Raw genomic sequence first — 55,981 nt, forward strand, 5'->3', positions numbered from 1 at the left:
GTCGGGCAGCACCACCGAGTTGTGGTACGCCCGCGGGTAGGCCATCGGATTGATCGTGCGCACCGAGACACCGGCGTTGAGGTCGATCACGTAGCTCTGGTTGCTGGTCCAGTCGGTCACGGCCATGTCGACGCCGCCGGCCTTTAGGATCTTGCCGGTGTCGTACATCACGGCGCTGCCGGTGATGGCGAAGGCATCGTCGCCGCGCGTGCCTGCAGGTTCGACCGACCCCTCGCCACGCGTGTCGAGCCAGTGCATCTGCCGGCCCGGTCCGGCATGGAAGACCTTGCCATTGCCGGCGGGATGCAGCCAGAAGTGGCTGTCGGACACCCAGTATTCCGCGCCGCCGGGCGAGAGCATGGAGGCGATCTTCAGGCCCGGCAGCTTGCGCCATCCTGTGGCGGCGTTCCAGACCTCGCCGTCCTTGCCGCCGACGTTGGCGAGGTCCCAGGAGCCGCCGATGGTCAGGACCGAGCCGTCCTGCAGCAGGGTGTTGGCGTTGTAGGCGCGGCGGATGTTGAGCTTGGCGCCGGTGGTCCAGGCGCCGGTGCCGGGGTTGTAGATGCTGGTGTTCGATTCACCGCTGCCGCCGGCGACCAGCAGGCTGCCGTCTGCCAGGGTGCTCGTGCCGGAGCAGAACATGTTGTGCCCGGTTTCGCTGACGAGCCGGTCGGTCGCGGTCATCGTGACCGGATCGAACAGGGTCGAGTAGGTGCGGTTGCTGTCGCTGGAGACGGTGAAGCGGCTTTCGCCGGCCCACAGCAATACCTTGCCATCGGGCAGGGTGGAGGCCGAGGCGGGCACCAGGGACAGGTCGGTGACGGCGGACCACCGGGCCTGCGCCGGCGCGGCGATCTTGCGTCGGAGTTCGCGCTGCTTCTCGAAGCTTGCGGCAAAACCCGCGGAAGCCGCCTGGCTGGAGATCCCGCCGGAGATCCCGCTGGAAACCCCGCCCCCTTGGCCCGACGAGCCTCCGCAGGAGCCCGTCAACAACACCGCGGCCATGCTGGCGCCCAAGCCTACCCATCGCAATTTCACGCTCGCTCCCTGTTGCAATTGTTGGCATCAACCCAGTGGACCTGCTCCAATCAAGGTCCGGCGCGTTGCCAGTTCCGGATCCTAGCGAATGGTTGTGCTGGCCACCAGCACGCCTGTGCAACTGTTGTGGTGCTCGCCCTTCGGCGTCGACACACGACGAAGTTGCAACGATCATCACGACTCTTCGCGCTCGGCGCGCGCGATTTTTCCCCTGATCGAACACAAGGACGTCAACTATGGATTTCGGAATTGCGGGCAAGACCGCCCTGGTGTGTGGTGCGAGCAAAGGCCTGGGCCTCGGATGCGCGGAAGCGCTGGTGCGCGAGGGCGTGAATGTGGTGATCGTGGCGCGCGGCGCCGACGTGTTGCAAGCGGCAGCGGCGCGTTTGGCGGCCCTTCGTCCCGATGGCGCCAACGGAGCCTCGCCCTTCGTCAAGCAGGTGGCCGCCGATATCACCACGGTCGAAGGGCGCGCAGCAGCTTTCGCGGCGCATGCCGACTACGACATCGTCGTCACCAATGCGGGCGGCCCGCCACCGGGTGACTTCCGCGACTGGGACCGCGATGCGTGGATCAAGGCCGTCGACGCGAACATGCTGACACCCATCGAACTGATCAAGGCCACGGTCGACGGCATGGCCGCGCGCGGCTACGGGCGCATCGTGAACATCACTTCCAGTTCGGTGAAGTCGCCGATCGACATCCTCGGCCTGTCGAACGGTGCGCGCAGCGGGCTCACCGGCTTCATTGCCGGTGTCGCGCGCACGTCCATCGCTGCCAAGGGCGTGACCATCAACAACCTGTTGCCGGGCGCCTTCGACACCGACCGACTCAAGGGCACGATGGAAGGCACTGCGAAGAAGACCGGCCAGGACATCGACGCCATTCGCGCCGCCCGCGCCAGGACCATTCCGGCGGGCCGTTTCGGTACCGCGGAGGAGTTTGGCGCAACGTGCGCTTTCCTGTGCAGCATGCAGGCCGGCTACATCACTGGGCAGAACGTGCTGACGGATGGCGGGGCGTATCCGGGAACCTATTGACCCATTCGCGAGGCGCGTTCGGCGCGCACACGCATCTGTTCTTGCGCGGGGCGTCCAAGCCTGCGCAGGCAACGACGGTGATCGGGCCGACTCAAGTGCTCCCGGGGGGGAGCCGCTGGCGGCTGGAGCGCCAGCGGCAGCCACTCGTCAAGGAGCGTACCCAGCGGCGCGCAAAGCCGGCCGGGGGTGCCCGAACGGGCTTCGGTATGCGTCCTGAGGGCGATGGCAATACTTCCGTGTGCCTATGCTCGATGCGCAGCCGTCGGCCCATGGCCTGCGCGCTGCATGCTCGACATGGCTTGCTCCCTCTCCCTCCGGGAAAAGTCGGGATGAGGGCACAGCTGAGTCAGCCCATGCCGCCAACACCCCGGCCCTCTCCCGGCGAGAGAGGGATGGCGCGCGCAGTCGGGGATCACTAGGGAAAGTCGCTAGTTCGAAAAGCACATAAGTATCGACGGATGCAAGTGGCGCATTACCGGGAGCAGTCGATCTTCGCCATCCTCGAGTGGACAGGATTTCTCTCGTCACACTCAAAATCAAGGAGGCATATGTACTACTCGAAACTGCTCGTGGGCCTGGCCGGCACCGCATTCGCCCTTTCCGCATCCGCCGCAACGGAACTGGTCATCGCGACCGTGAACAACGGCCACATGATCGAGATGCAGAAGCTCACGCCCTTCTTCGAAAAGGCCAACCCCGACATCAAGGTCAAGTGGGTCACGCTGGAAGAAGGCACGCTGCGCCAGCGCGTGACGACCGACATCGCCACCAAGGGCGGCCAGTTCGACGTCATGACCATCGGGCTGTACGAAGCACCGATCTGGTCGAAGAAGGGCTGGCTCAAGCCCATCGCCACCGACACGGCCTATGACGTGGATGACATCCTGCCTGCCATCCGCAATGGCCTCTCCTACGAGAACAAGCTCTATGCCGCGCCCTTCTACGGCGAGAGCTCGATGCTCATGTACCGCAAGGACCTGGCCGACAAGGCCGGCATCAAGATCCCCGACCAGCCGACCTGGACGCAGGTGAAGGAACTGGCCGCCAAGGTCCACGATCCCAAGGCCGGCGTGTACGGCATCTGCCTGCGCGGCAAGCCGGGCTGGGGCGACAACATGGGCCCGCTGAGCACGGTGGCCAACACCTTCGGCGGCCAGTGGTTCAACATGGAATGGAAGCCGCAGCTCGACACCAAGCCGTGGCATGACGCGATCACCTTCTACGTCGACCTGATGAAGGCCTACGGCCCGCCGGGTGCGTCGGCCAACAGCTTCAACGAGAACCTGGCGCTCTTCAACGAAGGCAAGTGCGGCGCCTGGGTGGATGCGACCATCGCCGCATCCTTCATCTCCGATCCCAAGCAGTCGAAGGTCGCCGACAAGGTCGCATTCGCACAGGCACCCATCGCCGTCACGCCCAAGGGCGCCAACTGGCTGTGGTCCTGGAACCTCGCCATTCCCGCCAGCTCGACCAAGGACGAGGCCGCACAGAAGTTCATCCGTTGGGCCACGTCCAAGGACTACATCAACCTCGTGGCCAAGCAGGCCGGCTGGGGCTCGGTGCCGACCGGCACGCGCAAGTCCACCTATGCGAATCCCGAGTTCCAGAAGGCGGCCAAGTTTGCCGAGGCCGAGAAGAAGGCCATCGACAGCGCGAACATCAACGACGCGACGCTGCCCAAATCGCCGTACATCGGCATCCAGTACGCGGCCATTCCGGAGTTCCAGGCCATCGGCACGGCGGTCGGCCAGCAGATGAGCGCGGCGCTGTCGGGCAAGGTCACGGTGGACCAGGCGCTGAAGACTTCGCAGACCATCGCGGAGCGCGAGATGAAGAAGGCCGGCTACTACAAGTAAGCAGCCCCGTCGTGCGAACGGTGAGCACCATGGGACAGTCCGCCCCGTCCAGGGAAGATCCGTTGTGCCGGAACTCGGAGCTGGGCTACAGCCCGGCCTCCGATCTCGACCGGCTGGTGCGCTGCGTCAGCCACGGCACACCGTCGCCGCTGATCCGGTGGCACTACCACGAGGACTACGAGATCCACCTGGTGGTCGCGACCAGCGGCAAGATGTTCGTGGGGGACTACATCGGGACTTTCGAACCCGGCAACCTCGTGATGACCGGGCCCCGGCTCCCGCACAACTGGATCTCGACCAATGCCCCGGCCGAAGGCGTTGCGCTGCGCGATCACTGCATCGTCTTCGACCGGGCGCCGATCGACCGTGCCGCGGAACGGATCTCCGAGCTGAAGGAGGCGTTTCCGCTGCTGGACCGCTCGGCGCGCGGTATCGAGTTCTTCGGCCTGTCGGAGATTGCGCTGGACTGCTTCACCCGCATCCAGTCGCGGCAGAACATGTCCAGGCTTTCGGCCTTCCTGGACTTCCTGGGCGTGCTCGCGGAGTGGAAGGACTACCGGCTCTTGTCCAACCCGTGGACGGCCGCGACCGAGGACGCCGATTCGATGGCGCAGATCGACGCGATCATGGGCTTCGTCAACGAGCACTATGCCGATGGCCTGTCGATGGAGCGCGTGGCCCGGAACTTCGACATGAGCAAGAGCCATTTCTCGCGCGTGTTCCACCGCCGCACCGGCAATACGTTCACCGATTTCCTGATCCGGCTGCGGATTTCAAGGGCATGCCAGTTGCTGCTGCAATCGCAGGCGCCGATCTCGACGATCTGCCATGACGTCGGTTTCAACAACGTGGCCAACTTCAATCGCCGCTTTCTCGATGTGAAGAGCATGACGCCTTCCGCGTTTCGCAGGAAGTTCGGCGGGGACCGCTGAAATGAAAGCCCACCCCCGAAGCGCCTGCGGCGCCACGAACGGCCGCCAGAGGCGGCTGCCCTTGCGGGCCGTCCAAGTCTGCGCGGGCAGACTTGGAGCCGCGGCCCTCAGCCCCTCAAGTTGGCGCACCCAACGGCCCGGCAAAGCCGGTTCCGTGGGTGCCCACGAACGGGCAACGCTGTGCTCGCCCCGGTTTCATGCGTCGCGGAAGACGCGCCAGCGTCATGGAAAACTGATATGAGGGCGCCGCGAGTCACGCAAGCCAAGCTCAGGACCATGCGAGGACGTGGTGGGCGCGTGTCCTGGTGGCGGCGATGAGCCGTGCGTTCGGCGCGTCGGTGCTTTCCACCCAGGCCCGCGCCTCTTCGGCGCTGCGGCCGAATTGCTGATGGCGCCGGACCAGGCGCTCTTCGCGCACGGCGTCGTCGATGTCGACGTACCAGGCCTCGTCAAGCAGCCGTCCTGCGCCGGCCCAGGGGCCGACGTCGTGCAGCAGGTAGTTGCCTTCGGTGATGACCAATTGCGTGGAAGGCAACACCGCGATGGCGCCGGCGATGGGCTCTTCGATCTCGCGGCGGAATTCGGGGGCGTAGACGATGTCGCCATCGGCGCGCTGTTCGCGCAACCGCTGCAGCAGCGCCACATAGCCGGCGCTGTCGAAGGTGTCGGGCGCGCCCTTGCGCGTGGCGCGGCCAAGGCGCTGGAGTTCGACGTTGGCGAGGTGGAAGCCGTCCATCGGCACGACCTGGGCGCGGTCCGCACCCACGGCTTCCAGCAGCGCAGCCGCCAGCGTGGACTTGCCGGCGCCGGGTGCGCCGATCAGCCCGAGCAGCTTGCGCTGTCCGCTGGTCAGCAGGGCATGCAGGCGCGCGAGCGCGTCCGCGGGAAGGGCGGGCAGTGGGGGCGTGTCGTTCATCGTTGCAGCGTACAGGCTGCGGCGCCGAAAGCTTCGCCGGGAACGCTGTCGTTCTTTGCTCTTCTTGCTCTTCCACGGGCGTGACCGGGCGTGCGACCCGGACTCCGGGCCCGCAGTTCGGGCTTTCCCGAGCCTTGTCTCGCTTGTGCGACATTGGTTTTCATTTCATGGCACGATCCATCCCCTTTTCACCCTGAACCGCTGCGAGGATTCACGTACATGCTGAGCAAAGCCGTTCGCATCGACCGCCATGGCGGCCCGGAAGAACTGAAGATCGTCGAGGTCGACGTGGGCGATCCGGGCCCGGGCGAGATCCGCATCCGTCACAAGGCGGTCGGCCTGAACTTCATCGACACCTACCAGCGCAGCGGGCTCTATCCGTTCCAGATGCCGCTGCAGCTGGGCATGGAGGCTGCCGGCGTGGTCGAGGCGGTGGGCGAGGGCGTCACGCACCTCCAGGCCGGGGACCGCGCGGCCTACGCAAGCCAGCCTCCGGGCGCGTACTGCGAGCTGCGCGTGATGCCGGCCAGGAGCGTCTGCAAGCTGCCCGACGGCATCTCCTTCGAGACCGGCGCGGCCATGATGTTGAAGGGCTTGACAGCGCAGTATCTCCTCAAGAAGACCTTGCCCGTGGAAGGCTTGCAGTCGGGCGACTTCATCGTGTTCCACGCGGCAGCCGGGGGCGTGGGGCTGATTGCCTGCCAGTGGGCCCGGGCGCTCGGCCTGAAGCTGATCGGCACTGCGGGCACCGACGCGAAGTGCCAGCTCGCGCTGGACCACGGCGCCGCCCACGCGATCAACTACAGCACCGGCGGCTTCGCCGCGAAAGTCCGGGAGATCACCGGCGGCAAGGGCGTGAAGGTGGTCTACGACTCGGTCGGCAAGGACACTTTCGACGGCTCGATCGACTGCCTGCGGCCGCTCGGCCTGCTCGCGGTGTTCGGCAATGGCTCGGGCCCGGTGCCGCCGGTCAGCCTGGGCACGCTGGCATCGAAGGGCTCGCTTTATGTGACCCGGCCGACGCTTTTCACCCACATCGCGACGCGCGAAGCCACCCAGGCGATGGCGGACGACCTGTTCTCGGTGGTCGAGAGCGGGGCGGTGAAGATCCCGGTCGACCAGCGTTATCCGTTGGTGGATGTGCAGCAGGCGCATCGCGACCTGGAAGCGCGCAAGACCACCGGCTGTACCGTGTTGACGCTCTGAGGGTTGCTGGTCTGTTCGTGGGCACCCGTGGAACCGGCTTTGCCGGGCCGTCGGGTGCGCCCCCTTGAGGCGGAGCGCCGAGGGGCGCATTCGGGGGTGGGGTTAGCTTGCAGGGAGTTCTCCTACTTTCGATCGTGCACGGGGACTGCGTATCCCCATGCCATCGAGTCATAGCCTCCCCCCAAAAGGAGACCCATGGCTGCAGTCAGAGTTTTCGTCGTCGAGGACAACCCGACGATTCTTCGCAATCTCGTCGATACCCTGCGCGAAGTCGCGCGGGTGGACCCGGTTGGCACGGCCGATTCCGAGGCGGAAGCCGTGCACTGGCTGTGCAGCCACGCGGACGAGTGGGACCTGGCCATCGTCGACCTGTTCTTGAAGCGAGGCAGCGGCCTGAGCGTCCTGGAGGCCTGCCGCGACCGCAATCCTTCCAGCAAGGTCGTCGTGCTGAGTAACCACGCCTCGACCGACATGCGCCGCAGGTGCATGCAACTCGGTGCGGATGCAGTGTTCGACAAGGCCAGTGAACTGGACGACCTGGTCGATTTCTGCCTGCGCCGCCGGGAAGCGACACACAGCATGTATTGATGCGGTGCATGAATATATCTATCAGATAAATCCATTTCACTTTTGAATGCCATGCGCGTCCAATAGCGCCCATGGCCCGTTCACGCTTTCTCCCCGACAACTTCACGCTCGCCTTGGTCACCACGGTGGTGTTGGCCAGCCTGGTGCCGGCCAGCGGCGGCCCGGGCCGTTTCTTCGAAGGCCTGACCACCTTCGCGATCGGCCTGCTGTTCTTCCTGCACGGCGCGAAGCTTTCGCGCGAGGCCATCGTGGCCGGCATCACGCACTGGCGGTTGCACTTGCTGGTGTTCGCCTGCACTTTCGCGCTGTTTCCGTTCCTGGGCTTTGCGTTGAAGCCGGTGCTCTCGCCACTGGTCACGGCGGAGATCTACACCGGCGTGCTGTTCCTTTGCGTGCTGCCGGCCACGGTGCAGTCGGCCATTGCCTTCACCTCGATGGCGCGGGGCAACATCCCGGCGGCTGTCTGCAGCGCCTCGGCCTCGACGCTCCTGGGCGTGTTCGTCACGCCGATCCTCGTTAACCTGCTGGTGGTCCCGCATGGCGGCGGAGGGGCCGGCAGCGCGCTCGACGCCATCGGCCGCATCCTGTTGCAACTGATGCTGCCGTTCGCGGTTGGCCACTTCGCTCGACCATGGATCGGTGGCTTTACCAAGAAGCACGCTCCCGTGCTCAAGTTCGTCGACCAGGGCTCGATCCTGCTGGTGGTCTACACCGCGTTCAGCGCGGCCGTGATCGAGGGCCTGTGGAAGCAGGTGCCCATCAGCGCGCTGCTGGGCCTGGTCGTGGTGTGCGTGGTGCTGCTGGCGCTGGCGCTCACCAGCACCACCTGGATTGCGCGCAAGCTCGGCTTCGACAAGGCCGACGAGATCACCATCGTCTTCTGCGGCTCCAAGAAGAGCCTGGCCAGCGGCATTCCCATGGCCAAGGTGCTGTTCGCATCCCATGCGGTCGGCGCCATCGTGCTGCCGCTGATGGTGTTCCACCAGATCCAGTTGATGGTGTGTGCGGTGCTGGCGCAGCGTTATGCGAAGCGCGTCGAGCCGGCGGCCGTTGCAACGGCACCGATCGTCAGTCCGGCGGAAGCGGCTGCCGAAGGCACGGCGGACTGAGCTTCACGCGACGGCGCGGAACGCGCTGTGCCAGTCACGGGTGGATGGGCAGGCGCCCGCGAAGGGCGAGCAAGATGAGGTCCGCTGGCAGGTGTACCGCGGGCCCTTCAGGACTGCTCGAGCTCCCCAAGCCGCGAGGTGCGCAGCCGGCTCGGCGACAGCGCCCCGACCAGGTCAAGAATCGGATACGCGATCGAGCAGATGTGCGAATTGATGCGCTTCAAGTCGCTGATCAAGTCGATGTGCAGCGAACTGGTCTCGATGCTCAGCGCCGTCTGCTCCGACAGCCGATCGAGGTGCGTCCCCGCATAGGCCCGCTCCAGGTCGCGGAAGCGCGCCTTCTCATGCAGCAGCCGCTGCGCATCGCGCACATTGCCGTTCAGGAACACGCTCATGCCCAGCCGCAGGTTGGCCACCAGCCGCTCGTGCAGCTCGACGATCTCGGCCATCCCGGCCTCCGAGAAATTGCGCTGCGGCTTGATCTTCTTGTCTTCGATGTCGATGATCACGCGCTCGATGATGTCGCCGATCTGCTCCATGTTGATGGTGAAGCTGATGATGTCGGTCCAGCGCCGGCTCTCGTCCTCGCCCAGCGCCTCGCGCGAGATCTTCGTCATGTAGTACTTGATCGACGAGTACAGCTCGTCCACCGTGTCGTCGAGCTTGCGCAGTTCCTGCGCCAGTTGCAGGTCGTTGTGCCTGATCACGTTGAGCATGCCGATCAGCATGGTCTCGACGATGTCGGCCTGGTGCAGCGCCTCGCGCGCGGCGTTCGAGATGGCGAGGCTCGGTGTCGACAGCGCGGAAGGGTCCAGGTGGTGCTGCCGCTGCCTGGCGACCGACTCCACCGGCACGGGCATCAGCCGCGTCACCCATGACGCGACCCGGTTCGTCAGGCCGATGAAGCCAAGGCTCACCACCACGTTGAAGGCCAGGTGATAGAGCACCACCAGGTGCGTCGCATCCGACACATAGGGGCTCAGGTGCCGCAGGTACAGCCCCACCAGCGGCGCCGCCACAGCCACGCCCAGCAGCTTGAACACCAGGTTGCCAACCGTCACGTGCCGCACCTGGACGCTGGACTTCGCCGTCGTCAACACCGCCAGGATGCCGCTGCCCAGGTTGGCGCCGAGCACCAGCCCCAGCGCCACGTCGAGCGGCACCAGGTTCGAGCTGGCCATGGCAGCGACCAGCAGCACCACGGCCAGGCTGGAATAGGCCACGACCGCGAACGCGGCGCCGATGGTGATCTCCAACAGCACATCGCTGTTGAGCGAGGCCAGCAGCGCGCGCACCGCCGGCGCGGAGAACAGCGGCCCCGTCGCCTGCACCACCAGTTGCAGCGCCAGCAGCATCAGGCCCAGTCCGATCAGCACGCGCCCGATGCGCCCCGCCGCGCTGGCCGAACGGGTGATGAACAGCACCACCCCTACGAAGATGAACAGCGGCGACAGCCACGACAGGTCGGTGGAGAACAGCACCGCCATCAGTGCGGTCCCGACATCGGCGCCACGCATCACGGCCAGCGCGGCCGGCAGGGTCACCAGCCCCTGCCCCACGAAGGACGATGTCATCAGCGAGGTGGCCGTGCTCGACTGCACCAGCGCCGTGACCGCGATGCCCGACAAGGCGGACGTGAAGCGGTTGCGCATGCTGCGTGCGAGGAACTTGCGCAAGTTGGCCCCGAACACCCGCAGCACGCCCGTGCGAACGAGATGGGTCCCCCAGACCAGCAGCGCAACCGCTGCCAACAAGTTCAACAAATGTTTCATGTGGCAGGGCCACTATAGGGCACGCTCGGCCCGCTCGTGCATTGCGGGGCTCGGAGGCGACGCAATGCCTTCAAGTGCTCCGGTGACTGCGCTTCGCCGCTGGTCGCGCCAGCGGGCGGGGTCACGTCCGCATGCCAGTCGCTGTCAAATCGATGTGGCATTGCCAACTCGACTTGGGCCTCGTGGGCGGGCTCGGACACGCCCAGCCTCGAGCTCTCTTGAATCGATGTGGTTTTGGCATCTCGACTCAATCCCCCGCGGGGGGGGGCGGGCTGGGCATGGCCCGGCCCTGGGGGCCCTTGCGTGGATGTACTTGCCGTCTCGACTCGATTTCCCCTTGGCTGCGGGCCGAGCCGCTCGGCCCAAGGGGCGTCAGCCTTTCCTGACCCGGCGCAACTCGTCCAGCACCAGGCAGACCGCCCCAATGGTGATCGCGCTGTCCGCCACGTTGAAAGCCGGGAAGTGCTTGCCGCCCAGGTGGAAGTCGAGGAAGTCGACCACGTAGCCGTGCATCATCCGGTCGATCACGTTGCCGATGGCGCCGCCCAGGATGCAGGCCATCGCGAAGGAGAACAGCTTCTGCCCGGCGTGCTTCTTCAGCATCCAGAAAATGAACACCGCCGCGGCCACGCCGATGCCGGTGAACAGCCAGCGCTGCCAGCCCGCCGCATCGGCCAGGAAGGAGAACGCCGCGCCGGTGTTGTGCGCCCGCACGATGTTGAAGAAGCTCGTGACCTCGGTGACGGGGCCGCCGTACTGGTAGTAGCCGAGGATCAGCGTCTTGGTGAACTGGTCGACGATCAGGATGATCGCCGCCAGTCCCAGCCACGGCCACACGCCGGCGCCGAACGCGGAGGAGGACGAAATCGAGCGCTTGCCGGCCATCAGGCAAAGCTCCGTGCTTCGCCGGCGCCATGCAGGTTGCTGGTGCAACGGCCGCAGATCGTCGGGTATGACGCATCGTGGCCGACGTCGACGCGGTAGTGCCAGCAGCGCTCGCACTTTGTGTCCGTGCTGACCTTGACCTGCGTCGACACGTCCGCGCCCTCCACCAGGCTGATCGCCGAGGTGATGAACACGAACTTCAGGTCCTCGCCCAGGCTGGAAAGCAGCGCATGGTCTTCCGGTCCCGCGGTGAGTTCGATGTTGGCTTGCAGGGACGAGCCGACCTTGCCTTCGGCGCGCACCGCCTCGATCTGCTTGTTGACGTCGTCGCGGATCTCGCGGATGCGGTTCCACTTGGCCAGCAGCGCTTCGTCGGGTGCGTCGAAGCGGCTGAACACCTGCGCGAAGATGGACTTCCCATCGCCCACCAGCGTCCACGCCTCTTCGGCCGTGAAGCTGAGGAACGGCGCCATCCAGCGCAGCATCGCCTGCGAAATGTGCCAGAGCGCGGTCTGCGCGCTTCGGCGCGCATGCGAGCCGGCGGCGGTCGTGTAGAGGCGGTCCTTCAGGATGTCGAGGTAGAAGGCGCCCAGGTCTTCCGAGCAGTAGACCTGCAGCTTGGCCACCACCGGATGGAACTCGTAGACCTTGTAGTGCGCCAGGATCTCGGCCTGGAACTGTGACGCGCGGCTCAATGCGTAGCGGTCGATCTCCAGCAACTGGTCCAGCGGCACCGCATCCTTCGTGACGTCGAAGTCGCTGGTGTTCGCGAGCAGGAAGCGCAGCGTGTTGCGGATGCGGCGATAGGCATCGACGACGCGCGCGAGGATCTTGTCGTCGCCCGCGATGTCGCCCGAATAGTCGCTCGCGGCCACCCACAGCCGGATGATCTCCGCGCCCAGCTTCTTGCTGACCTCCTGCGGGTCGATGCCGTTGCCAAGCGACTTGCTCATCTTGCGGCCTTGGCTGTCGACCGTGAAGCCGTGCGTCAGCAGGCCGCGGTAGGGCGCGCGGTCTTCCAGCGCACAGGCGATCAGCAGCGAGGAATGGAACCAGCCGCGATGCTGGTCATGGCCTTCGAGGTACAGGTCGGCCTCGGGGCCGGTGGCGTGGTGCACCGTCGGGTGCGTGCCGCGCAGCACGTGCCAGAAGGTCGAGCCCGAGTCGAACCACACCTCCAGGATGTCGGTGCTCTTGGTGTAGTGCGGCGCGTCCTCGGCGCCGAGGATCTCCTCGACGGTCACGCGACTCCAGGCCTCGATACCGCCTTCCTCGACGATGTCGGCGGCCTGGTCCAGGATCTCCATCGTGCGCGGATGCAGTTCGCCCGAATCCTTGTGCAGGAAGAAGGGGATCGGCACGCCCCAGCTGCGCTGGCGCGAGATGCACCAGTCGGGCCGGTTGGCGATCATGTCGTGCAGGCGCGCCTTGCCGTTTTCCGGGTAGAAGCTGGTCTGCTCGATGGCTTCCAGCGCGGTCTGGCGCAGGGTCCTCGGTGCCTTGTCCTTGGTGAACACGCCTTCGCCTTCGTCCATGCGCACGAACCACTGCGCGGCGGCGCGGTAGATCACCGGCGTCTTGTGGCGCCAGCAGTGCGGATAGCTGTGGGTGATGGCCTCGGTGCTCAGGAGGCGACCCGCGTCGCGCAGCGCCTGGATGATGACCGGCACGGCCTTCCAGATGTGCTGGCCGCCGAAGAGCGGGAAGTCCGGCGCATAGCTGCCGTTGCCCTGCACCGGGTTCAGGATGTCGTCATAGGCCACGCCGTGCGCGATGCAGGAGTTGAAGTCTTCCACGCCGTAGGCGGGCGAGGAGTGGACCAGGCCGGTGCCGTCGTCGGCGGTGGCGTAGTCGGCGAGGTAGACCGGCGACAAGCGCTTGTAGCCCGCGTCCACGTCGTAAAGCGGATGCTCGAACTCGAGCCCGCCCAGCTTCTCGCCCTTGGCCGTGGCGATGACTTCCCCGTCCAGCGCCCACCGGTTCATGCACATCTCGACCAGCGAGGCCGCCAGCACCAGCAGACCGCGCGGGGTATCGACAAGCGCGTACTCAAGCTCCGGGTTCAGGTTGATCGCCTGGTTGGCAGGGATCGTCCATGCGGTCGTGGTCCAGATGACTGCGAAGGCGTCCTTGGTCAGCGAAGGCAGGTCGAAAGCCGCGGCCAGCTTCCCCGGGTCATGCGCCTTGAAGGCCACGTCCACGGTCTGCGACTTCTTGTCCGCATATTCGATTTCGAACTCGGCCAGCGAGGAGCCGCAGTCGAAGCACCAGTACACCGGCTTCAGCCCGCGATACACGAAGCCCCGCTCGATCACACGCTTGAACGCACGCAGTTCGCCCGCCTCGTTGGCGAAGTCCATCGTCTTGTACGGATGGTCCCATTCGCCCAGCACGCCCAGACGCTTGAAGTCGACCATCTGCTGCGCGATCTGCTCGGTGGCAAAGGCGCGGCTCTTCGCCTGCATGTCGTCGCGGCTCAGGTTGCGGCCATGCTTCTTCTCGATGGCGTTCTCGATCGGCAGGCCGTGGCAGTCCCAGCCCGGCACGTACAGCGCGTCGAAGCCTTCGAGCTGCCGCTCCTTGGTGATCATGTCCTTCAGGATCTTGTTGACCGCGTGGCCCATGTGGATCTGGCCGTTGGCATAGGGCGGGCCGTCGTGCAGGATGAACTTGGGCGCGCCAACACGGGCGTCGCGCAGGCGGTGGTAGCGGCCTTCGTCTTCCCAGGCCTTGACCCAGCCCGGCTCGCGCTTGGGCAGGTCGCCGCGCATCGGGAAGGGCGTGTCGGGCAGGTTGAGGGTGGCGCGGTAATCGGTGGCGCCAGCGGATTTGGTGTCGGACATGGGGGTTCCAGAAATCTGCGCTGCATCCTGCAACGCTCGAACAATCGATGGGGCGTGAGGCGCGTCTGATCGAGGCGCGCGCCGCACGCGGCGGATCAGGCTCCGCTCTGAATTCGGTCGCGCGTGGTCTGGCGATGGGTGGAAGCGAAGAACGCACGCGCGTCGTCACCGTCCTTGGCGATGCCCGCTTTCAGGGCCTCGAGGCTGGTGTAGCGCAATTCGTCGTGCAGTTTGAGCAGCAGTTCCACGCGCACGATTTTACCGTAGGCCCCTTCGCCGGCCAGCTCCGCAGGCCATTCGAGGCAATGCGTCTCCAGCAGCACCCGGCCGGCATTGACGTCGTTGGCATCGAGCGAAGGCCGCACGCCGAGGTTGGCCACGCCCTGGATCGGCCGGTCGACGAGGCCATGCACCAGCACCGCGAAGATGCCGTTGGCGGCGGGCTTCCAGTGCTTGAAGCGCATGTTGAGCGTGGGGAAGCCGAGCGTGCGGCCCAGCTTGCGACCGTGCACCACATGGCCGCTGATGCTGTAGGGCCGGCCCAGCAGCGCCTGTGCGCGGGCCATGTCGCCCTTGCCCAGGGCCTCGCGCACGGCCGAGCTCGACACGCGCGTCTGGTGGACTTCGTAGCTCTGCATGCGCGCGACGTCGAAGCCGCGCGCATCGCCGGCCGCGTCGAGCATGGCGTAGTCGCCGGCACGCTTGGCGCCGAAGCGGAAGTCGTCGCCCACGAGCACATAGCGCGCGCCCAGGCCATGGACCAGCACCCGGTCGACGAATTCATCGGGCGTCTGGCCAGCCAGGCGGGCATCGAAGGGGAGAACGACCGTCTGGTCGACGCCGCAGGCGGCCAGCTCGGTCAGCTTGTCGCGCAAGGTGCCGACGCGGGCCGGCGCCAGTTCGGGCTTCTTCGTGAGGGCCGCGAAGTAGTCGCGCGGATGCGGCTCGAAGGTCAGCACGCAACTGGGCAGCTTGCGATGTCTCGCTTCCGTCGTCAGCAACGCCAGCATGGCCTGGTGGCCGCGGTGCACGCCGTCGAAATTGCCGATGGTGAGGGCGCATGCCGGCGCGATGCCGGGATGCCGGAACCCGCGGAAAACCTGCATGGTTGGTATCTTTTTGATAGCACGCTGCGCCCGCAGAATGGGCACACACGGGGCATATTGTCATAAAGCCGGTATATTGTGACGCAGTGCAACGCAAGCGGCGCATCGCGGCCCGTTCCTTGCACTGGTAGCCGGTCTCTCTCCGTGGTCCGTCTTTCTGGAGGCGTTGTGGTGAAGGTCTTGAAGCTGTCGGCCCAAGGGCTGCCCCAATCGTGGATTTCGCTCGAGCAGGCGGTGACGCACTACGCCGCCGACGAAGTGCGCTGGGAAGCCGGCGGCGAGATCGCGTTGTTCCGCGGCGGGCACAACGCCGTGACGGGCAAGCAGTCGCAGATCGTCATCAACAGCATCATCGGCACCAAGGGCGTGCCACGCATCAATCCCTTCAAGCAGCGCCCGGGTCTCACCAACAGCAAACTGTTCGCGCGCGACCGCAACATCTGCGCGTACTGCGGCGGCCACTTCCACGAGGACGACCTGACGCGCGAGCACATCATCCCGTTCGCGCAGAAGGGCGTCGACGTGTGGATGAACGTGGTCACGGCCTGCAAGCCCTGCAACCACCGCAAGAGCAGCCGCACGCCCGAGCAGGCCAACATGCCGTTGCTCTATGCGCCCTACGTGCCCAGCCTCTGGGAAGACTTCATCCTGCGCAACCGCCGCATCCTGGCGGACCAGATGGAGTTCCTGATGGCGCATCTGCCTCACAGCTCCCGCTTGCACGGGTAGTTCGCTCGCCAGGCTGGGCGCACTCGTGCGCCAATCCGACCGCGTTTCGGGGCCCACACAGGTTGCCGCGCAAGAACTGGTCTCAAGGTGCTTCTGACAAGCGTCAGTACGTCAACTCCAGCAGCGTCATGTGGCCTTGCACTGCGGGCCGCACCAGGCCTGTGATGCGCTCGCCGTTGAACTCGCCCGTGATCGCGCGCTGCGCGTCGCTGTCGAGCTTGATCTTCGAACTGGAGACGCCCGCGCCGCGGGGTGGCACGCCGGGTAGCGCGGTCTGTCCGTCGAAGCGCATGGTGTCGCGCTGTGCGTCGAAGTAGCCGCGCGGGCGGGTGAAGATGACGATGGCTTTTGCTTCGCGATCGGCGGGCAGGATGCGGTCGGGGCGCAGGTTGACGATGCTGCTGCTGCGTCGGAACGGACTGCGATGGATGTGCGTCGTGGCATAGCCGGGCGCGCTGATCTCGAATTCGTACGTCGTGCCTGGTTGTGCCGCGAACGGACCCCATCGGCCGTCCGTGCCGATGGTCTTGCGATAGGCCGCGTCACCCCTGCGCACGCCGGTGGCGGGGTCGGTGGCATACACCGCGAGTTGCGCGCCGTCCAGCGGGAGGTTGTTCGTGAACTGTCCGCTCGTGGGGTCGGTGCTCGAGAGGCCGAAGCCGGTCACCAGGCCGCCGAGCGTCATTGCGGATTCCGGCGCAATGTCGATGCGCTTCGGCGCCTCGCCGGTGAGGAACTGCCACGTCGCGGCAAAGGCGGCCGGCGAGAAGGATGTCTCGCGGTGGTCCACGCGCGGCAGCACCTGGTTGGTCGCGCCCTTCAACGCGGGACTGTCATAGGTCACGTGGGTCGGCTTGCCAGGCGCGCCGATCCAGGCGCCGTCCGGTTGCGCGAACTTGTCGTTGTTGTCGGAACGCAGCGTGAGCCATTTCACGCCCGGCGTGACCTCGTCCCCGTTCGCACCCTTGGGCGCATTCAGCTGCTGGATGAACGTGGACAGCGTCGAGAACTCGCTTTGCTCATTGAAGCCGGGGATCGCCCAGATCCCGTGCGCCGGATTGCCGCCCAGCACGACGTGACTTACCTTGGCCGCTCCGCCGCCGTTCTGCACATAGTTGCGGATCGTGTTGCCTCCACGCGAGTTGCCCACGAGGATGAGCTTGCTGGCGCCGGTCGCCCGCAATACGCGATCCACCTCGCCCTGCAGGAACGCCATCGATTCGGCCGTCGAGCTGCGGCCCGGCTGGGCGACGTTGTCGTTTTCGCGTGCCAGCGGCATGGGTTGGTCGAGCGCAATGAGACGCTCGCGCGGCCAACCGTTCGACTCGAAGCGCCAGATCGTCGTCTGCCAGAGCGCCGCCGAGTCGCCGTTGCCGTGCATGAAGACGATGGGTGGCCGGTCGGTGGACGAGGGCAGGGTGGCGCAGGCGGCAAGCAGGGACGTGGCCAGGCCGGTGGTGAGGACGTGACGGCGAGTGTGCATGGTGTTCCTTGAGCTAAATCAAGAACGCCCGTCAGCAACTTGCCAACGGGCGCGATTTATTTTGTCAACGGCGGCACCGGCTTGCCGGGACATTCGTGTTGCCCCGGACAGCGAGGGGAAAGCTTCACGCAGTGCCGCGACGCAGGGAGGCGAGCAACAGCCTCAGGCGAAGACGCCTGCTGTGTCGTTCATCCGTGCCGACACTTCGCCCAGGTGATGCATCGTGTCGCCGAACTGGATTTCCATCTGCGTGAGCTTGCGGAAGTAGTGGCTGCCGATGTATTCGTCCGTCACGCCGATGCCGCCGTGCAGTTGCACCGAATTCGCACCGACGAAGCGCATGGCCACGCCCAACTGGTACTTGGCGCGCGCCATCGCCTGGCGACGTTCGGCCGTGGGTGCGTTGAGCTTGAGGGTGGCGTAATAGCTCATCGAGCGCGCCAGCTCCAGCTGCATCTTCATGTCGGCGACGCGATGGCGCAGGGCCTGGAAGCTGCCGATCGTCACGCCGAACTGCTTGCGCTGGTTCAGGTATTCGACGGTGAGGTCCATGGTCTTGTCCAGCACGCCGACCGCTTCGGCGCAGGTCGCGGCGATGCCGACGTCCACCGCGTGTTCCAGGGCAGCGAGGCCGTCCTTGGTGATCAGCGTGGCGGCCGCCTTGTCGAACACGACTTCTGCGCCGCGGCTCCCGTCCTGCAGGCCGTAGCCGCGCGATTCCACACCGCTGGCCGAGCGTTCGACGAGGAAGAGGGCGATCTTGCCGTCGAGTTGGGCCGGCACGATGTACGCGTCGGCTTCATCGCCCACCGGCACCACGCTCTTCTCGCCCGTCACCGTGTAGCCGCTGCCGGCCGCGCTGGCCTGTGCTGCACACTGGTCCAGCTTGTAGCGTGCCTTGCGTTCCTGGTAGGCGAGCACCACGATGGCCTGGCCACCGGCAATGCGCGGCAGCCAGTTTTCCTTCAGCGCCTCGTCGGCATGTGCGGCCAGCACGGCGCCCGAGATCAGCGCCTGCGCCAGCGGCTCCAGCACGATGCCGCGACCCAGTTCCTCCATCACGACCATGCCTTCGACCGGACCCATGCCCATGCCGCCATCGTCTTCCGGGATGTACAAGCCGGCCAGGCCGAGACCGGCCAACTCGTCCCACGCGTCTCGCGAGAAGCCGCCGGCCGCTTCGGTCGCGCTGCGGCGCGTGAAGTCATAGCCCTTGTCGACCCACTTGCGAACGGCGTCGCGCAGTTGTTCCTGGTCGTCAGAAAAATTGAAATCCATTGTCTTGTTCTCCTCAGCCCAGGACGGTCTGCGCAACGATGTTGCGCTGCACTTCATTGCTGCCACCGTAGATGGTGGTCTTGCGCATGTTGAAGAAGGTCGATGCCAGCGGCGCCAGGTTCGGATGGCCGCCGGGGAAGTTGCCCTGCCAGCCCGCTTCCATGGCTTCGCGGATCAGCGGCAACGAATACGGGCCACCGGCCAGCATCATGAGTTCGCTGTAGCGCTGCTGGATCTCGCTGCCGCGGATCTTCAGCAGGCCGGCCACGTCGAGCGAGTTCTTGCCCGAGGTCGCGGCCGACAGCACGCGCAGCACCATCATCTCGAGCGCGACGATGTCGACCTCGAGCTTGGCGATCTCGTCGCGGAAGCGCTGCTCTTCCCACACGCCTTCCTGCTTCGCGATGCGCTTGAGGCGCTCCAATTCGCGCTTGGCGCGGTTCACGTCGGCGATGTTGGTGCGCTCGTGCGAGAGCAGGTGCTTGGCATAGGTCCAGCCCTTGTTCTCCTCGCCGATCAGGTTCTCGACCGGCACTTCGACGTTGTCGAAGAACACCTCGTTGACTTCATGACCGCCGTCGATCAGCTTGATCGGGCGCACGGTCACGCCGGGCGATTTCATGTCCAGCAGCAGGAAGCTGATGCCGGTCTGCGGCTTGCCTTCGTTGCTGGTGCGCACCAGGTTGAACATCCAGTCGCCATGCTGGCCGAGCGTGGTCCAGGTCTTCTGGCCGTTGACGATGTACTTGTCGCCCTTGCGCTCGGCCTTGGTCTTGACCGAGGCGAGGTCGGAGCCCGAGCCTGGCTCGCTGTAGCCCTGGCTCCACCAGACTTCACCGCTGGCGATGCCGGGCAGGAAGCGCTTCTGTTGCTCTTCGTTGCCAAAGGCCTGGATCACCGGCGCGACCATCACCGGGCCGAAGGGAATGATGCGGGGCGCCCCTGCAAGGGCGCACTCTTCCTCGAACAGATGGCGTTGCACCGCGGTCCAGCCGGGGCCGCCGAACTTGGCGGGCCAGCCGTAGCCGAGCCAGCCCTTCTTGCCAAGGATCTTGGCCCAGTCCTGCAGGTCGTCGCGCGTCAGTTCCAACGCGTTGTGAACCTTGTTGGCGGTCTCCTTGGGCAGGTTTTCCTTGACCCATGCGCGAATCTCTTCGCGGAACTTCTGTTCTTCGGGCGTGAAGCTCAAATCCATGCGTGCCTCGCTAATTGTCCGGTGCCGCCGAAGGGCGGCTGTCTCCGTGCCGGCCAGAGTTTTAGCACGAGCGTGCGAATGCGAGGTGTCCGCGCGGCGACAAGCAGCCGGAGATTGCGTAGGGCTTCGCTCGATGCCGTGCCGGGATAATCCGCGCCCAATGCAGAAGAACATCGTGATCCTGATTTCCGGCGGTGGCTCCAACATGGCGGCCATCGTGCGCGCGGCGGCCCAAGGTCGTTGGGCCGAGCGATTCGATGCACGCGTGGCCGCGGTGATCAGCAACAAACCGGAGGCCGGCGGGTTGCAGATTGCCAAGGACCTGGGGGTTGCCGCCGCATCGGTGGACCATCGCGCATTCGCGGCACGCGAGGATTTCGACGCCGAACTCTCGACGGAGATCGACAGGCACGCGCCCGCGCTGGTCGTGCTCGCCGGCTTCATGCGCATCCTCACGCCAGCCTTCGTCAACCACTACGCGGGCCGACTCATCAACATCCACCCGTCCTTGCTGCCCGCGTTTCCGGGGCTGCACACGCACCGGCGCGCCATCGAGGCCGGCTGCAAGGTGGCTGGCGTAACGGTCCACCAGGTGACGACCGAACTCGACCACGGGCCGATCCTCGCCCAGGCTGTGGTGCCTATCCTCCCGGACGACGATGCCGCCACGCTTGCCGCACGCGTACTGACCCAGGAACACCGCATCTACGCTCAGGCGATCGAGGGATGGCTGGCTGGCCACTAGGCTGACCAACGTCAAACGCTTTTGGGGCCGATGGCGGTAAGCGGAGGGCGTGCGACTCGGGACGCGTTCCATGAAAGCCAGTTTGCATTCGCCGTTTCGCCGGTTTTGCTGCCGGCTACCTTGCGTGCAATTTCATCGGATCCTGGTGAAGCGCGCCTGCATGACGCCGTCGATATCGATCGTCTCGGCGAACATTGCTGCCGGTCGCACCCAGAGGCCCTGGCTGCCGTAGAGGGCGCGGTACAGCGTCAGCGGCTCCAGCGTCTCGCTATGGCGAACGGTGCCAATGACCTCGTATTCGCCGCCTTTGTAGTGTCGGTAGCGGCCGGGTGGGGTTTCGATGAGTGGCGGCAGGTCGTTTTCTTGCATTGTTGAGTGAAGCCGGTTTGTGGAACAGGCGGAGTGCATACACTTTGTCTGGTTTGGCGAGCATGCCAGCGCCAAGCCGAGCGGGGCGACTGTTACCAATCTTCGGCATGGCGGCGGCATCAATGCGATCGTTTCGAAGGGATCGGGCGCCAGACTTTCGGACCGGCCGGGGCCCGCATTCCCTGGCATCGCCCTTTCGAGGCGAACGAGGCGCGATGGGACAATCGCCCCATGCACCCCAAAGCCCTGTTGGAGGCGACCGCCGATCTGGTCGGCCTCGTCCTGAAGTTCGACCACCCCGCTGACGCCGTCGTCTCGCGCTTCTTCCGAGAGCACCGCGAGTTCGGTCCGCGCGAGCGCGCCACGCTGGCCGAAACCGTCTACACCGTCCTGCGCAAGAAGAACCTGTTCGACCACCTCTCGCCCTCTGGCAGTGGTTCCAAGGAACGCCGCATGGCCATCCTGGGCTTCCACGGACCGCGCGATTTCCTGAAGAGCGCGCTGAACGACACCGAGAAGCGTTGGCTCGACAACTGCGACGCGGTCGACGAGGCGGACCTGCTCGAGCGACATCGCCATAACCTGCCCGAATGGCTCGTGAACCCACTGAAGGCCCAACTCGGCGACGGCTTCTGGCCGCTGGTGCAAAGCCTGCAGCAACCCGCGCCGCTGGACCTGCGCGTCAACATGCTCAACGACAAGCGTGCCGACGTGCAGAAGGAACTCAAGTTGGCGGGCATTCCCGCCAAGCCCACGCCTTTTTCCCCCTGGGGCCTGCGCATCGACGGCAAGCCGGCCATCAACAAGGTCGACGCCTTTGCCCGCGGCGCTGTGGAAGTTCAGGATGAAGGTTCCCAACTGCTCGCGCTGCTGCTGGATGCGCACCGCGGCGAAATGGTCGTGGACTTCTGCGCCGGTGCCGGCGGCAAGACACTGGCCATCGGCGCATCCATGCGCAACACCGGACGGCTCTACGCCTTTGACGTGTCGGCGCACCGGCTCGACGCGTTGAAGCCGCGCCTTGCGCGCAGCAAGCTGTCGAACGTCCATCCCGCCGCCATTGCCCACGAGCGCGACGACCGGATCAAACGCCTGGCCGGCAAGATTGACCGTGTTCTGGTTGACGCGCCGTGCTCGGGTCTCGGTACGTTGCGACGCAACCCTGATCTGAAATGGCGCCAATCGGCCAAGTCGGTGGCGGAGTTGACGGCCAAGCAGACCGCGATCCTGCAAAGCGCGGCGCGACTGCTCAAGCCGGGCGGCCGGCTGATCTATGCGACGTGCAGCGTTCTTCCGGAGGAAAACGAGGCCATCGCCGAAGCGTTTTCCGTGGTCAACCCGGACTACGTGGTGCAGGAGGCGGGTGAATTGCTGACCAGCCTCAAGGTGGAAAACGCGGCCAGCCTTTGTGCTGGCGGCGATTCCGGCCTGCGTTACTTGCGCCTCTGGCCGCATCTCCATGCCACGGATGGTTTCTTTGCGGCGGTGTGGGCTCGCAAGCAACTCGGTTAGGGACGCGACTCCAAAGACGCCGGAAACGTCCGACAGGGCAAGGATTTAGCCCCTTTTTTGGGCACAAACCCTTAAAATCGAAGGCTACAAGCAAGCTGCACCTTCGTGCGGCTACGGAGTAAAAAAATCAATGACGTTTCCTGACTCTGCCGTCCTGAGCGCGGCCATCGACTGGCTCGGATACGGATTGTGGGACCTCACATGGTGGCAAGTCGTGTTGTACACGCTCGCCACCACGCACATCACCATTGCCGCGGTCACCATCTTTCTGCACCGCACGCAAACCCATCGCGCCATGGATCTGGGTCCGATCCCGTCGCACTTCTTCCGCTTCTGGCTGTGGATTGGCACTGGCATGGTGACCAAGGAATGGGTCGCCATTCACCGCAAGCACCACGCGAAGTGCGAAACCGTGGACGATCCGCACAGTCCGCAAGTCAAGGGCATCGACGAAGTGTTCTGGCGCGGTGCCGAGCTGTATCGCGCGGAATCCAAGAACAAGGAAACCATCGACCGCTATGGTCATGGCACCCCGGACGACTGGATCGAACGCAACCTGTACAGCCGCTACAGCTGGCAAGGCGTCGGCCTGATGCTGGTGCTCAACCTGGCGCTCTTCGGCGCGCTCGGCATGGCAGTGTGGGCTGTCCAGATGCTCTGGATCCCGATCACGGCCGCCGGCATCATCAACGGTATTGGTCACTATTGGGGTTATCGCAACTTCGAGGCGCCCGACGCCAGCCGCAACATCTCGCCCTGGGGCCTGCTGATCGGCGGGGAAGAACTGCACAACAACCATCACACCTACCCGACCTCGGCCAAGTTCTCGGTCAAGAAGTACGAATTCGACATCGGCTGGGTCTACATCCAGATGATGCAGAAGATCGGCTGGGCCAAGGTCAAGAAGGTTCCGCCGAAGATGCTGATGGGCGACATCCAGCCCGTGGCCGACGAAAAGACGCTCGAAGCCGTCATCGCCAACCGTTATGAAGTCATGGCCGGCTACGCCAGCCAGATGCGCCGCACGGTCAACGAAGAGCTGGCCCAGCTCAAGGCCAAGGGTGCCGACCTGTCGGTGCTCAAGGCGGCCAACCGCTGGCTGCATCGCGACGACGACAAGGTGCCAGCGGAAGCCCGTCCCAATCTGGTTCAGGCCCGCGCCGCGTCGCCGGTGATCGACAAGATGGTCACGATGCGCGAAGAATTGCGCCAGCTCTGGCTCAACACCACGCAATCACGCGAGCAACTCGCGGCTGACCTGGCCGGTTGGTGCCGTCGCGCGGAAGCCAGCGGCATCGCGGCCCTGCGCGAGTTCTCGATCCGCCTGCGCGCTGCGCGTGGTTGATAAGTGCTGACGTCGCGCAAGCGCACCTGACAGCAAGCGGCATCGCCGCTGCCACCCAGCAAAAAGCCGGCCCAGCGCCGGCTTTTTGCTGCGCGTCTCATTCTTGGCCTCTCGGGCGTCGGGAGGCACCAGGCCCGGCGGCGCAGGTGCGCGCGACTCTTCGCCGAATTGTCAGAGGCGGCCCAATCGAGGTGTCCTTCTATCTTTCGACGCGGCGGCAAATCGCCCCGGGCAACAAAAAACCCGCTGGATCGCAGCGGGTTCTTCTTGGATCAACAGGCCGAATTACTTCAGCTTGATTTCCTTGTATTCGACGTGCTTGCGCGCCTTGGGGTCGAACTTCATGATCGACATCTTTTCAGGCATCGTCTTCTTGTTCTTGCTGGTCGTGTAGAAGTGGCCGGTACCCGCGGTGGATTCCAGCTTGATCTTTTCGCGTCCGCCTTTGCTCGTTGCCATGATTCAGCTCCTTAAGCTTGGCCGCGTGCGCGCAGGTCTGCGAGCACGGCGTCGATGCCGTTCTTGTCAATCAGGCGCAGGGCAGCGCTCGAAACACGCAGGCGAACCCAGCGGTTTTCCGTTTCGACCCAGAAACGACGGTATTGCAGGTTCGGCAGGAACCGGCGCTTGGTTTTGTTGTTGGCGTGGGAAACATTGTTCCCGACCATCGGGCCCTTGCCCGTTACGTCACATACGCGTGCCATGTGGACACTCTTTCATGAACAGCTGGCACCCAATGAGCCCGGTGAACCGTTGGACGGCAACAGGATCGCGCAACAGGGTATTGCGGGGTGTTTTGCAGCTTGACCTCGCCAGAAACGGGTGGCGGTAGCCCGGATCGCCAAACAGCACCAAAGCGCAGATTCAGCAAAGCCAAAGATTATAGCCTGAAACTCTTGGCCTGCCCGCCTGCCCTGCCCGCCTGCCCGCCTGCCCGCCTGCCCGCCTGCCCGCCTGCCCGCCCGCGCTCGCCGAGAGGCGGGAGCGCACCTTTCCCGCCGCCGGCTGCCCGCGTTCAAGGCATGCCCGAGAATCGGCTTTGCCGGGCCGCGGCAACACCCGCGGTCGGCGGCAAGAGCGACGCGAACTCAGCGGAGCCTGGGGGCGTTACTCTTGTTCAAGGAAGCGCTGCGCATCCAGCGCCGCCATGCAACCCGTGCCAGCACTCGTGATGGCTTGGCGGTAGATGTTGTCCTGCACGTCGCCCGCCGCAAACACCCCAGGCACGCTGGTCATCGTGGCGAAACCCTGCAGGCCTGAACGCGTCACGATATAGCCGCCCTTCATGTCGAGCTGGCCTTCGAAGATGTCGGTGTTCGGGTGATGGCCGATCGCGATGAAGCAGCCCTTGAGGTCGATGTCCTGCGTGTCGCCGGTCAGCGTGCTTTTCACGCGAATGCCGGTCACGCCCGACGCATCGCCCAGCACTTCGTCGAGCGTGTTGTGCACCTTGAGTTCGATCTTGCCCTCGGCAACCTTTTCGTTGAGCTTGTCGACCAGGATCGGTTCGGCCTTGAACTTGTCGCGGCGGTGCACCAGCGTGACCTTGCTGGCGATGTTGGAGAGGTAGAGCGCCTCTTCGACCGCGGTGTTGCCGCCGCCGACCACGCAGACTTCCTGCTCGCGATAGAAGAAGCCGTCGCAAGTCGCGCAGCCGGACACGCCCCGGCCCATGAACGCCTCTTCCGAAGGCAGTCCCAGGTACTTCGCGGAAGCACCTGTGGCGATGATGAGCGCGTCACAGGTGTAGGTGCCGCTGTCGCCGGTCAGGGTGAACGGGCGCTTGCTGAAGTCGACCTTGTTGATGTGGTCGAACACGACCTGCGTCTTGAAGCGCTCCGCATGTTCCAGGAAGCGCTGCATGAGTTCCGGACCTTGCACGCCGTGAACGTCGGCGGGCCAGTTATCGACCTCGGTGGTGGTCATGAGTTGTCCGCCTTGCGCGATGCCTGTGATCAGCATGGGCTGGAGGTTGGCGCGGGCCGCGTAGACGGCCGCTGTGTAGCCGGCAGGGCCGGAGCCAAGGATCAGGACCTTGGCATGTTGCGTCGATGACATGATGGAAGCCTATGATTTACACGGTCTTAGCGTGTACATTTTGGGGTGATAACAAAAGTACCACCGTTCGGTCCACCGGACGGACCGGTGTTTTCAATGCGCGCGATTGTATGAATCCATGGAATTGGGATGCGACGCGGGCCATACGGGGGTTAGTGAATGTCGATGCTTTCGAACCTGGAGTTGTTGAGGCGGGTGCCGCTCTTTGCTGCGCTGACGCCTACGCAATCGGCAAGCATTGCGGATGCGATCGTCAAGAAGCGCTTCAAGCGAGCCGAGGTGGTGGTCGAGCAGGGCAAGAAGTCCGATGCGCTCTACATCATCCTTACCGGCAGGGCGCGGGTCATGAGCACCGACAGCCGCGGCCGCGAAGTCATCCTGGCCACGCTGCATCCAGGCGACTATATCGGTGAAATGAGCCTGATCGACGACGAGCCCCATTCGGCGACCGTTCGCACCGAGGTGCAGACAGACGTGCTGACGCTGGGACGCGAGGCCTTCTCCCGCTGCTTGCCGGAGAACTCCTCGATGTCGTACAACATCATGCGTGGCCTGGTCGGACGGCTGCGCCATGCGGACCGCAAGATCGAGTCCCTGGCGCTGATGGACGTCTACGGTCGTGTCGCCCGATCGTTGCTGGAGTTCGCCGTCGACGACGGCGCTGGAAATCTGAAAGTGCGCGACAAGATTTCGCGCCAGGACCTGGCCAAGATGGTGGGTGCGTCGCGCGAGATGGTCAGCCGCGTCATGAAGGACTTGGAAGAGCGCGGCTTCGTGCAGACTCAGCCAGATGGTTCGATGATCGTCAAGGACCGTCTCTCTTCGCTCACCTGATGGTGTTGCGGGCGCCGGACTGACAACGCAGCTGCGCCGGTTTCCGTTATCGTCATGGGTTGCTGACCGCGCGCTGATGCGGCGCAGGCGCTCTCTACTGCATGACCTACTCGTTGAACACACTCCACTCTTCGTCGGCGGCCGACAACCAGCCGGTTCGCCTGCGCGCCATGCGCTTTGCGCACGAGATCAGCCTGATCGCCGGCTTTGCCGTGCTGCTGTTCTGGCTGCTCGCGATGTTCAGCTATACAGCGTCCGATGCGGCATGGTCGACATCGGGCACCGGAGGCGACATCAAGAACTGGGGCGGCCGTTTCGGCGCCTGGCTCGCCGACGGCAGCTATTTCCTCGCGGGCTTCACGATCTGGTGGTGCTTTGCCGCGGGGGTGCGCGTGTGGCTTTCGTCATTGGCCTCGTGGTTGCGCGGTGGAGAGGCAGGGGCGCCCGATGCACCGCGACCGGGGCGGTTCAATCGCAGCCGCATCGCTTTCTGGGTGGGCCTGGTGCTCCTGTTGGCGGCCAGCGCGGTGCTCGAATGGTCGCGTCTGTATTCGCAGGAATTCCGCTTGCCCGGTGGCCACGGTGGCGGCGTGCTGGGCACCGTGCTGGGGCCGTTCTTCGTCAAGTGGGTGGGGTTCACGGGTTCCGCGCTGATCGCGATCGCGGTGCTGGTGATCGGCACCGCGCTGGTGTTCCGTTTCTCGTGGAGCCAGTTGGCCGAGCGCATTGGCGCCAGGGTCTTTTCATTGTTCGAATGGCGACGTGAAAAGCGCGAGTTTGCCGAAGACATCGCGTTGGGCAAGAAGGCGGTGCGCGAGCGGCGCGAACTCACCTCCGATGAACGCGCGCTCCAACCCGAGGGCGTGGAAGCGCCGGACGAGGAGTTGCGGATCGAGCCGCGTCCGAAGCGTCGGGCCGCATCGCCGCCGGTGCATATCGAGCCGGCCGTGGCCGAGGTTCCCAAGAGCGATCGGGTTGCCAAGGAACGCCAGAAGCCCCTGTTCCGCGAACTGCCTGACAGCAAGCTGCCGCAGGTTGATCTGCTCGACGCAGCGCTGGTGCGCCAGGAGACCGTGTCGTCCGACACGCTCGAAATGACCTCGCGCATGATCGAGAAGAAGTTGAAGGACTTCGGCGTCGAGGTGCGGGTTGTGCTGGCGTCGCCGGGTCCGGTGATCACGCGCTACGAGATCGAGCCGGCCACCGGCGTCAAGGGTTCGCAGATCGTCGGGCTGGCGAAGGACCTGGCGCGCTCGCTGTCGCTGATCTCGATCCGCGTGGTCGAGACGATCCCGGGCAAGAACTACATGGCGCTGGAGCTGCCGAACGCCAAGCGCCAGTCGATCAAGCTCAGCGAGATCCTGGGCTCGCAGGTCTACAACGATGGCAAGTCCTTCCTGACCATGGGCCTGGGCAAGGACATCATCGGCAATCCGGTGGTGGCTGACCTGGCCAAGATGCCGCACGTGCTGGTGGCCGGCACGACCGGTTCGGGCAAGTCGGTGGGTATCAATGCGATGATCCTGAGCCTGCTCTACAAGGCCGAGGCGCGCGACGTGCGCTTGCTGATGATCGACCCGAAGATGCTGGAAATGTCGGTCTATGAAGGCATTCCGCACCTGCTGGCGCCGGTGGTGACCGACATGCGGCAGGCGGCGCACGGCCTGAACTGGTGCGTGGCCGAGATGGAGCGGCGCTACAAGCTCATGAGCAAGCTGGGCGTACGCAACCTGGCTGGCTACAACACCAAGATCGACGAGGCGAAGTCGCGCGAGGAGTTCGTCTACAACCCGTTCAGCCTGACGCCCGAATCGCCCGAGCCGTTGCAGCGCGAGCCGCACATCGTGGTGGTGATCGATGAACTGGCCGACCTGATGATGGTGGTCGGCAAGAAGATTGAAGAACTGATCGCGCGTCTTGCGCAGAAGGCGCGCGCGGCTGGTATCCACCTGATCCTGGCCACGCAACGACCCAGTGTCGACGTGATCACGGGCCTGATCAAGGCCAACATCCCGACCCGCATCGCGTTCCAGGTGTCGAGCAAGATCGACTCGCGCACCATCCTTGACCAGATGGGCGCGGAGGCTTTGCTGGGCATGGGTGACATGCTTTACATGCCGAGTGGTACGGGCTTGCCAATTCGCGTGCATGGTGCGTTCGTGAGCGACGAGGAAGTGCATCGCGTGGTGGCGTACCTGAAGTCGCAGGGCGAGCCGGATTACATCGATGGCGTGCTGGAAGGCGGAACCGTCGATGGCGAGGACGGTCTCATGGGCGAAGGTGGCGGCGATGCGGAGAAGGACCCGATGTACGACCAGGCGGTCGAGGTCGTGCTGAAGAACCGCAAGGCCAGCATTTCGCTGGTGCAGCGCCACCTGAAGATCGGCTACAACCGCGCGGCGCGGCTGGTCGAGGACATGGAAAAGGCAGGTCTTGTGAGCGCCATGAGCGGCGCCGGGCAGCGAGAGATCCTGGTGCCAGCGCGCGCCGAGTGATCGCCGAGTGAGCGAACAGGAAAGTTGAATGAAGAAACAGTTGGCAGTGGCGTTGGGTTGGATGTTGGCGGTGAGCGCCGCATGGGCTGGCGGCATGGAAAGCCTGGAAGCGTTCGTGAAGGGCGTGAAGTCCGGTCGTGCAGAGTTCACGCAGACGGTGACTTCGCCGTCCAAGGACGGCGCGCCGCCGCGCAGCAAGACTTCCACCGGCACCTTCGAATTCCAGCGTCCTGGGAAATTCAGGTTCGATTACCAGAAGCCCTTTGCGCAATTGATCGTCGCGGACGGCAAGACGCTGTGGCTTTACGATGCCGACCTGAACCAGGTGACTCAGCGGGCGCAGGCGCAGGCGCTCGGGTCGACGCCGGCGGCGGTGATTGCCTCGGCGCCGGATCTGCGCGCGTTGCAGGCCGACTTCGCGCTCGAAGGCGCGCCGGCGCACGACGGTCTCGAATGGGTCAAGGCCACGCCGAAGAACAAGGACGGCCAACTGCAGAGCGTGCTGGTTGGTTTCGAAGGACAAAGCCTCTCTGCGCTGGAGATCCTCGACAGCTTCGGCCAGCGCTCGGTGCTGAAATTCAGCAAGGTCGAAATCAATCCTGCATTGGGCGCCGACACGTTCAGCTTCAAGGTGCCGAAGGGCGCGGACGTGCTCAAGCAGTAGGCCGTTCGATCGGCCTCAATCGCCTTCCTTGCGTTCCACCTTGTCGAAATAGCGCTCGCGTACGTAGCGCGAGATGAAGGTGCTGAGGCCGCGGCCTCTTCGCGCCAGCATCTGCATCTGTTCCACCGTGGCGCGACCGGTGCTTGCATCGGTGTAGATGTAGACATCGCCATCGGTGAAGCGGACTGCAATCGCACCCGGCGCACATTCGTACGCGAGGACGCCGGATGTTCCGTCGAGGTTCTTGTAGCGCGGCATCGCAAAATGATCCCATGGCCGTCAATTCCAGAGCCGCCGCTGCGGCATCCCATCAACCCCTTGCTGAACGCCTGCGTCCGAAGACACTGGGCGATGTGATCGGGCAGCAGCATCTGCTCGGTCCGGGCATGTCGCTGCGTATTGCCTTCGAATCCGGGCAGCCGCATTCCTGCATCCTGTGGGGACCACCCGGGACCGGCAAGACGACGATCGCGCGGCTCATGGCCGATGCCTTCGATGCGCAGTTCCTGAGCATCAGCGCGGTGCTTGGCGGTGTGAAGGACATTCGCGAAGCCGTGGAGCGCGCCGTCGCTGCGCGCGATGGTCTGGAGCAGCAACGCACCATCGTGTTCGTCGACGAAGTGCATCGCTTCAACAAGAGCCAGCAGGATGCCTTCCTGCCGCATGTGGAGTCGGGGCTGTTCACCTTCATCGGCGCGACGACGGAGAACCCTTCCTTCGAGGTCAACTCAGCGTTGCTGTCGCGTGCGGCTGTCTACGTGTTGCAGCCGCTCAACGAAGACGACCTGAAGCAGATCATCGCGCGGGCGCAGCAGATCAACGCCGTGCCGGGCATCGACGATGCGGCGATCGATCGTTTGGTCGCCTATGCAGATGGCGATGCGCGGCGCCTGCTCAACACGCTCGAGACGCTGGCCGTCGCGGCAGTCGCCGAGAAGCTCACGCAGATCAGCGACGAGTGGCTGTTGCGCGTGCTCGGCGAGCGCATGCGCCGCTATGACAAGGGCGGCGAGCAGTTCTACGACACCATCAGCGCGCTGCACAAGTCGGTGCGCGGCAGCGATCCGGACGCCGCGTTGTACTGGTTCGTACGCATGCTCGATGGCGGGGCCGATCCGCGCTACATGGCCCGCCGGCTCGTTCGCATGGCGAGCGAAGACATCGGGCTGGCCGATCCGCGTGCGCTGCGGTTGGCGTTGGATGCGGCCGAGGTCTACGAGCGGCTCGGGACCCCGGAAGGCGAACTTGCATTGGCCGAATGTGTCATCTATCTCGCCATGGCGCCCAAGTCGAACGCGGTCTACAAGGCCTACAACGCGGTGCGCGCGTTGATCAAGCAGGACACCACGCGGCCTGTGCCGATGCATCTGCGCAATGCGCCGACGAAGCTCATGAAGCAACTCGACTATGGCAAGGGCTATCGCTATGCGCATGACGAGGAGGGCGGCTTCGCGGCCGGCGAGCGCTACCTGCCCGATGGCCTGCAAGGCCAGCGCTTCTACGAACCCGTGGAGCGCGGCCTGGAGATTCGCATCGGCGAGAAGCTGCGTGAATTGCGTCGACTCAACGACGGCGAGGTTGACTGAACTTCTTTCAGTCTTCGAAGGCCGCACTCGCAAGTCTAAAAATCTAATCCCTACCGCAGTGCAAGGTCATCCCCGGGTAAGCGCGCACCGATTCGGGGAATGAGCGTGACTAAAATCCCGCCCACTCCGTCGCCGACTCATTAGGCTGGCTGACTTTTTGCTAGTCGTGCATGGCGCCTGATCGGCGCAAATGCAAAACGAGCGGCGCTGAACAACTGGCGCTTCAAATAAGGGATCTTTATGGAAATATTGCTGCAGCAGATCATCAACGGTCTGGTTCTCGGCAGCATGTACGCCTTGATAGCCCTGGGCTACACCATGGTGTACGGCATCATCAACCTCATCAATTTCGCCCACGGCGAAGTGCTCATGGTGGGGGCATTGACGAGTTGGACGATCATCGGATTGATCAGGGACGCTTCGCCGGGGATGCCGGGATGGCTGGTCCTGTTGATCGCGCTGATCATTGCCTGCGTGGTTGCGGCCACGCTGAACTTCGTGATCGAGAAGGTTGCCTACCGGCCGCTGCGCAACAGCCCCAAGCTGGCGCCTTTGATCACGGCCATCGGCATGTCGATCCTGCTGCAGACGATCGCGATGATCATCTGGCGGCCGACCAACAAGGCCTATCCGACCTTGTTGCCAAGCGATCCGATCATCGTTGGCGGCGCGTCGATCTCGCCCACGCAGATCATGATCCTGGTGTTGACGGCGATCTCGCTGGCGGTGCTGACCTGGCTGGTGAACTACACCAAGCTGGGCCGCGCGATGCGTGCCACGGCGGAGAACCCGCGGGTGGCATCGCTGATGGGCATCCGGCCCGACATGGTGATCTCGGCGACCTTCATCATCGGCGCCGTGCTGGCCGCGATTGCCGGCGTGATGTACGCGTCGAACTACGGCATCGCGCAACATGCAATGGGCTTCGGTCCCGGCCTCAAGGCCTTCACGGCCGCTGTGTTTGGCGGCATCGGCAACCTGGCCGGCGCGGTGGTGGGTGGCATCCTGCTGGGCCTCATCGAAGCGATCGGCGCCGGTTATCTCGGCACCGTCACCGGCGGTGTGCTGGGCAGCCAGCACAGCGACATCTTCGCTTTCGTCATCCTGATCCTGACGCTTACCGTGCGGCCTGCAGGCCTCTTGGGCGAGCGTGTGGCGGACCGCGCATAAGGAGCCGCCACCATGAAAAACAAGAACTTGATCTGGTTCCTGGTCGCCGGGCTCGGCTTGCTTGTGCTGCCGCTGCTGTTGCAGACGCAGGGCAATGCCTGGGTGCGCATCGTCGACATCGCGTTGCTGTACGTGCTGCTGGCGCTGGGCCTCAACATCGTGGTGGGCTACGCCGGCCTGCTCGACCTGGGGTACGTGGCTTTCTTTGCCATCGGCGCCTACATGTACGCGCTGCTGGCCTCGCCACATTTGACCGACACCTTCCCGGCCATCAAGGCCATGTTTCCTGGCGGGTTGCATGTGTCCTTGTTTGCCGTGATACCGGCAGCGCTGGTCCTGGCCGCGTTGTTCGGGGTGTTGCTCGGTGCGCCGACGCTGCGGCTGCGCGGCGACTACCTGGCCATCGTGACGCTCGGCTTCGGTGAAATCATCCGTGTGTTCCTGAACACGCTGGACCACCCGGTCAACGTGACGAACGGCCCCAAGGGCCTGGACGCGATCGATCCGGTGAGCATCCTGGGATTCAGCTTCGGCAAGCCGCACAAGCTGTTCGACGGCTTCACGATCTCGTCGGTGTCGCTGTACTACTACCTGTTCCTGATCCTGGTGATCTTCACGGTGATCATTTCGCACCGACTGCAACTGTCGCGTGTGGGCCGTGCCTGGATGGCGATCCGCGAGGACGAGATCGCTGCCAAGGCGATGGGCATCAACACCCGCAACATGAAGCTGCTGGCCTTCGGCATGGGCGCGAGCTTTGGCGGTGTGTCGGGCGCGATGTTCGCGTCGTTCCAGAACTTCGTCTCGCCGGAATCCTTCAGCCTGATGGAGTCGGTGATGATCGTCGCGATGGTCGTGCTCGGTGGCATCGGTCACTTGCCGGGCGTGATCCTGGGCGCGGTGCTGCTGTCGGCCTTGCCGGAAGTGCTGCGCTACGTGGCCGGCCCGCTGCAGGAAATGACTGGCGGCCGGCTCGACTCGTCGATCCTGCGCCAGTTGTTCATTGCGCTGGCGATGATCGTGATCATGCTGGTCCGTCCGCGCGGCCTGTGGCCTTCGCCGGAGCACGGCAAGGTGCGCAAGAACGGCAATGGCGGCGGTGGAGCGGGCGGGCCTCCGGCTCACCATCACGCCGGCGTGATCCTGGACACACCTGCCGACGAAGTGCCGGGCGAGCCCGGCCGTCCGATGTCGATCAACCCCTGAGCGGCACGAGAACAAACATATGACAGACACCATCCTCGATGTCCGTGGCATCTCCAAGCGCTTCGGCGGCCTGCAGGCGCTGTCGGACGTCGGCATCACCATCAAGCGCGGCCAGGTCTACGGCCTGATCGGTCCGAATGGCGCGGGCAAGACGACCTTCTTCAACGTCATCACTGGGCTGTACACGCCCGACAGCGGTACCTTCGAACTGGCTGGCAAGCCCTACCGGCCGACGGCGGTGCATGAGGTCGCCAAGGCCGGCATCGCGCGTACCTTCCAAAATATCCGTCTCTTCCAGGACATGACTGCGCTGGAGAACGTCATGGTGGGGCGCCACATCCGCACGCATTCGGGCGTGGTCGGCGCGATCCTGCGCACCGGCGCGTTCAAGGCCGAGGAGGACGCGATCAAGAAGCGCTCGCAAGAGTTGCTCGACTACGTGGGCGTGGGCAAGTACGCCGATTTCAAGGCGCGCACGCTGAGCTACGGCGACCAGCGTCGACTGGAGATTGCGCGCGCGCTGGCCACCGACCCGCAACTCATCGCGCTGGACGAGCCGGCCGCGGGCATGAACCAGACCGAGAAGCTGCAACTGCGCGAGCTGATCAGCCGCATCCGTGCCGACAACCGCACCGTGCTGATCATCGAGCACGATGTGAAGCTGGTGATGGGTCTGTGCGACCGCCTCACGGTGCTCGACTACGGCAAGCAGATCGCCGAAGGCGTCCCCGCCGACGTGCAGAAGAATGAAAAGGTGATCGAGGCTTACCTCGGCACCGGAGGGCATTGAGATGACGACCGCAGAAATGACAGCGCAAACGACCACACCCGCGCGCACCTCCGGCAAGGTATTGCTGCAGGTCAAGGGTCTTAAGGTGGCCTACGGCGGGATCCAGGCCGTGAAGGGCGTGGATTTCGAAGTGCGCGAAGGCGAACTGGTCTCCTTGATCGGTTCCAACGGCGCCGGCAAGACAACCACCATGAAGGCCGTTACCGGCACGCAGCCGGCGGTGGCCGGCGAGATCGAATTCCTCGGCCATAGCATCAAAGGCCGTGGCGCCTGGGACCTGGTGAAAGAAGGCCTGGTGATGGTGCCGGAAGGCCGTGGCGTGTTCACGCGCATGACGATCACCGAGAACCTGCAGATCGGCGCCTACCTGCGCAACGACAAGGCGGGCATCGCCGAGGACATGGAGAAGGTGTTCGCGACCTTCCCGCGCCTGCGCGAGCGCAAGGACCAGCTGTCGGGCACCATGTCCGGCGGCGAGCAGCAGATGCTGGCCATGGGCCGCGCGCTGATGGCGAGACCCAAGGTGCTGCTGCTGGACGAGCCCACGATGGGCCTGTCGCCAATCATGTGCGACAAGATCTTCGAGGTGGTGCAGACGGTGGCGGCGCAGGGCGTGACCATCATGCTGGTGGAGCAGAACGCCAACCGCGCCTTGCAACTGGCGGACTGGGGCTATGTGATGGAGTCGGGCGTGATCTCGATGAACGGGAATGCACGGGTCATGCTGACCGATCCGAAGGTGCGCGCGGCGTACCTCGGGGAATAAGCAGGCCTCGCGAGTCGCTGCGCGCTTCTCGCGCGACTCCCGCTCCCTTGACCAGGGGTGGCTCCAGAGGCCGGGCAATCCCGATTGCGCAGGGCCGCACGAACCAAGTCCGGCAAGTTCCGTTGCGACAAAGCTGAGGCGAATCGCTTGCAGCCTGTCGCGACTCCCTGTTCAAGCCATGCTCAGTCCACCTGGGCGCCGGTGGCTTTCACGACCTTCTCGTACTTGGCGAGTTCACTCTTCATGAACTGGCCGAACTGCTCGGGCGTGGTCGGCACCGGTTCCGCCAGGAGGTTGGCGAAGCGGGTCTTGGTCTCGGGCGCGTTCAGTGCCGCCACAAAGGCCTGGTTCAGCTTCATGACCACGTCGCGCGGCGTGCCTGCGGGTGCGACCAGGCCCCACCATGTGTCGATCGAGAAGCCCTTGAGCGTGTCCGCCACGGGCGGTACGTCAGGCAGGGCGGCGTTGCGCTGCAGGGTGGTGACGGCAATCGCCTTCAGCTTGCCGGAGCGGATGTTCGGTGCGGCGGTCGCGAGGTTGTCGAAGTTGAAATCGACTTGGCCAGACAGCAGCGCGAGCTGCGCCGGATTGCCGCCGTTGTACGGGATGTGCAGCGCGAAGATGCCGGCGTCCTTCTTGAACATCTCGCCCGCCAGGTGCCCGGCGCTGCCGTTGCCGCCGCTGCCGTAGTTGAGCTTGCCTGGGTTCTTCCTCGCGTAGGCGATCAGTTCGGGCAGGTTGTGGATGTTGAGGCGCTCGGCCGTTTGAGCGTTCATCACCAGCACATTGGGCACGCGGACCATCTGTGTGATGGGCGCGAAGTCGGTCGCCGCATTGAACGGCATCTTCTTGTAGAGCCAGGGATTGACCGCATTCGTGGCGGTGGCCGCGATGCCGATGGTGAGCCCGTCCGGCGCCGCCTTGGCGATCATGTCCGCGCCGATGTTGCCGCCGGCGCCCGGCTTGTTGTCGATGATCACCGTGCCCAGCGAATCGTGCACCCGCTCCGCCAGCGCGCGCGCCGTGACGTCGATCGGTCCACCCGCGGCGTAAGGAACGATCAGCCGAATCGGCTTCTGCTGCGCCATGGCGTGGCCCCCGCCAAGCAAAGCGAGGGCGGCAAGTGTCGTAAGAAGGAACTGTCTGGTTTTCATGAGCGGCGGGAGAAGTGGTGGAGAAACCGTAGCGAGCGGCCCGAGGTCGCGTCGAGGACCGCAGCCGTACGCCCGTACGGCGAGGACCGCAGGCGCGAGATCGGGTCGCGCAGTAGGTTTATCCGCCACTTCTAGGGGAGGGCCTTGTCGGCTTCGGTGGTAAAGGCGTCGGCGAAGAATTCTTCCTCGGGCAGGCCAGCCTCGGCCACATAGTCTTGCTTCGCCGAATCGACCACGATGGGCGCGCCGCAGGCGTAGACCTGATGACCCGAGAGGTCCTTGAAATCTTCCAGCACCGCCCGATGAACGAACCCGGTACGCCCCGTCCAGTTGTCTTCCGGCACCGCGTTCGACACAACGGGTACGTAGCGCAGGTTCGGCAACTCGGCCAAGTGGTCGAGCACCCAATCGTCCATGTAGAGGTCTTCAGGGCGGCGGCCGCCCCAGTAGAGCGTGGCAGGGCGGTCGATGGCCTTGAACTTCATGTGCTCGAGCAGCGCCTTGATCGGCGCGAAGCCGGTGCCGGAGGCCAGAAGAATGATGGGCTTGGCGGAATCCTCGCGTAGAAAGAAGCTGCCGTAGGGGCCCTCGATGCGCAGGATTTCCTTCTCCTTCATCGCTCCGAAGACGTGGTCGGTGAACTTGCCGCCCGGCAGGTGCCGGATGTGCAGTTCAAGGCCGGTGCCGGGCTCGCTCAGGGTGTGCGGCGCATTGGCCATCGAGTAGCTGCGGCGCGCGCCATCGCGCAGGATGAATTCGACGTATTGCCCCGCATGGAACTGCAGCGGCTCGCCGGCCGGCAACTGCAGTCGCAGCAGCACCACGTCGTGCGACTTCTTCTGCAAGGCCAGCACGCGTGCGGGCATCTTGCGAATCGGATGCGCGCCGGCCTCGGTGACCTGACGCGATTCGAGCACCACGTCGGTCTTGGCGTGGGCGCGGCAGGTCAGGATGTAGCCCTTGAGCTCTTCCTCGGCGCTCAGGGCCTTGCTCTGGTGCGAGTCGAGGGTGACTTCGCCCGAGAGCTTCTTGCACTTGCAGGAGCCGCAGGCGCCGTCCTTGCAGCCGTAGGGCAGGCCGACGCCCAGGCGGATGGCGGCCGACAGGATGGTTTCGTCGCTGTGCGCCGTGAAGTGGCGCCCGCTGGGCTCGACGGTGATGTGGAAGCCCGTCTCGTGCGGGGCGGCGCTCGTCATTGGGTATTCTCGGAATCGCGAAAAGGAATCGGATTTTGCCCTCAAACCAGAACCCCCTCGGTGCGCTGCCGGCGCGATTCCGCCGCGAGCGTGTATTGATCGTCGGTTGCGGCGATGTCGGCTTGCGCGCGGCGCGGGCATTGCGAGGGCGGGTGCAGCTGATTGCGCTGACGTCTTCGCCGGACAAGTTGCAGCGATTGCGCGAGGCCGGCGTGACGCCGATCTCGGGAAACCTCGATGCGGCGGACACGCTGCGGCGCCTGGCCGGCATCGCCACGCGCGTCCTGCACCTCGCGCCGCCCGTGCGCGAAAGCGCCCCATGGTGGCGCGACGCGCGCACCACCGCGCTCGTGCGTGCGCTGGCGGCGCGTTCGTTGCCTGCGGCGCTGGTCTATGGTTCGACCAGCGGCGTGTATGGCGACTGCGGCGGCGAACGGGTGACCGAGGCGCGTGCGGTGCGGCCCAATACCCCGCGTGCGCACCGTCGTGTCGATGCCGAAAAGGCCGTGCGCTGGTTCGGCCGCCTGGGTCCGGCCGTGCGCGTGGTGCGAATCCCGGGCATCTACGCGCCGGATCGCGAGGGCGGCACGCCGCGGGAACGACTCAGGAAAGGCACGCCGGTGCTGCGGCGCGAGGACGATGTGTTCACCAACCACATTCACGCCGATGACCTCGCGCGGGCCTGCGTGGCGGCGCTCTGGCGGGGCAGTACGCAGCGCGTGTTCCATGTGAGCGACGACAGCGACATGCGGATGGGCGACTACTTCGACCTGGCGGCGGACCTCTACGGCATGGCACGGCCGCCCCGCATTTCGCGCGACGACGCGGCGCAACAGTTGCCTGCGCAGTTGCTGAGTTTCATGGGCGAATCACGCCGGCTGGACAACACGCGCATGAAGCGTGAACTGCGCGTGCGGCTGCGCTACCCGACGGTGGACAGCGGCCTGCGAAGCGGGGAAGCATCTGGATGAGTCGTCAGCTTCGCCTGCGTCAAGAGCGCGAAGCTTGAACGAAAGTGCGCTATCGCCGCCCAGCTGTGTGGGAGGCAGGATCCTGGCCAGCGCGCAGCGGCCGGTAGAAGGCGCGGATCTCTGCTGCAAGCGCCTCTGGCTGTTCCATCGCCGCAAAATGCCCGCCCTTGGCCATGACGCTCCATCGGCGAATGTCCGTGAACGTCTGCTCGGCGAGCCTGCGCGGCGGGTGCAGGATTTCAGCCGGGAACTCGCAGTAGCCCATGGGCACGTCGACCGTCTGGCCCAAGGGGATGGGCCAACCGCCATGGACGCGGGCGTAGTAGGGCCAGAACGACGAGCCGATCGCGCCGGTGAACCAGTACAAGCTCACATCGGCGAGGATCTCGTCCTTCGTGAAGACCGACTCGACATCGCCGTCACAGTCGGACCAGGCGCGAAATTTCTCGGCAATCCAGGCGGCAAGGCCGGTCGGCGAATCATTCAGCGCATAGGCGAGCGTTTGCGGCCGCGTGCCCTGCTGCAGGCTGTAGCCGGTTTCCTCGGCAAGCCAGTGCTTCAGTTCGGCAAGGTACTGGCGTTCGGCCGGGCTTGGATCCGCATTCGGCGCAAGGTCGCGCCGGACGGGCAGCAGGTTCAGGTGCACCCCAATGGCCTTGTCCGGGTGCGCCAGTCCGATCCGCGAGGAAATGAAAGCGCCCCAGTCGCCACCCTGGGTGGCGAAACGCGGATAGCCGAGCACATCGCTCATCAACTGTGCGAACACGTCCGCGATCTGCTCGACGGAAAAACGCGGTTGGTTGGCAGCGAAGGAGAGGCCATATCCAGGCAGGCTCGGGGCCACCACGGTGAAGGCGTCGGCTGGATCGCCACCGAAGCGTTCGGGATCGGTGAGCATCGGGATCAGGTCGAGGAATTCGAACACCGAGCCCGGCCAGCCGTGCGACAGCAACAGCGGAAGCGGTGCGTCGCCTTGGCCCGCGACGTGAAGGTAGTGCAGGTCGATGCCGGCGATCGGCACCTTGTACTGGTCGAAGGCATTGAGCCGTGCCTCCTGGGCGCGCCAGTCGAAGCGGTTCTGCCAATGGTCGACGAGTCCGCGCATCCAATCCAGATCGGCACCTGTTTCCCACGGGGCGCCAGGCATGGCGTCCGGAAAGCGGGTTCGCGCAAGCCGTTCGCGCAGATCGTCGAGGGCCTTCTCTTCGACATGAAGCCTGAAAGGTCGAGGTGTCATGGATGGTCGCAATGCGTCGGGCGCTCACCGTACAACAGTTGGCGTGCCGATGCCAGTGCGCCCGATGCCGCCGCATGCGGGCACGCGCCAGCGAACGTGCCCGAGACGCCGGACCTGGTTGACGGCCGCCGGGCGGGGCAGGGTAAGGTGGGTCGGGCAAGATCGCCCGGTGCCTATGCCAAGCCGCTCCATCCCATTGCCCGTGTCGCTGCAGGTTGCCTTGCCCCTGGTCATCCTCGCGTTCGGCCACACGCTCTCCAACCTCATTCGCACCTTGCCGGCCATCGCCACCGATGTCATGTCGGCCGACATCGGAACGACGACGGGCTACCTCGGGGTGCTCACCGGCGCCTACCACCTCTTCTTTGCGCTGGGGCAGATTCCGGCCGGCGTGATGCTGGACAGGCTGGGCGTCAGGACGGTGTCCCTGTCGTTGTTCGCGATCACGGCGATCGGCGCGATGGCCGGTGCGTTCGCGCACAGCGCCTTCGGTTTTTTCGCGGCACAGGCGCTGCTCGGCATCGGCTGCTGCGGCATGCTGCTGTGCCCATTTACCCTGGCCGCCAAGACCTTGCCGCCGGCGCGCTTCGCCTTGTGGTCGGGCCTGATCCTGAGCATCGGCAACTGCGGCATGTTGTTGTCCGCGACGCCGATGGCATGGCTCATCGAGCACCATGGCTGGCGTGCCAGCTTCTGGTTTGCGGCTGCCCTGGCGGTCGGCATCGGCGCACTGGTGGCGCTGGTCGTGCCGAGCATGCAACGGACGGCGGCAGCGCCTGCACTCGAACTGAAGGCGGAGTTTCGCGAGGTGCTCCAGATTGCCGCGTCGATCCGCATGCGCGGGCCGGTGCTGCTGGCTTTCACATCGCTCGCCGCGGCGCTGGCGGTGCGCGGCGTATGGGGCGGGCCGTGGTTCATGGAAATCAAGGGACTGTCGCGGATCGAGGCGGGCAACGCGCTCCTTCCCCTGACCGTGGCGTTGGCAGTGGGCCCGCTGGTCGCGGGCGCCATCGACAGGTTGACCCATGCCCGGCGCGCCCTCCTTGCAAGCAGTCACCTCGTGGCGGGATTGCTGTTGCTCGTCGTGGTCGCTGCAGTGCCGGGTGGCTGGCTGCATGGCGGCTTCGTGGGCTCGGCGTCGTTCGATGCGTGGATCTTCTTTGCCTTCGGCTGCTGCATCTCGACGCAGCCACTGCTGTTTGCGATGGGGCAGTCATCGACCCCGAAGGAGAAGTCCGGCAAGGCACTCGCCGCATTGAACCTGATGTTCTTCTGCGGCACGGCCTTTCATCAACTGGCGAGCGGATGGATCGCGTCGACCTTCGGCCTGGTCACGGTGTTCTTCTACTTCGCCATGGCGCTGGCGGGTTCGACACTGCTCTTTTTCTACTACACCCGGCGTCGAGGCAGCGACGCTCACGTTCCGGGGTAGACCCGTTGCCCCGGATCAGACAAGCGCCAAGGGACGGTTTCGATAGGCGAAGCATTGAGGGGAAGCGCTGGTGTTCCCCAGGGCGTGCTCGCTTCAGCGCGCGCCCGCCGCCAACTGAACCGCGAGCCGGTTGTGCCGCTCCACCAGCGGCCCCAGGTCCACCGTCGCCAGCTGCCCTTCACGCACGACAACGCGGCCATTCACGATGGTCCATGCACTGTTAGGGCTGGCGCACAGCAGCAGGCTCGCCACCGGGTCATGCACGGCGCCGCCGGCAAAGCCCAGCGTGCGCAAGTCGAACAGCGCGAGGTCGGCGCACATGCCGGGCGCGAGGTGGCCGATGTCCTGGCGGCCCAGCACTTCGGCGCCGCCGCGCGTGGCGACTTCGAGCGCGTTGCGCGCCGTCATTTCCGAAGGGCCGTGGTCGCAGCCGAAGGGCTCCAGCGCGCGGCCGACGCGGGCCAGCAGCAAGGCCTGGCGCGCCTCGTTGACCATGTGCGCGCCGTCGTTGCTGGCGCTGCCGTCCACGCCCAGGCCGACTGGCACGCCCGCGTCGATCATCTTGCGGATGGGAGCGATGCCGGAGGCGAGGCGCATGTTGCTGCAAGGGCAATGGGCGACGCCGGTTTTCGTCTTCGAGAACAGCGCAATGCCTTCCGCGTCCAGCTTCACGCAGTGCGCATGCCACACGTCGTGGCCGAGCCAGCCGAGGTCCTGCGCATATTCGGTGGGCGTGCAGTTGAACTTCTCGCGGCTGTAGGCGATGTCGTGGTCGTTCTCGGCCAGGTGGGTGTGCAGGCGCACGCCGTACTGGCGCGCGAGCACGGCCGATTCGCGCATCAAATCGCGGCTCACGCTGAAGGGCGAGCAGGGCGCGACGGCCACGTTGACCATCGCCCCATGCGCCTTGTCGTGGAAGGTCTCGATGAGGCGCTGCGTGTCCTTGAGGATCGCATCTTCCTTTTCGACCACGCTGTCGGGCGGCAAGCCCCCCTGCGACTTGCCGACGCTCATGCTGCCGCGCGTGGCGACGAAGCGCATGCCGATCTCGCGCGCGGCTTCGATGCTGTCGTCCAGGCGCACGCCGTTGGGGTAGATGTAGAGGTGGTCGCTGCTGGTGGTGCAGCCCGAGAGCAGCAACTCGGCCATGGCCAGTTGCGTCGACACATGCACCATCTCCGGCGTGAGGCCGGCCCAGATCGGGTACAGGCCGCGCAGCCAGGAGAACAGCTCGGCATCCTGCACGCCAGGGATGGCGCGCGTGAGCGACTGGTACATGTGGTGGTGCGTGTTGACCAGACCCGGCACCACGAGGTGGCCGCGCGCATCGATGACTTCGTCAGCGGCCTGGGGCAGATCGGCATCGGCGCCGATCGCCTCGATGCGGTGATCCCGGATATAAATCGACGCATGCCGCAACTCGGTGCGTTGGTGGTCGAAGGTGGCTATGCACTCTGCATTTCGAATCAATAGCGTGCTCATGGCGCGGTGAATCCCTGATTGAACAAGGCACAAATGATCGCATCAAACACCGGCTTGCCGAGGGCGCCGGACCCGCGCGCGCAGCCGCGCGAATTCCTGGAGCACCTGTACCGCATGGCGGTGGACCGTGCGCTGCCCTTGTCGACGATGGGTGCGCATCTGCCGGCGCCGCCGAAGGGCCGCACGCTGGTGCTGGGCGCGGGCAAGGCGGGCGGTTCGATGGCGCAGGCGCTGGAGGCGTTGTGGCCCGCGGATGCGCCGCTGTCGGGCCTGGTGGTCACGCGCTACGACCACATCCCGCCGCGGCCCGAAGGCTTGCCGCAACGCATCGAGATCGTCGAGGCCGCGCACCCGGTGCCGGATGCCGCCGGCGAGCAGGCGGCGCAGCGCATCTTGGCGCTGGCCCAGGGGCTCACGGCGGACGACCTGGTGCTCTGCCTGATTTCGGGAGGTGGCTCGTCGCTGCTGGTGCTCCCGGCCGAAGGACTCACGCTCGCCGACAAGCAGCGCATCAACAAGCAACTGCTCGACAGCGGCGCGGTCATCGGCGAGATGAACTGCGTGCGCAAGCACCTTTCGCGCATCAAGGGCGGCCGGTTGGCCGCGGCGTGTGCGCCGGCCAAGGTGGTGACGCTGACGATCAGCGACGTGCCGGGCGATGACCCGGCGATCATCGCGAGCGGCCCGACCGTGCCGGATGAAAGCACCTGCGCCGATGCGCTGGCCATCCTCGACCGCTACCGCATCGAGATCCCGGAACCGGTGCGGGCCAGCCTTGAAAGCGGCGCGCTGGAGACGCCGGACCCGCGCGATGCGATCTTCGCGACGAACGAGGTGCATCTCTTCGCCACACCGCAGCAGTCGCTGGAAGCCGCCGCGGCGGCGGCGCGGGCAGCAGGCATCGAAGCGCACATCCTCAGCGACGAAATCGAGGGCGAATCGCGCGAGGTGGGCAAGGTGCATGCCGCGCTGGCGCGCGCCGTGGCGCATCGCGGTGCGCCGTTCGCGCGGCCGTGCGTGATTCTTTCCGGCGGTGAGACGACGGTGACGATCCGGCCGCGGCAGCCGGGCCAAGCCAAGGGGCGCGGCGGCCGCGCGGGCGAGTTCTGCATGGGACTGGCGGGTGCGCTGATGGGGCAGGCCTCGGTCTGGGCGCTGGCCGCCGACACCGATGGCATCGACGGCGTGGAAGACAACGCAGGCGCCTTCGTCACGCCCGACACGCTGGCCCGCGCGGAGGCGGCCGGCAGGAAGCTGAGCGATCACCTGGATCGCAATGACGCGTACGGCTACTTCGATGCGATCGGCGATCTGCTGGTGACGGGGCCGACCCACACCAACGTCAACGATTTCCGGGCCCTGCTGGTCTTGTAGCTGTCGCGGAGGCTCTGGCCGACCGCTTCGCGCGCCGGGCCGGATCGGTCTTGCCGCGTGGCTTCGTTGACGTCGCAACGCCGTCGGTGGGCAGCCGGCCCATGATCAATTCGGCCATCGGCGAGGGCGTGCGGCCGCGCAACATGACGACGCCCATGATTGCGGAAGCCGACGCAAGCCCGTCGACGTCGAGCTGCTGCAGGCTGCCGGCCTCGACCTCCTGCGCGACGGCGACAAGGGGCAGCAGCACGGCCGAATCGCATTCGGACACCAGGCGCTTCAGCAGGGCGGGGTCGTCGCATTCGAGCGCCAATGCCAGATCGTCGGGCGAGCCCAATCCGAGCTTGCGCGCCAGCACGCTGCGCTTGGCGGTGGGCAGCCGCACCGAGAGCACGCCGTATTCCCACACCTGGTTCAGTGTGACGCTGGAGTGCGCGGTGAGTGGATGGCCGGCGCGCACGTAGAAGCCGCCGGCCTCCTTGCGCAGGGGGCGGATCTGGAGGCCGGGGTCGGCGGGCAGGTCGGTGATGTCGGCGACGACAAATTCGATGTCTTCCTCGAGCAGCCGCTTGAGCAACAGTTGCCAATTGCTGATCTCCACCCGCAGGTTGATGGCGGGAAACTCGCGCCGCAAGGACGCCAGCAGCGGTGCCGCGAAACTGGCCGCTGCGAACGGCCCCAGGCCGAAGGCCGTATCGCCGAGGCCATGGCTGCGGTAGAGGTGGATGTCGCGCTCCAGGCAGCGGCTGTTGAACACCAATTGGCGCGCGCGCTCGACGACGAATTCGCCGGCCGGCGTCGGCACGATGTCATGCCCGCGGCGGTCGAACAGCAGCAACCCCAACTCCGACTCGGCAGCCTGGATGCTGCGCGTCAGGGCGGGCTGGCTGAGGTGCACCTGCTCGGCCGCGCGCACGAAGCTGCGCCGGTCGGCAACGGCGACGATGTGCGCCCAGCGCCGGAGGTCCATGGCGGGTTCCTTGCTCGCCAGTTGCGGCGAATGCATGGATCGTAGTCCGCCGATGCAAGGCAGGGCAACGCAGGTCCGGTCGGGGGCAGCCGCCACCCCTGGCGGTCCTCCCGCAGAGCCTGCTTCAGAAAGCCGGCGTGATGGGCTGGTTGGCTTGCTGGATCCTGGCCAACGCTTCCTCGGCGTCGGAAAGACTGACGTGGAAGTGCGTGGAGAAGGCATCGTGCGAATGCTGGATCGCCAGGTACGCGGGGCTCCCTTCCACGGGCGGCGGCTCGATGAGGCCGGCTGGACCTGGCAACGCCGCGCAGAGAAAGGGCAGCGATACCGCGGCAAGCAGGGGTGTGCGAAAGAAGGAAATGGCGGCGTGTTCCATGTCGACTCCTGGGCATGCGAGCGTTGGTGCGATGGCCCATCGTCGCTGCGGCGCGGCAGGAACGCAAAGGTGCAGACGGCGTATACGCCGATTGCCCTAATCCATCGAGGGGAGGCGCATCGTCATCGACACGGGGCGCGAGGCCGGCCGGAGGCTGACGACCCGCGTTCCCCGCCTTGCGGCGCGCAGGCTTCGCGCGGACACTTTGCGAGTCCTTTCCATGACGAGGGAACCATGCTGACACTCATCGAGAACGCGCTGGTCTGGGATGCGGAACATGCCGGGCGGCGTGCGGCGGATGTGCTGGTCGACGAAGGGCGGATCGCAAGGATCAGCGAGCAGCGCGGCGCCTTGCGCGCGCAGACCGGCGATGTCGGCCGCCATGTGGACGGCAGCGGCTGCACCCTGATGCCGGGCCTGGTCGAGGGCCACTGCCACCTGTCGTTCACGGCCCTCACTTCCAATGCCGACGTCGGCAACATCCCGCCGGAGGACCATGTGCTGGCCTCCGCGGCCAACGCGACGCTGTTGCTGCGGCATGGCTTTACCAGCGCCTTCTCGGCCGCATCGGCGCGCATGCGCATCGACGTGGCGCTGCGCAATGCGATCAACGCGGGGCAACTCGCCGGTCCGCGTCTGCGCGCCGCAGGTCCGGAGCTGACGGTGACCGGCGGCCTTGGCGACGAAGGCCAGATGCACCAGCAGCGCATCGGCTTCGGGCTGGTGGCCGACGGCCCGCAGGCGATGCGGCTGGCGGCGCGCACCTGCGTGCGCGAGGGCGTGGACAACCTCAAGATCAACATCTCGGGCGACCAGTTCGTGCCGCATGCGTTGGGCGAGCAGACGCCGCTGTGCGTCGACGAACTCGACGCCTTCATGGAGATCGCGCGCAAGTACGGCAAGACGACGGTGGCGCATGCGCGCTCCAGCGAGAGCGTGAAGATGGCGGTGCGCGCCGGCATCGATTGCATCTACCACTGCGACTACGCCGACAGCGAGGCGCTGGACATGCTCGAGGCGAACAAGGACAAGCTGTTCGTCGGCCCGGCCTTCGGACTGCTGCACAACACGGTGAAGGAGCACGAGCTCTTCGGCATGCCGCGCGAGGTGGTCGAGCAGATGAAGATGGAGCACAAGTTCAAAAGCTGCATCGCCACCTACAAGGAACTGCACAAGCGCGGCGTGCGCATCGTGGTGGGTGGGGACTATGGCTTCAGCCTCACGCCGATGGGCACCAATGCGCGGGACATCTCGCACTTCGTGGAGTTCTTCGGCTTCAGCACGGCGGATGCGTTGCGCTGCGCCACCGCGGTCGGCGCCGACCTGATGGGGCTGCGCCATGAACTGGGGCTGGTGCGGGAAGGCTTTCTCGCGGACCTGCTGCTGGTGGAAGGCGATCCGACCGAGGATGTCGGGCTGTTGCAGAAGCAGTCGAACCTGCGCATGGTGATGAAGGAAGGCATCATCTGCTTTTGAGACGCCGACATGCCATCGATCCCGAGCCCGCCTTCCTTCCCCCGCCGACCCCGTGTGTACCTTGCCGGACCCGATGTCTTCTTTCGCGACTGCGCGTCGATCTTCCGTGCGCTGAAGGCGGAGTGTGAGCGCCTTGGCATGGTCGGACTGGCGCCGTCGGATGCCGGTATCGACGAGGGTTTCGATGGCACCGACGACTCGCGTGCGCAGCGCATCTATGAGGGCAACATCCGGCTCATCCGCGAGGCGGACGGGGTCGTGGCCAACCTCGTGCCGTTTCGGGGGCACGAGCCGGATTCGGGCACGGTGTTCGAGGTGGGCTTTGCCGTGGCGCTGGGCAAGCCGGTGGTGGGCTATGGCGTGGCGGAAGGCAGCTATGCGCAACGCGTGTGCGCCACCGTGGCCTGTGTCAGCGATGGCGAAGGCGTGCTGCGCGAGGCCGACAGCGGCGTGATGGTCGAGGGGCTCGGGCAGCGGCTGAACCTGATGCTGACGCGATCGACCGTGCTGGTGCCGTCGGCGCGTGATGCGCTTGCGCGGCTGGCGGAGATGCTGGGGCAGCGAGCTTCGATGCGTGGCACCACCGGCGTGTGGCCCGGCGACGCGATCGCCGGCAACGTCTAGCGCGGGTGGCCCCTCGATGCACGCCAAGGTCGTCCGCTATTTCGTCGAGGTGGTGCGCGCGGGTTCGATCCGCAAGGCGGCCGAGCAACTGCATGTGGTGCCGACGGCGGTCAACCGGCAGATCCTGAATCTCGAAGCGGAGCTGGGTGCACCGCTGTTCGAGCGCATCCACAACAAGCTCAAGCTCACGCCGGTCGGCGAGATCGTGCTGGCGCATGCGCGCAGCACCTTGCGCGAGTTCGACGGGGTGCGGCAGCAGATCGATGCGGTGCGCGGGCTGCGGCAGGGCGAGGCTTCATTGGCGACCACGGCGGGGCTGGCCAGCGCTTTCCTGCCGACGGTGGCGCAGCGTTGTCGCGCGGGCTACCCCGGCATCTACCTCAAGCTCATCGACATGCAGATCACCGCGCTGCTGCGCGCCGCGACCGAAGGCGACGTGGACGTGGCGCTGGCCTACGACGTGCCGGACAACGCCGGCCTGCGCACGCTGTTCACCAGCGAATGGCCGATCGGCGCGGTGGTGCCGCCGGGCCATGCGCTGAGCGCGCGTGCGTCCACCACGCTGGCCGATTGCGTCGGCTTTCCGCTGATCCTGCCGACCGCCTCGCTGACCTTGCGTCCGATCCTCGACGGTGCGCTGGGACGCTCGGCCATCAGCGTGGCGCCGGTCATCGAGACCACCTCGACCGCGCTCATGCGCCAGCTCACGCGGCAGGGCGCGGGAGTCAGCCTGCTCAACCGGCTCGATGTCAGCGATGACGTGCGCGCCGGCGCGCTGGTTTTCGTGCCGTTGCGCGACAGCGGGCTGAGCCCGCAAAGCCTGGCGCTGGTGACGCGGGCGGGTGCCACGCTCAGTGCCGCGGCGGAGGTGCTGGTGCAGCAGGTGATCGTCTGCATCGAGGAAGCGATGGTGGCGAGTTAAGGACTCATCGGGAAGCGGGCTCGAGCAGCAGGAACTGCATCGCGCTGCGCCACCAGGCGTCGTCCACCGACCGGGGCCAGTCGTTGTGGTCCGCGCGCCGCACCACCTCCAGGCGCTTGGGGCTCGGCAGCCCTTCGTACAGGGCCGTGCCGAAGCGGGCCGGCACCACACTGTCTCGCTCGGCGACGACCACCATCACAGGGCGGCTGATGGCCGCGAGATTTGCTGCGCTGTCATAGCGATCGCGCAGCAGCCAACCCACAGGCAGCCACGGATAGTGGTGGCTCGCGACGTTTTCCAGCTTGTCCCATGGCGTGATCAGCATCAGGGCCGCGACGCTCTCGCGTTGCTTCGCACTTGCCGCGGCCGCCACGCCGGCCCCCAGTGATTCGCCGACCACCAGCAAGGGCGCGCCGTACAGGTTGTGGGCCTGCGCGATGCTCTGCGCCGCATCGTCGACCAGGCTGCGCTCGCCGACCGCGCCTTCACGCGGACCGTAGGCCGGGTACTCGGCCAGGATCACGCGCAGGCCGAGTCGGGTCAGCGTCGCGGCGTAGTAGCTGCGATGCCCCGCATGGCCGGCATTGCCGTGAAACACGAGGGCCGTGCCCCGCGCAGCAGCGCCCGACGGTTGCGCGACCAGTCCGCGGAAGTCGCCATCCGACGGCCAGGCGGCGAGCCCGGGGGACACCATCTCGGCGATGGGCGCCTTGTCGGGGTAGTAGAGCAGGCGGTCCTGGAACATGGCGGGTGCGGCCAGCGCGATCGCGCAGCTGGCGAGGAGCAGCAGCATGACCGAGGCGGGTTTCATCATCAAGGGCTTGGCAAGGATCAAGGGTTGCAGATCATCGCTTGCATCCCCAGCGTCCCGCCAGGGCCTCGACCCTTGTGCGGAAAGGGGTCCGTGCCGCGCTGAAGACGCAACCCGGGTCTTCCCGGACGTGCACTTTTAGTGGACGCGCCGCGCGATTTATTGACTTTGCGCGAGACCCGGGTGCGCTTCCATACTCCGGTCCCGCCGACAGATGCGCCATTCGAGCGCCCCACTCAGAAAGGTCCAGAGACATGCGTTCCCACACGAACACGACCGCCGCCGGAGACGACGCCACGCGCGACGCGGTCGACCAGAAAGTCCCCCTTCCACGCTGCGCGGCCCTGGGCCTGCAGCACGTCCTCGTGATGTACGCGGGCACCGTCGCGGTGCCGCTCATCGTCGGTGGCGCCCTGGGGCTCTCGAAGGCCGACATCGCCTTCCTCATCAACGCCGACCTGCTGGCCGCCGGCATCGCCACGCTGATCCAGGCGCTGGGCATCTGGGGCTTCGGCATCCGCATGCCGGTGATGATGGGCGTGACCTTCGCGGCCGTCGGCCCGATGATCGCGATCGGCCTCGATCCTTCGCTCGACATCCGCGCCATCTACGGCGCCACCATCGCGGCCGGCTTCTTCGGCATGCTCGTCGCGCCGATGATGGGGCGCATGCTCGGCGTGTTCCCGCCGCTGGTCACGGGCACCGTGATCACGCTGATCGGCGTCTCGCTGATGGGCGTGGCGATCAACTGGGCCGCGGGCGGACAACCGAGCTCGACCCGCATGATCGACGGTGTCGCACATGCCGTCGCCAACCCGAGCTACGGCGATCCGGCCAAGCTCGCGATTGCGACGCTGGTGCTGTGCGTGGTGCTGGCCATCACGCGCTTCGGTCGTGGCCTCTGGGCCAACATCGCGATCCTGCTCGGCATCATCGCGGGCGTCGTGATTTCGCTGTCGCTGGGCCTCATGAGCTTCGACGGCATCGAGGAAGCCAGTTGGGTCGCGTTGACCACGCCCTTCCACTTCGGCATGCCGAGCTTCAGCGTGCCAGCCATCGTCTCGATGTGCATCGTCATGCTGATCACCCTGGTGGAATCGACCGGCATGTTCCTCGCGCTCGGCGAGATCACCGGCCGCCGCATGACGCCGCAGATGCTGACCCGCGGCCTGCGTGCCGACGGCCTCGGCACCGTGATCGGCGGCGTCTTCAACACCTTCCCGTACACCTCGTTCTCGCAGAACGTCGGCCTGGTCACGGTGACGGGCGTTCGCTCGCGCTACGTGGCGGCCATGGGCGGCGTGTTCCTGATCCTGCTGGCGCTGTTCCCGAAGGTGGCGCACATCGTGGCCTCGGTGCCGACTTTCGTGCTGGGTGGTGCGGGCATCGTGATGTTCGGCATGGTCGCGGCGACGGGTGTGCGCATCCTGGGCTCGATCGACTATGCGGCGAACAAGCATGCGCTGTATGTGATCGCGATCTCGATCGGCCTCGGCCTGATCCCGACGCTGTCGCCGACCTTCTTCCAGCACCTGCCGGCCTGGACGCATCCGATCACGCACAGCGGCATCGTGCTGGGCACGATCTCGGCGGTGGTGCTGAACTTGTTCTATCACGGCGTGTTGTCGCGGGAGCGTTCCTTCGCGCTGGCTGCGGGTACGGCGCATTCGGCCGAGGCCTGAGATTCCGCACCCCGGTTCCGCGACACGCAGTCGCAACTTGAGAGACGTTTGCTGCAGCCCGGGTGGCGGGCTGGGACGGGATCACGCCGACGGCGTACTCCCCTCCGCGAATGTCCCCCGCCGTCAGCCTTCGGCTGCCGGCTCCTCCTTTATTTCGCTGCGGGGAGCACGCCATCGACGTGATCCATCACGGTCGTGATTGATCCCCGGGTGAGACGCAGCGTGTCCCGGGTCGAGGGCATCGGGTGTTCCCCGCAGCGAAATAAAGGAGGAGCCGAAGGCGGGGGACATTCGCGGAGGGGAATACCCGGTGGCCTCGGCCCCACCCACCCACGTACGAATTTCTTTCATCACGCAGGCGCCTTGGTCCCATCTAAAACTGACATGAGCAACAACATGAAAACGAGTCGTCCCCTGATCCTGCGCCACGCCGACGTGGTGGTCACGATGGACGCCGCACGGCGCGAGATTGCCGATGGCGCTGTCGTGGTCGACGGCCCGGCCATCGCCTGGGTCGGCCCGACCAGCGAACTGCCGCCGCAGTGGCGTGACGCGATCGCATGCGGCACGGCCGACACGATCGACCTGCGTGGCCATGTGCTGATGCCGGGCCTGGTCAACACGCACCACCACATGTACCAGAGCCTCACGCGCGTGGTGCCCGAGGCGCAGGATGCGGAGCTGTTCGGCTGGCTCACCAACCTCTACCTGCTGTGGGCGCGGCTCACGCCGAAGATGGTGCAGGTCTCGACGCAGACCGCGATGGCGGAGTTGATGCTGTCCGGTTGCACCACCACCAGCGACCACCTCTACCTCTACCCGAACGGCGCGCGGCTCGACGATTCGATCGAGGCGGCCGAGGCCATGGGCATGCGCTTCCATGCAGCGCGCGGCAGCATGAGCGTGGGCCAGAGCCTCGGTGGCCTGCCGCCCGATTCGGTGGTGGAGAGCGAAGCCGCGATCCTCAAGGACAGCGAACGCCTCATCACGCGCTGGCATGACGCGTCGCGCCACAGCATGCGGCGCATCGTGCTGGCGCCGTGCTCGCCGTTCTCGGTGTCACGCGACCTGATGCGCGAATCGGCTTTCCTGGCGCGCGAGTACGGCGTCTCGCTGCACACGCACTTGGCCGAGAACGACAACGACATCGCCTACTCGCGCGAGAAGTTCGGCATGACGCCGGCCGAGTACGCCGAGGACCTGGGCTGGGTCGGCCGCGATGTGTGGCATGCGCACTGCGTCAAGCTGGACCCGGCGGGCATCGCGCTGTTCGGGCGCACCGGTACCGGCGTGGCGCATTGCCCGTGTTCGAACATGCGGCTCGGCTCTGGCATTGCGCCGATCGGCGCGATGCGGCGCGCGGGCGTGCCGGTCGGCCTGGGCGTGGACGGCAGCGCTTCGAACGACGGCGCGCACATGCTGGGCGAGGCGCGGCAGGCGATGCTGCTGCAGCGCGTCGGCTTCGGGCCGGCCGCGCTGACGGCGCGCGAGACGCTGGAGATGGCGACGCTGGGCGGCGCCAAGGTGCTGGGGCGAGATGACATCGGGGCCCTGGCGCCGGGCATGTCGGCCGACCTGGTGGCTTTCGACATGCGCAGCGTCGGGCATGCGGGCGCAGGACACGACCCGGTCGCGGCGCTGGTGTTCTGCCAGAGCATCAACGTGTCACTCAGCGTGATCAATGGGCGCGTGCGGATTCGCGACGGCGAGTTCGTCGATGTGGAACTGGAGCCCTTGCTGGCGATGCACCGGGCGCTGGCGCGCAGCCTGTATGACTCGGCGCGTCATCCGCATACGGATGGCGCGGGGCAGCGGCGGTTTCATCTCGGGGCTGCGGCGGAAGTGCCTGCTTGCGATGAAGAGCCGGCCTGAAGGAACAACCGGCTTGAAAGATGGCCGGCCCCGGGAAGCGCCCGCGGCGCTTTCTAGCCGGGCTGGATTTCGGTGCGGCGTCAGTTCGGCTTGGTATTGCGCCGAGCGACCCAGTAGGTCGCACCTTCGCTGCCGTAGCGCTCTCCGTGTGGCGCGGCGAAGTCCAGCTCGAACCGATCTCCGGGCGCCAGTCGTCGTGTCTGCTCGCCCTCGGTGAGCCACATCTCGCCCCGCACCACCAGCGCCTTCACCGCGAACGGATGCGTGTGCGTGTCCACCACCTGGCCGGGTTCCCAGACGCGCTCGAGCACTTCATCGAAGCCCTGCGCCAGCGCGCTCGATTCGAACTCCTGAAAACTCATCGTGTGCATGCCGGTCTCCGTGTAGCCGCTCGCGGGATGATGATCCGATCTCAACCTTTCGGCAAAGGCAGCGCGGTCTTGTAGCGCACCTGCTTCAGCGCAAAGCTGGACCGGATCTTCTCGATGCCGGCGATCGGCGTGAGTTGCTCCAGGATGAACTTCTCCAGCGCCCCGATATCGGCCACCGCGACGCGGATCAGGTAGTCGCTGTCGCCGGTCATGAGGTAGCACTCCATCACCTCGTCGTGCTCGACGATGCGTTGCTCGAAGGCGGCCAGTGACGCCTTGCTTTGCGTCGTGAGGCTGATGGAGATGAAGACGTTGAGGCCCAGGCCCAGGGCGGCCGAATTGGCGATGGCGACATAGCGGTCGATCACGCCGGCGGCTTCGAGCGCCTTCACCCGCGCCAGGCAGGGGGAGGGCGACAGGTGCACGCGCCGCGCCAACTCGACGTTCGACAGCGCGCCGTCGCGTTGCAACTCGTCGAGGATGCGGAGGTCGAGGTTGTCGAGCTTCATTGGATGCTGTTGTTTGCTGGATTTGAAGCAGTTTATGCTGTTGAATCGCGCGGCCACATGCCTCGACGGCAACACATTCCGGGCCGGGCGCTCTAAAGTGCTGGCATGAACGCCCTTTCCGCCCCGCACCTTGCCGCCCTTGTTTCCGGCGCTGCCGATTCCGATCCCCAGGAGACCGCCGAATGGCGCGAAGCCTTTGCCGCGCTGGTCGCGTCGACTGGTCCGGCGCGCGCACGCTGGATGCTCGACGAACTGGCGCGCCTGGCGCGGGACCAGCGGATCGGCTGGGCGCCGGAGCTGTGCACGCCTTACGTCAACACCATCGCGGTCGACCAGCAGCCGGCGTTCCCGGGTGACTTGGCGATCGAAGAACGGCTGGCCTCGCTGATGCGCTGGAACGCGCTGGCGATGGTGGTGCGCGCCAATCATTCGTATGGCGAACTCGGCGGGCACATCGCCAGCTACGCCAGCGCGGCGGACCTCTTCGAAACCGGCTTCAACCACTTCTTCCACGCGAAGGATGCGGGCCATGGCGGCGACCTGGTGTTCTTCCAGCCGCACAGCGCGCCGGGCGTCTACGCGCGCGCCTTCCTCGAAGGGCGCCTGAGCGAAGACGACCTGAGTCACTACCGCCAGGAACTGACCGCGCCGGCCTTCACGAAGGGCGAGGGCGCACGCGGCTTGAGCAGCTACCCGCATCCGTACCTGATGCCCGATTTCTGGCAGTTCCCCACCGGCTCGATGGGCATCGGCCCGATCAGCTCGATCTACCACGCCCGCTTCATGCGCTATCTCACGCACCGCAACCTGCTCGACTGCGGCGCACGAAAGGTGTGGGGCGTGTTCGGCGACGGCGAGATGGACGAGCCCGAATCGATGAGCGCCCTGACCCTGGCCGCGCGCGAGAAGCTCGACAACCTGGTGTGGGTCGTCAACTGCAACCTGCAGCGCCTCGACGGCCCGGTGCGCGGCAACGGTCGCATCATCGACGAGTTGGAGAAGCTCTTCGCCGGCGCCGGCTGGAACGTCATCAAGCTGGTGTGGGGCAGCGACTGGGACGGCCTCTTCGCACGCGACACCACCGGCGCCCTGGCGCGTGCCTTCGCCAACACCGTCGACGGCCAGATGCAGACCTTCGCCGCGAAGGACGGTCGCTTCAACCGCGACACCTTCTTCGGCCAGAACGAGGAACTCGCGAAGCTGGCGCAAGGCATGACCGACGAGCAGATCGACCGCCTGAAGCGCGGCGGCCATGACCTCGTAAAGATCCACGCCGCCTATGCCGCGGCGGCCGCCCACCAGGGCCAGCCGACCGTGATCCTCGCGCACACCAAGAAGGGCTACGGCATGGGCGCGGGGCAGGGCAAGATGACCACGCACTCGCACAAGAAGTTCGAGAGCGCTGACCTCATCGGCTTTCGCAACCGCTTCAACCTGCCGCTCAGCGATGAGCAGGCCACCTCGCTGGCCTTCTACAAGCCAGCCGATGACAGCGTGGAGATGCAATACCTGAAGCAGCACCGCCAAGCGCTCGGCGGCGCGATGCCGCGGCGCGAGACGGCGTGCGACGTGGTGCCCAAGCCTGATCTGGCCGCGTACGCCAAGTTCGCCATCGAAGCCGACGGCAAGGACATGAGCACCACGATGGCCTTCGTCCGCATGCTCGGCAACCTGCTGAAGGACAAGCAGATCGGCCCGCGCGTGGTGCCCATCGTGGCCGACGAGGCGCGCACCTTCGGCATGGCCAACCTGTTCAAGCAGGTCGGCATCTACTCGAGCGTCGGCCAGCGCTATGCGCCGGAAGACATCGACACCATCCTCAGCTACCGCGAAGCCACCGACGGCCAGATCCTCGAGGAAGGCATCAGCGAGGCCGGCGCCATCGCCAGCTGGACGGCCGCGGCCACGAGCTACAGCGTGCACGGCCTCGCGATGCTGCCCTTCTACATCTACTACTCGATGTTCGGCTTCCAGCGCGTGGGTGATGCGATCTGGGCAGCGGCGGA

Annotated in this window: 49 protein-coding genes and 1 pseudogene (2 of these 50 only partly in view); 27 read left to right on the plus strand and 23 right to left on the minus strand. The window is 65.7% G+C overall.

The genetic code is table 11. From position 1 onward, the window contains the following. On the minus strand, positions 1-1,038 hold the beginning of the coding sequence (locus WKW82_RS26820) for a PA14 domain-containing protein (protein ID WP_340345559.1). Its footprint begins 4,578 nt before the window's first position; the window shows 1,038 of its 5,616 coding nt (coding positions 1-1,038); it begins with the start codon at positions 1,036-1,038; its stop codon lies off the left edge, out of view. Between the two features lie 236 nt (positions 1,039-1,274). On the opposite strand from WKW82_RS26820, the gene WKW82_RS26825 reads away from it, so the two are divergent. The 3 genes from WKW82_RS26825 to WKW82_RS26835 all read left to right on the plus strand — a co-directional run bounded on the left by WKW82_RS26825 (position 1,275) and on the right by WKW82_RS26835 (position 4,866). After that, positions 1,275-2,078, plus strand: coding sequence for an SDR family oxidoreductase (locus WKW82_RS26825; RefSeq protein WP_340345560.1), 804 nt, complete (start codon positions 1,275-1,277; stop codon positions 2,076-2,078). A gap of 548 nt (positions 2,079-2,626) precedes the next feature. Further along, positions 2,627-3,934: an ABC transporter substrate-binding protein gene (locus WKW82_RS26830; protein ID WP_340345561.1), complete on the plus strand. Its 1,308-nt coding sequence runs from the start codon at positions 2,627-2,629 to the stop codon at positions 3,932-3,934. Between the two features lie 29 nt (positions 3,935-3,963). Beyond that, a complete protein-coding gene (locus WKW82_RS26835; RefSeq protein WP_340345563.1) occupies positions 3,964-4,866 on the plus strand; it encodes a helix-turn-helix domain-containing protein in 903 nt (300 codons plus the stop codon). A 268-nt stretch (positions 4,867-5,134) separates the two neighbouring features. Here the strand turns inward: WKW82_RS26835 and WKW82_RS26840 are convergent, their stop codons facing one another. Next, entirely contained in the window at positions 5,135-5,782 is a 648-nt protein-coding gene (locus WKW82_RS26840) for a nucleoside/nucleotide kinase family protein (protein ID WP_340345565.1), read from the minus strand. Positions 5,783-6,001: 219 nt separating this feature from the next. On the opposite strand from WKW82_RS26840, the gene WKW82_RS26845 reads away from it, so the two are divergent. From WKW82_RS26845 to WKW82_RS26855, 3 genes are all read left to right on the plus strand, one after another. Then, on the plus strand, positions 6,002-6,988 hold the full coding sequence (locus tag WKW82_RS26845; RefSeq protein WP_340345566.1) for a quinone oxidoreductase family protein: 987 nt from the start codon (positions 6,002-6,004) through the stop codon (positions 6,986-6,988). A 195-nt stretch (positions 6,989-7,183) separates the two neighbouring features. Continuing rightward, complete coding sequence (locus WKW82_RS26850; protein WP_340345568.1) at positions 7,184-7,576, plus strand: response regulator; 393 nt, start codon at positions 7,184-7,186, stop codon at positions 7,574-7,576. A 71-nt stretch (positions 7,577-7,647) separates the two neighbouring features. Further along, entirely contained in the window at positions 7,648-8,685 is a 1,038-nt protein-coding gene (locus tag WKW82_RS26855) for a bile acid:sodium symporter family protein (protein ID WP_340345569.1), read from the plus strand. Positions 8,686-8,792: 107 nt separating this feature from the next. Here WKW82_RS26855 and WKW82_RS26860 read toward each other — a convergent pair whose 3' ends face one another. The 4 genes from WKW82_RS26860 to WKW82_RS26875 form a co-directional block, all read right to left on the minus strand. After that, complete coding sequence (locus WKW82_RS26860) at positions 8,793-10,457, minus strand: Na/Pi cotransporter family protein (RefSeq protein ID WP_340345571.1); 1,665 nt, start codon at positions 10,455-10,457, stop codon at positions 8,793-8,795. A gap of 372 nt (positions 10,458-10,829) precedes the next feature. Next, the gene (lspA, locus tag WKW82_RS26865; protein WP_340345573.1) at positions 10,830-11,342 is read right to left on the minus strand and encodes a signal peptidase II; all 513 of its coding nucleotides are present in this window, start codon (positions 11,340-11,342) and stop codon (positions 10,830-10,832) included. Next, entirely contained in the window at positions 11,342-14,185 is a 2,844-nt protein-coding gene (gene ileS / locus WKW82_RS26870) for an isoleucine--tRNA ligase (RefSeq protein WP_340345574.1), read from the minus strand. Before ileS ends, lspA begins: the two co-directional genes overlap by 1 nt. A 95-nt stretch (positions 14,186-14,280) precedes the next feature. After that, positions 14,281-15,291 (minus strand): bifunctional riboflavin kinase/FAD synthetase, encoded by a 1,011-nt coding sequence (locus WKW82_RS26875; RefSeq protein WP_340345576.1) that lies wholly within the window; start codon positions 15,289-15,291, stop codon positions 14,281-14,283. A gap of 171 nt (positions 15,292-15,462) precedes the next feature. On the opposite strand from WKW82_RS26875, the gene WKW82_RS26880 reads away from it, so the two are divergent. Next, positions 15,463-16,020 (plus strand): HNH endonuclease, encoded by a 558-nt coding sequence (locus WKW82_RS26880; protein ID WP_340345578.1) that lies wholly within the window; start codon positions 15,463-15,465, stop codon positions 16,018-16,020. A gap of 103 nt (positions 16,021-16,123) precedes the next feature. On the opposite strand, the gene WKW82_RS26885 is transcribed toward WKW82_RS26880, so the two are convergent. From WKW82_RS26885 to WKW82_RS26895, 3 genes are all read right to left on the minus strand, one after another. Beyond that, positions 16,124-17,503: an alpha/beta fold hydrolase gene (locus WKW82_RS26885; protein WP_340345580.1), complete on the minus strand. Its 1,380-nt coding sequence runs from the start codon at positions 17,501-17,503 to the stop codon at positions 16,124-16,126. 162 nt (positions 17,504-17,665) lie between these two features. Then, positions 17,666-18,781 carry an acyl-CoA dehydrogenase family protein gene (locus WKW82_RS26890; RefSeq protein ID WP_340345582.1) on the minus strand — a complete coding sequence of 372 codons (1,116 nt, stop codon included), beginning with the start codon at positions 18,779-18,781 and terminating at the stop codon, positions 17,666-17,668. A 13-nt stretch (positions 18,782-18,794) separates the two neighbouring features. Beyond that, on the minus strand, positions 18,795-19,976 hold the full coding sequence (locus WKW82_RS26895) for an acyl-CoA dehydrogenase family protein (protein ID WP_340345584.1): 1,182 nt from the start codon (positions 19,974-19,976) through the stop codon (positions 18,795-18,797). A 160-nt stretch (positions 19,977-20,136) separates the two neighbouring features. Between WKW82_RS26895 and purN the strand changes: the two genes are divergently transcribed. After that, entirely contained in the window at positions 20,137-20,721 is a 585-nt protein-coding gene (gene purN / locus WKW82_RS26900; protein WP_340345585.1) for a phosphoribosylglycinamide formyltransferase, read from the plus strand. 132 nt (positions 20,722-20,853) lie between these two features. Here purN and WKW82_RS26905 read toward each other — a convergent pair whose 3' ends face one another. After that, entirely contained in the window at positions 20,854-21,090 is a 237-nt protein-coding gene (locus WKW82_RS26905; protein WP_340345586.1) for a DUF1653 domain-containing protein, read from the minus strand. Between the two features lie 231 nt (positions 21,091-21,321). Here WKW82_RS26905 and WKW82_RS26910 point away from each other — a divergent pair, with 231 nt between their 5' ends. Next, positions 21,322-22,602 (plus strand): RsmB/NOP family class I SAM-dependent RNA methyltransferase, encoded by a 1,281-nt coding sequence (locus WKW82_RS26910; RefSeq protein WP_340345587.1) that lies wholly within the window; start codon positions 21,322-21,324, stop codon positions 22,600-22,602. A gap of 130 nt (positions 22,603-22,732) precedes the next feature. Next, positions 22,733-23,947 carry a DesA family fatty acid desaturase gene (locus WKW82_RS26915; protein ID WP_340345588.1) on the plus strand — a complete coding sequence of 405 codons (1,215 nt, stop codon included), beginning with the start codon at positions 22,733-22,735 and terminating at the stop codon, positions 23,945-23,947. 285 nt (positions 23,948-24,232) lie between these two features. Here WKW82_RS26915 and rpmG read toward each other — a convergent pair whose 3' ends face one another. From rpmG to trxB, 3 genes are all read right to left on the minus strand, one after another. Next, positions 24,233-24,406, minus strand: a complete 174-nt coding sequence (rpmG, locus tag WKW82_RS26920) for a 50S ribosomal protein L33 (protein ID WP_007830291.1) — start codon at positions 24,404-24,406, stop codon at positions 24,233-24,235. Between the two features lie 11 nt (positions 24,407-24,417). After that, entirely contained in the window at positions 24,418-24,651 is a 234-nt protein-coding gene (rpmB, locus tag WKW82_RS26925; protein ID WP_007830293.1) for a 50S ribosomal protein L28, read from the minus strand. A gap of 403 nt (positions 24,652-25,054) precedes the next feature. Next, on the minus strand, positions 25,055-26,005 hold the full coding sequence (gene trxB, locus WKW82_RS26930) for a thioredoxin-disulfide reductase (RefSeq protein ID WP_340345590.1): 951 nt from the start codon (positions 26,003-26,005) through the stop codon (positions 25,055-25,057). A 159-nt stretch (positions 26,006-26,164) separates the two neighbouring features. Between trxB and WKW82_RS26935 the strand changes: the two genes are divergently transcribed. From WKW82_RS26935 to lolA, 3 genes are all read left to right on the plus strand, one after another. Beyond that, a complete protein-coding gene (locus WKW82_RS26935) occupies positions 26,165-26,839 on the plus strand; it encodes a Crp/Fnr family transcriptional regulator (RefSeq protein WP_340345592.1) in 675 nt (224 codons plus the stop codon). 101 nt (positions 26,840-26,940) lie between these two features. Continuing rightward, entirely contained in the window at positions 26,941-29,334 is a 2,394-nt protein-coding gene (locus tag WKW82_RS26940) for a DNA translocase FtsK (protein WP_340345594.1), read from the plus strand. A gap of 28 nt (positions 29,335-29,362) precedes the next feature. Further along, positions 29,363-29,998 (plus strand): outer membrane lipoprotein periplasmic chaperone LolA, encoded by a 636-nt coding sequence (gene lolA / locus WKW82_RS26945; RefSeq protein WP_340345596.1) that lies wholly within the window; start codon positions 29,363-29,365, stop codon positions 29,996-29,998. Positions 29,999-30,013: 15 nt separating this feature from the next. On the opposite strand, the gene WKW82_RS26950 is transcribed toward lolA, so the two are convergent. Beyond that, positions 30,014-30,256 carry a hypothetical protein gene (locus tag WKW82_RS26950; protein ID WP_340345598.1) on the minus strand — a complete coding sequence of 81 codons (243 nt, stop codon included), beginning with the start codon at positions 30,254-30,256 and terminating at the stop codon, positions 30,014-30,016. Between the two features lie 14 nt (positions 30,257-30,270). On the opposite strand from WKW82_RS26950, the gene WKW82_RS26955 reads away from it, so the two are divergent. From WKW82_RS26955 to WKW82_RS26975, 5 genes are all read left to right on the plus strand, one after another. Beyond that, positions 30,271-31,584 carry a replication-associated recombination protein A gene (locus tag WKW82_RS26955; RefSeq protein ID WP_340345599.1) on the plus strand — a complete coding sequence of 438 codons (1,314 nt, stop codon included), beginning with the start codon at positions 30,271-30,273 and terminating at the stop codon, positions 31,582-31,584. Positions 31,585-31,824: 240 nt separating this feature from the next. Continuing rightward, positions 31,825-32,754, plus strand: coding sequence for a branched-chain amino acid ABC transporter permease (locus WKW82_RS26960; RefSeq protein WP_340336132.1), 930 nt, complete (start codon positions 31,825-31,827; stop codon positions 32,752-32,754). A gap of 12 nt (positions 32,755-32,766) precedes the next feature. After that, the gene (locus WKW82_RS26965) at positions 32,767-33,960 is read left to right on the plus strand and encodes a branched-chain amino acid ABC transporter permease (RefSeq protein ID WP_340345601.1); all 1,194 of its coding nucleotides are present in this window, start codon (positions 32,767-32,769) and stop codon (positions 33,958-33,960) included. 19 nt (positions 33,961-33,979) lie between these two features. Next, positions 33,980-34,750, plus strand: a complete 771-nt coding sequence (locus WKW82_RS26970) for an ABC transporter ATP-binding protein (protein ID WP_340345603.1) — start codon at positions 33,980-33,982, stop codon at positions 34,748-34,750. A gap of 1 nt (position 34,751) precedes the next feature. After that, positions 34,752-35,516 carry an ABC transporter ATP-binding protein gene (locus tag WKW82_RS26975; RefSeq protein WP_340345604.1) on the plus strand — a complete coding sequence of 255 codons (765 nt, stop codon included), beginning with the start codon at positions 34,752-34,754 and terminating at the stop codon, positions 35,514-35,516. A gap of 182 nt (positions 35,517-35,698) precedes the next feature. Here the strand turns inward: WKW82_RS26975 and WKW82_RS26980 are convergent, their stop codons facing one another. Together WKW82_RS26980 and WKW82_RS26985 are read right to left on the minus strand one after the other, a co-directional pair. Further along, positions 35,699-36,670 carry a tripartite tricarboxylate transporter substrate binding protein gene (locus WKW82_RS26980; protein WP_340345605.1) on the minus strand — a complete coding sequence of 324 codons (972 nt, stop codon included), beginning with the start codon at positions 36,668-36,670 and terminating at the stop codon, positions 35,699-35,701. Positions 36,671-36,801: 131 nt separating this feature from the next. Further along, complete coding sequence (locus tag WKW82_RS26985) at positions 36,802-37,866, minus strand: CDP-6-deoxy-delta-3,4-glucoseen reductase (RefSeq protein WP_340345606.1); 1,065 nt, start codon at positions 37,864-37,866, stop codon at positions 36,802-36,804. A gap of 35 nt (positions 37,867-37,901) precedes the next feature. Between WKW82_RS26985 and WKW82_RS26990 the strand changes: the two genes are divergently transcribed. After that, positions 37,902-38,837 carry an SDR family oxidoreductase gene (locus WKW82_RS26990; protein WP_340345607.1) on the plus strand — a complete coding sequence of 312 codons (936 nt, stop codon included), beginning with the start codon at positions 37,902-37,904 and terminating at the stop codon, positions 38,835-38,837. A gap of 49 nt (positions 38,838-38,886) precedes the next feature. Here WKW82_RS26990 and WKW82_RS26995 read toward each other — a convergent pair whose 3' ends face one another. Then, positions 38,887-40,074, minus strand: a complete 1,188-nt coding sequence (locus WKW82_RS26995; RefSeq protein WP_340345609.1) for an epoxide hydrolase family protein — start codon at positions 40,072-40,074, stop codon at positions 38,887-38,889. Positions 40,075-40,192: 118 nt separating this feature from the next. Between WKW82_RS26995 and WKW82_RS27000 the strand changes: the two genes are divergently transcribed. After that, positions 40,193-41,506 carry an MFS transporter gene (locus WKW82_RS27000; protein WP_340345611.1) on the plus strand — a complete coding sequence of 438 codons (1,314 nt, stop codon included), beginning with the start codon at positions 40,193-40,195 and terminating at the stop codon, positions 41,504-41,506. Positions 41,507-41,599: 93 nt separating this feature from the next. Here the strand turns inward: WKW82_RS27000 and WKW82_RS27005 are convergent, their stop codons facing one another. Next, positions 41,600-42,988, minus strand: a complete 1,389-nt coding sequence (locus WKW82_RS27005; RefSeq protein ID WP_340345613.1) for an 8-oxoguanine deaminase — start codon at positions 42,986-42,988, stop codon at positions 41,600-41,602. A 33-nt stretch (positions 42,989-43,021) separates the two neighbouring features. Between WKW82_RS27005 and WKW82_RS27010 the strand changes: the two genes are divergently transcribed. Continuing rightward, positions 43,022-44,362: a glycerate kinase type-2 family protein gene (locus WKW82_RS27010; protein ID WP_340345614.1), complete on the plus strand. Its 1,341-nt coding sequence runs from the start codon at positions 43,022-43,024 to the stop codon at positions 44,360-44,362. On the opposite strand, the gene WKW82_RS27015 is transcribed toward WKW82_RS27010, so the two are convergent. Both WKW82_RS27015 and WKW82_RS27020 read right to left on the minus strand, forming a co-directional pair. Continuing rightward, complete coding sequence (locus WKW82_RS27015; protein ID WP_340345615.1) at positions 44,331-45,368, minus strand: LysR family transcriptional regulator; 1,038 nt, start codon at positions 45,366-45,368, stop codon at positions 44,331-44,333. The two genes, WKW82_RS27010 and WKW82_RS27015, sit on opposite strands and share 32 nt — an antisense overlap. An 88-nt stretch (positions 45,369-45,456) precedes the next feature. Beyond that, on the minus strand, positions 45,457-45,708 hold the full coding sequence (locus WKW82_RS27020) for a hypothetical protein (RefSeq protein ID WP_340345616.1): 252 nt from the start codon (positions 45,706-45,708) through the stop codon (positions 45,457-45,459). Between the two features lie 234 nt (positions 45,709-45,942). On the opposite strand from WKW82_RS27020, the gene WKW82_RS27025 reads away from it, so the two are divergent. Genes WKW82_RS27025 through WKW82_RS27035 form a run of 3 tightly spaced genes read left to right on the plus strand, consistent with a single transcriptional unit; the run spans position 45,943 to position 48,730 of the window. Then, a complete protein-coding gene (locus tag WKW82_RS27025) occupies positions 45,943-47,184 on the plus strand; it encodes a metal-dependent hydrolase family protein (protein WP_340345618.1) in 1,242 nt (413 codons plus the stop codon). A gap of 9 nt (positions 47,185-47,193) precedes the next feature. After that, complete coding sequence (locus WKW82_RS27030; protein ID WP_340345620.1) at positions 47,194-47,808, plus strand: nucleoside 2-deoxyribosyltransferase; 615 nt, start codon at positions 47,194-47,196, stop codon at positions 47,806-47,808. Between the two features lie 16 nt (positions 47,809-47,824). Next, on the plus strand, positions 47,825-48,730 hold the full coding sequence (locus WKW82_RS27035) for a LysR family transcriptional regulator (protein ID WP_340345621.1): 906 nt from the start codon (positions 47,825-47,827) through the stop codon (positions 48,728-48,730). A gap of 4 nt (positions 48,731-48,734) precedes the next feature. Here WKW82_RS27035 and WKW82_RS27040 read toward each other — a convergent pair whose 3' ends face one another. Further along, the gene (locus WKW82_RS27040; RefSeq protein ID WP_340345707.1) at positions 48,735-49,541 is read right to left on the minus strand and encodes an alpha/beta hydrolase; all 807 of its coding nucleotides are present in this window, start codon (positions 49,539-49,541) and stop codon (positions 48,735-48,737) included. Positions 49,542-49,795: 254 nt separating this feature from the next. On the opposite strand from WKW82_RS27040, the gene WKW82_RS27045 reads away from it, so the two are divergent. Together WKW82_RS27045 and WKW82_RS27050 are read left to right on the plus strand one after the other, a co-directional pair. Further along, entirely contained in the window at positions 49,796-51,223 is a 1,428-nt protein-coding gene (locus tag WKW82_RS27045) for a nucleobase:cation symporter-2 family protein (RefSeq protein WP_340345623.1), read from the plus strand. A 384-nt stretch (positions 51,224-51,607) separates the two neighbouring features. Next, positions 51,608-53,008: pseudogene (locus tag WKW82_RS27050) on the plus strand (8-oxoguanine deaminase); the annotation flags it as partial. Positions 53,009-53,175: 167 nt separating this feature from the next. Here WKW82_RS27050 and WKW82_RS27055 read toward each other — a convergent pair. Together WKW82_RS27055 and WKW82_RS27060 are read right to left on the minus strand one after the other, a co-directional pair. Then, entirely contained in the window at positions 53,176-53,466 is a 291-nt protein-coding gene (locus WKW82_RS27055) for a cupin domain-containing protein (protein ID WP_340345624.1), read from the minus strand. 41 nt (positions 53,467-53,507) lie between these two features. Next, positions 53,508-53,975 carry an Lrp/AsnC family transcriptional regulator gene (locus WKW82_RS27060; RefSeq protein WP_340345626.1) on the minus strand — a complete coding sequence of 156 codons (468 nt, stop codon included), beginning with the start codon at positions 53,973-53,975 and terminating at the stop codon, positions 53,508-53,510. A gap of 105 nt (positions 53,976-54,080) precedes the next feature. On the opposite strand from WKW82_RS27060, the gene mdeB reads away from it, so the two are divergent. Further along, positions 54,081-55,981, plus strand: the 5' portion of a protein-coding gene (gene mdeB, locus WKW82_RS27065; protein WP_340345627.1) for an alpha-ketoglutarate dehydrogenase. 742 nt of this gene lie beyond the right edge of the window; only the first 1,901 of its 2,643 coding nucleotides appear in the window; it begins with the start codon at positions 54,081-54,083; the stop codon falls past the right edge of the window.

The organism is Variovorax rhizosphaerae, from assembly GCF_037889975.1.
GTDB lineage: Bacteria > Pseudomonadota > Gammaproteobacteria > Burkholderiales > Burkholderiaceae_C > Variovorax > Variovorax rhizosphaerae.

What these genes read in the sequence shown, in the direction of transcription:
- WKW82_RS26940 (WP_340345594.1), top strand. Translation starts at nt 26,941, where the DNA reads ATGACCTACTCGTTGAACACACTCCACTCTTCGTCGGCGGCCGACAAC.
- purN (WP_340345585.1), top strand. Translation starts at nt 20,137, where the DNA reads ATGCAGAAGAACATCGTGATCCTGATTTCCGGCGGTGGCTCCAACATG.
- WKW82_RS27025 (WP_340345618.1), top strand. Translation starts at nt 45,943, where the DNA reads ATGCTGACACTCATCGAGAACGCGCTGGTCTGGGATGCGGAACATGCC.
- WKW82_RS26975 (WP_340345604.1), top strand. Translation starts at nt 34,752, where the DNA reads ATGACGACCGCAGAAATGACAGCGCAAACGACCACACCCGCGCGCACC.
- WKW82_RS26850 (WP_340345568.1), top strand. Translation starts at nt 7,184, where the DNA reads ATGGCTGCAGTCAGAGTTTTCGTCGTCGAGGACAACCCGACGATTCTT.
- WKW82_RS26825 (WP_340345560.1), top strand. Translation starts at nt 1,275, where the DNA reads ATGGATTTCGGAATTGCGGGCAAGACCGCCCTGGTGTGTGGTGCGAGC.
- WKW82_RS26895 (WP_340345584.1), bottom strand. Translation starts at nt 19,976, where the DNA reads ATGGATTTGAGCTTCACGCCCGAAGAACAGAAGTTCCGCGAAGAGATT.
- WKW82_RS27020 (WP_340345616.1), bottom strand. Translation starts at nt 45,708, where the DNA reads ATGGAACACGCCGCCATTTCCTTCTTTCGCACACCCCTGCTTGCCGCG.
- WKW82_RS26955 (WP_340345599.1), top strand. Translation starts at nt 30,271, where the DNA reads ATGGCCGTCAATTCCAGAGCCGCCGCTGCGGCATCCCATCAACCCCTT.
- WKW82_RS27005 (WP_340345613.1), bottom strand. Translation starts at nt 42,988, where the DNA reads ATGAGCACGCTATTGATTCGAAATGCAGAGTGCATAGCCACCTTCGAC.
- WKW82_RS26845 (WP_340345566.1), top strand. Translation starts at nt 6,002, where the DNA reads ATGCTGAGCAAAGCCGTTCGCATCGACCGCCATGGCGGCCCGGAAGAA.
- WKW82_RS27055 (WP_340345624.1), bottom strand. Translation starts at nt 53,466, where the DNA reads ATGCACACGATGAGTTTTCAGGAGTTCGAATCGAGCGCGCTGGCGCAG.
- WKW82_RS26995 (WP_340345609.1), bottom strand. Translation starts at nt 40,074, where the DNA reads ATGACACCTCGACCTTTCAGGCTTCATGTCGAAGAGAAGGCCCTCGAC.
- WKW82_RS27035 (WP_340345621.1), top strand. Translation starts at nt 47,825, where the DNA reads ATGCACGCCAAGGTCGTCCGCTATTTCGTCGAGGTGGTGCGCGCGGGT.
- WKW82_RS26965 (WP_340345601.1), top strand. Translation starts at nt 32,767, where the DNA reads ATGAAAAACAAGAACTTGATCTGGTTCCTGGTCGCCGGGCTCGGCTTG.
- WKW82_RS26860 (WP_340345571.1), bottom strand. Translation starts at nt 10,457, where the DNA reads ATGAAACATTTGTTGAACTTGTTGGCAGCGGTTGCGCTGCTGGTCTGG.
- WKW82_RS26905 (WP_340345586.1), bottom strand. Translation starts at nt 21,090, where the DNA reads ATGCAAGAAAACGACCTGCCGCCACTCATCGAAACCCCACCCGGCCGC.
- ileS (WP_340345574.1), bottom strand. Translation starts at nt 14,185, where the DNA reads ATGTCCGACACCAAATCCGCTGGCGCCACCGATTACCGCGCCACCCTC.
- WKW82_RS26910 (WP_340345587.1), top strand. Translation starts at nt 21,322, where the DNA reads ATGCACCCCAAAGCCCTGTTGGAGGCGACCGCCGATCTGGTCGGCCTC.
- WKW82_RS26890 (WP_340345582.1), bottom strand. Translation starts at nt 18,781, where the DNA reads ATGGATTTCAATTTTTCTGACGACCAGGAACAACTGCGCGACGCCGTT.
- WKW82_RS26985 (WP_340345606.1), bottom strand. Translation starts at nt 37,866, where the DNA reads ATGACGAGCGCCGCCCCGCACGAGACGGGCTTCCACATCACCGTCGAG.
- WKW82_RS26950 (WP_340345598.1), bottom strand. Translation starts at nt 30,256, where the DNA reads ATGCCGCGCTACAAGAACCTCGACGGAACATCCGGCGTCCTCGCGTAC.
- WKW82_RS26935 (WP_340345592.1), top strand. Translation starts at nt 26,165, where the DNA reads ATGTCGATGCTTTCGAACCTGGAGTTGTTGAGGCGGGTGCCGCTCTTT.
- WKW82_RS26915 (WP_340345588.1), top strand. Translation starts at nt 22,733, where the DNA reads ATGACGTTTCCTGACTCTGCCGTCCTGAGCGCGGCCATCGACTGGCTC.
- WKW82_RS26885 (WP_340345580.1), bottom strand. Translation starts at nt 17,503, where the DNA reads ATGCACACTCGCCGTCACGTCCTCACCACCGGCCTGGCCACGTCCCTG.
- WKW82_RS26830 (WP_340345561.1), top strand. Translation starts at nt 2,627, where the DNA reads ATGTACTACTCGAAACTGCTCGTGGGCCTGGCCGGCACCGCATTCGCC.
- WKW82_RS26855 (WP_340345569.1), top strand. Translation starts at nt 7,648, where the DNA reads ATGGCCCGTTCACGCTTTCTCCCCGACAACTTCACGCTCGCCTTGGTC.
- WKW82_RS26960 (WP_340336132.1), top strand. Translation starts at nt 31,825, where the DNA reads ATGGAAATATTGCTGCAGCAGATCATCAACGGTCTGGTTCTCGGCAGC.
- lolA (WP_340345596.1), top strand. Translation starts at nt 29,363, where the DNA reads ATGAAGAAACAGTTGGCAGTGGCGTTGGGTTGGATGTTGGCGGTGAGC.
- WKW82_RS27040 (WP_340345707.1), bottom strand. Translation starts at nt 49,541, where the DNA reads ATGAAACCCGCCTCGGTCATGCTGCTGCTCCTCGCCAGCTGCGCGATC.
- WKW82_RS26875 (WP_340345576.1), bottom strand. Translation starts at nt 15,291, where the DNA reads ATGCAGGTTTTCCGCGGGTTCCGGCATCCCGGCATCGCGCCGGCATGC.
- WKW82_RS27010 (WP_340345614.1), top strand. Translation starts at nt 43,022, where the DNA reads ATGATCGCATCAAACACCGGCTTGCCGAGGGCGCCGGACCCGCGCGCG.
- lspA (WP_340345573.1), bottom strand. Translation starts at nt 11,342, where the DNA reads ATGGCCGGCAAGCGCTCGATTTCGTCCTCCTCCGCGTTCGGCGCCGGC.
- WKW82_RS27030 (WP_340345620.1), top strand. Translation starts at nt 47,194, where the DNA reads ATGCCATCGATCCCGAGCCCGCCTTCCTTCCCCCGCCGACCCCGTGTG.
- WKW82_RS26970 (WP_340345603.1), top strand. Translation starts at nt 33,980, where the DNA reads ATGACAGACACCATCCTCGATGTCCGTGGCATCTCCAAGCGCTTCGGC.
- WKW82_RS27060 (WP_340345626.1), bottom strand. Translation starts at nt 53,975, where the DNA reads ATGAAGCTCGACAACCTCGACCTCCGCATCCTCGACGAGTTGCAACGC.
- WKW82_RS26980 (WP_340345605.1), bottom strand. Translation starts at nt 36,670, where the DNA reads ATGAAAACCAGACAGTTCCTTCTTACGACACTTGCCGCCCTCGCTTTG.
- WKW82_RS27015 (WP_340345615.1), bottom strand. Translation starts at nt 45,368, where the DNA reads ATGCATTCGCCGCAACTGGCGAGCAAGGAACCCGCCATGGACCTCCGG.
- rpmB (WP_007830293.1), bottom strand. Translation starts at nt 24,651, where the DNA reads ATGGCACGCGTATGTGACGTAACGGGCAAGGGCCCGATGGTCGGGAAC.
- rpmG (WP_007830291.1), bottom strand. Translation starts at nt 24,406, where the DNA reads ATGGCAACGAGCAAAGGCGGACGCGAAAAGATCAAGCTGGAATCCACC.
- trxB (WP_340345590.1), bottom strand. Translation starts at nt 26,005, where the DNA reads ATGTCATCGACGCAACATGCCAAGGTCCTGATCCTTGGCTCCGGCCCT.
- WKW82_RS26840 (WP_340345565.1), bottom strand. Translation starts at nt 5,782, where the DNA reads ATGAACGACACGCCCCCACTGCCCGCCCTTCCCGCGGACGCGCTCGCG.
- WKW82_RS26835 (WP_340345563.1), top strand. Translation starts at nt 3,964, where the DNA reads ATGGGACAGTCCGCCCCGTCCAGGGAAGATCCGTTGTGCCGGAACTCG.
- WKW82_RS27045 (WP_340345623.1), top strand. Translation starts at nt 49,796, where the DNA reads ATGCGTTCCCACACGAACACGACCGCCGCCGGAGACGACGCCACGCGC.